This is a genomic window from Rhodanobacter lycopersici (assembly GCF_040812335.1).
GTDB lineage: Bacteria > Pseudomonadota > Gammaproteobacteria > Xanthomonadales > Rhodanobacteraceae > Rhodanobacter_A > Rhodanobacter_A lycopersici.
The window spans coordinates 110,944-166,797 of record NZ_JBFOHK010000006.1 but is presented as its reverse complement, the minus strand read 5'-3'; the positions used below and the strand labels follow the sequence as shown (position 1 = coordinate 166,797).

Genomic DNA, 55,854 nt, shown 5'->3' with positions numbered 1-55,854 from the left:
GCCGGTACGCCAATGGCTTGACCAGGGCGTATTGTTCTGACGGCCTCGCAGGCGTCCCTGCACGAACGCGAGACCACGGCAGACACGCCGAAACGTGCAGAAAATCGCCTGCAACCCTGCCTTGATCGGACGCATCATAGTGATCGGGATCATCGCCCGCATGGACGCACCGGCCATGCCGGTGGCAGGCATCGTCACCGCATGACCGCCCGCGCCAACGAACCGCAGGAGTCGTGCCATGATGCTTCCGACCAATCGCCCCCCCGGCGACTTGCCGCCGCCCAGTGTCCCGCTGCCCACCAGCCAGGTCACCGCTGCCGCAAGCGCCAAGCCGGGCCTGCCGCACTCCGACTACAACCACCAGCCCCTGCTGGTGAATGGCCTTGAGCACTACGTGAAGCCCGACGAAGACGAGCGCTTCCGCGTGAGCTGAAGCCGACCGCCGTCAGCTTCACCGCTGCACGATCACTCGCGTCGCGGGCGCGCCCACGCGACTTGGCGGTCGCGCTGTCAAGCTTGTGAGTGGGCCTCGCCACGGTTAGCCTTCCTGGACTCACCCGGTGAGTCCGCATGTCCGCACGCTTCGTCCATACCCACTTGCACAGCGAATATTCGCTGGTCGATTCGACCATCCGCATCAAGGCGATGGTCGCCGCTTCCGCGCAGGCGGGAATGCCGGCCGTGGCCCTCACCGACGAATGCAACATGTTCGCGCTGGTGAAGTTCTACAAGGCCTGCAGCGCGGCAGGCATCAAGCCGATCTGCGGCGGCGACCTGTGGATCAGCGCGCCGGACGACCCGCGCCCGTGGCGGCTCACCCTGCTGTGCCAGCACCGCGAGGGTTACCTCAACCTGTCGCGGCTCGTCTCGCGCGCATGGCAGGAAGGCCAGCACGGTGGCCGCGCCTTGGTGGAAGCGGGCTGGCTTACCGCCGCCGCGACGGATGGCCTGATCGCCCTGCTCGGCCGCGAAAGCGAAACGGCGCGCGTAGCGCTCTCGCAGGGCCACGATGCCGCGCTGGCGAAGCTGCGACCACTGGCAAAGCTGTTCCCTGACCGCCTTTATCTCGAACTCGTCCGCTGCGGCCGCGAAGGCGAGGAAACCTGGAATTCGGCCGCGCTGGCGCTGGCCGCCGAACTCGAACTGCCCGTCGTCGCCAGCAACGACGTGCGCTTCCTCAAGCGCGACGACTTCGAGGCGCACGAGGCGCGCGTGTGCATCCACCAGGGCCGCGTGCTGGCCGACCCCAAGCGGCCGCGCGACTACAGCGACCAGCAGTACCTGAAATCCCCCGGGGAAATGGCGGCGCTGTTCGCGGACATTCCCGAAGCGCTGGAAAACACCGCCGAGCTGGCCAAGCGCTGCAACCTCGAACTGAAGTTCGGCGAGTATTTCCTGCCCGACTTTCCGGTACCCGAGGGCTACGACCTCGACAGCCACATCCGCGAACTGTCGCGGCAGGGTCTGAGGGAGCGCCTCGCCGACGCACCGCTGGCCGAGGGCTACAGCCTCGCCGATTACGAAGCACGGCTGGAACGCGAGCTGGACGTCATCATCAAGATGGGCTTCCCCGGCTACTTCCTGATCGTGGCGGACTTCATCAACTGGGGCAAACAGAACGGCATTCCCGTGGGGCCTGGCCGCGGTTCGGGCGCCGGTTCGCTGGTCGCCTGGGTATTGAAGATCACCGACCTCGACCCGCTGCAGTTCAACCTGCTGTTCGAGCGCTTCCTCAATCCCGAACGCGTGTCGATGCCCGACTTCGACATCGACTTCTGCATGGATCGCCGCGACGAGGTGATCGACTACGTGGCGCGCAAGTACGGCCGCGACCACGTCAGCCAGATCATCACCTACGGCTCGATGGCGGCGAAGGCGGTGCTGCGCGACTCCGGCCGCGTGCTTGGCATGGGCTACGGCGCGGTGGACAAGATCGCCAAACTGATCCCGCCGCGACCGCTCGACCTCACGCTGTCCGACGCGCTGGGCCGCACGGAAAAATCGAAGAAGGAACCCGAGCGCGTCGTCAAGGAATTCTGCGAGCTGTACGAGCAGGACGAGGACGAGGCGCGGCCGCTGATCGACCTCGCGCTGAAGCTGGAAAGCCTCACCCGCAACGTCGGCAAGCACGCCGGCGGCGTGGTGATCGGCCAGAAGACACTCACCGAATATGCGCCGCTGTATTGCGAAGCCGGCGGCGGCGGCGTGGTCACCCAGTACGACAAGGATGACGTGGAAGCGGTGGGCCTGGTGAAGTTCGACTTCCTCGGCCTGCGCACGCTCACCATCATCGACTGGGCGGTGAAGGCGATCAATGCCCGCCGCGCGCAAAGCGGCGAAGAGCCGCTGGACATCGCCAAACTGCCGCTGGACGACGCCACCACCTACGCCGAGGTCTTCGCCAAGGCCAAGACCGTCGCGATCTTCCAGTTCGAATCCTCGGGCATGCAGCGCATGCTGAAGGACGCCAAACCCGACCGCTTCGACGACCTCATCGCGCTGGGCGCGCTGTACCGCCCGGGCCCGATGGACCTGATTCCCAATTTCGTGGCACGCAAGCACGGCCGCGAGGAAGTGATCTACCCCGACCCGCGCGTCGAGCCTGTCCTGAAAGAGACCTACGGCATCATGGTCTACCAGGAGCAGGTGATGCAGATGGCGCAGATCGTGGGCGGCTACACGCTCGGCGGCGCCGACCTGCTGCGCCGCGCGATGGGCAAGAAGAAAGTCGAGGAGATGGCGAAGGAGCGCGCCAAGTTCCGCGAGGGCGCGGCAAAGGACGGTGTGGGCGGCGACAAGGCCGACGAAATCTTCGACGTGATGGAGAAGTTCGCCGGCTACGGCTTCAACAAGTCGCACGCCGCCGCCTATGCGCTGGTCTCCTACCAGACCGCCTGGCTGAAGGCGCACTACCCCGCCGAGTTCATGGCCGCGACGATCTCGTCGGACATGGACAACACCGACAAGGCGGTGACCTTCATCGACGAGTCCAAGGCGATCGGCCTCGACGTGCTCGCGCCGGACGTGAATGCCTCGGACTACATGTTCGTGGCGACCAAGCCGAAGGAAATCCGCTACGGCCTCGGCGCGATCAAGGGCGTGGGCCAGGGCGCCTGCGAGTCCATCGTCTTGGAGCGCCAGCGTGGAGGTGCGTACAAGGATCTCGCCGACTTCTGCCGTCGCGTGGACCCAACCAAGCTCAACCGGCGCGTGCTCGAAGCGCTGATCCTCTCGGGCTCGCTCGACGCGCTGGCACCCAACCGCGCCAGCCTGATGCTGCAATTGCCTGATGCGATCAAGGCCGCCGAGCAGCACCTGCGCGACCGCCAGTCCGGCCAGAACGACATGTTCGGCGCCGCGATGGGCACGGCCGCGCCTGTGGTGCAGATCGAACTGCCCACCGCACCCGACTGGCCGCTGGAGCAGAAGCTGCAGGGCGAGCGCGACACGCTGGGCCACTACCTCTCCGGCCACCCCGTCGACCCTTGGCGTGAGGAGCTCGCCCAGCTCGCCACCTGCCCACTGGGCGAAATTGTCGACCGCTACCAGCCACCCAGGCCGCGCAAGAGCGACGGCGACGATGGCAACCGCTTCCGCCGCGGCCCCGACACGCCGTGGACGGCGGCCGGCATGGTGGTGGCCGTGCGCAAGCGCGGCGACAGCGACGCCTTCGTGCGGCTGGAAGACGGCACCGGTGCGATCGAGGTGAGCTTCTTCGGCGAGCTGTACCAGCAGGTGGCGCCGCTCTTGGTGCGCGACGAAATGCTGATCGTCGAGGGCGGCCTGCGCATCGACGAATTCTCCGGCGGCGGCTTCCAGATCCGTGCCCGCAGCGCCACCACCCTGGCCGATGCCTGCCGGCGCCACGCGCGCCTGCTGCAGGTGAAACTCAACGGCATCGCCCCCGGTTTTCCCGAGCAGCTGCGCCATGCCCTGGCCGGCTACCGCGGCGGCCGTACCAGCGTCAGCCTGCACGGCTACCACAACGCCATCGCGCAGGCCGATCTGGAGCTGGGCGAGGAGTGGCGGGTGGAAGCCATTCCCGAGCTGTTGCGCGCGGTGCGGGCTTTACCGGGGGTGCAGGCGGCGCGATTGCGGATGGTGAAGGGGGAGTCTTGAGGCTTTCGTGCGACACGCAGCACCAGAGCCGGAGCTTTTGTTGATCTCGAAAGCCGCCTTCCTGGCGGCTTTCGAGTCGGCAGGAAGGCGTAGCCGACCCTGCCTCCGCTGCGCAGGCGCTGAAGCGCCTGCGCACGGGCGGCACGTCCATGTGCCGCAGCCTCGCTCCACCCGAAGTGCCGGGATACCCATACGCCCCCGTTCCCCCGTTTTTTGCGCGCCCGGTATACTGCCTCGCTTCCGTGCCACGAACCCCGGCGAATGAATCCCAACTTCCTCGAATTCGAACAACCCATTGCCGAGCTCGAGGCAAAGATCGAGGAACTGCGCCACACCAGCAACGGCCAGGCGCTCGACATCGACGATGAAGTCGGCCGGCTGCGCGAGAAGCTCAAGCTCAAGACCAACGACATCTTCAAGAACCTCAGCTCATGGCAGGTCGCCCAGCTGTCGCGCCATCCCGCACGGCCGTACACGCTGGATTACATCGGCGTGATGTGCGAAGAGTTCCACGAGCTGGCCGGCGACCGCATGTACGCCGACGACGGCGCCATCGTGGGCGGCCCGGGCCGCATCAACGGCCGGCCGGTGATGATCATCGGCCACCAGAAAGCGCGCGACACCAAGGGCAAGCTCAGGCGCAACTTCGGCATGCCGCGCCCCGAGGGCTACCGCAAGGCGCTGCGCCTGATGAAGATGGCCGAGCGCTTCGGCCTGCCCGTGCTCACCCTGATCGACACCATGGGCGCCTACCCCGGCATCGGCGCCGAGGAACGCGGCCAGAGCGAGGCGATCGCGCGCAACCTGCTGGAAATGGCTGACCTCAAGACGCCGATCATCTGCACTGTGATCGGCGAAGGCGGCTCCGGCGGCGCGCTGGCGATAGGTGTGGGCGACCGCACCAACATGCTGCAGTATTCGACCTATTCCGTGATCACCCCGGAAGGCTGCGCCACCATCCTCTGGCGCAGCGCCGAACGCGCCAAGGACGCCGCCGAGGCGCTGGGCCTCACCGCACCGCGCCTGCTGGAACTCGGCCTGATCGACAAGCTGATCCGCGAACCGCTGGGCGGCGCCCATCGCAACCCGCGCTCGATGGCGATCCGCCTCAAGGCCGTGCTGATGAACCAGCTCGACGAGCTGCAGGCGATGCCAACGGTGGACCTGCTGGAACAGCGCTACCAGCGCCTGCGCAACTACGGCGCGTTCCAGGAATAGCCCCCGGCAACGCACTCCCACGCCCCCAAGTGGCGCCGCAGCCACCTGCGCTAGACTCCTCGCCGGAGACTTCAACGCGAGGAACCGCCCCCTTGAACCGTCTCATGCCTCTCTTCGCCGCCGCCTGGCTTGCGCCTGCCGCGGCGGTCCTTGCTTCAACTCCGGCGGCAGCGATCCGCTCGCAAGCCGAGCTCAATCGCTACCTGCACGATACCCCCATCGCAGACACGCCCCTGGCGCCGTTGTCTCCGGGTGGCCGCAAGCGGTTCCTCGGCGAACTGAAGTGGGGCAGCCATGGTTTGGGCACGGTTCCCCTCGACGATATCGACAACGAGCTGACCCACGAACAGGCCGTCCGCCTGCTGACGCTGTTCGATGCCCAGGCGTTTGCCCGGGGACTCGGCCTCACGCCTGCCGAGCGCGCACGCCGCGAAACCGAGCGAGCCGCGGACGCCAAGGCGCGGGACTGCAACATCGACACCTGCCCGGAAAGCGCGATCGAACAGCGCTTCGATGCACTGATGCTGCTGGAGCCCGATCCCGCCATGCCCGACGCCGAACAACGTGCCGAAATCGGCCAGCACTACGATCGCCTGTTCTCCGGCCTGCAGCGCTCCGGCAGCCTGCGCGGGACCAGCGAACCCGATCTGCGCCTGCTGCAGCGGGCGGCCGAATACGCGACGTCCTGGCAGCCGAACGCCGCGCACATCGCCGACTTGCAGGCTGACCTGGCAGAACTGCAGCGCCGCCGCATGACCGACGACCGGGTCTACACCGGCCTCTACCGGGCACTGGTCGCCAGTCGCCAACTGGTCGAGGCCTCGACGCTGGCGCAGCGCCATCCAGGCATGGGCGTCGACGCCATGCCGGCCATGGCGTCGACACCCACGCTGTCGCCGGGACAGCCCACCGCCTTGCTGGTAGATGCCGCGGGCCGGACCATGGTGCGGCAAGCCATCGACCTGTCCGCTCCATGGCGGATCGTGGTGGTCGCCGCCTGCCATTTCTCCGAAGACTCCGCGCGGGACATTTCGGCGGATCCCCAGTTGCGCCCGCTGTTCGCCAGGCATGCCATCTGGCTGGCGAGCCAGAACACTCCTTTCGCGGCCGCTGCCGAATGGAATCGCCGCTTCCCCGACCAACCCATTCATGTCGCCTGGCAGGACAGCGAGTGGTCGATGCTGGACGACTGGGACATGCCCACCTTCTACGTATTCCGGCGGGGACGGCTAGTGGACAAGTGGAGTAGCTACGACATGGATCTGCTACGCACCCACCTGCGCAAGGACGGTTTGCTGCACTGAGCGTCCCGGCACAGTGACGCGCTACCATCCCCGTCACCACCCGCTGCCTTGGAAATCCGCCATGGCCCACGACAAGCTCGCCGTACTGATCGACGCCGACAACGCCCGCCCGGCCATCGTCGAGGGCCTGCTCGCCGAGGTGGCCAAGTACGGCACCGCGCACGTGAAGCGCATCTATGGCGACTGGACCAAGCCCGACCTCAACGGCTGGAAGGAAGTGCTGCTGCGCCATTCGATCCAGCCGATCCAGCAGTTCCGCTACACCGTTGGCAAGAACGCCACCGACTCGGCGATGATCATCGACGCGATGGACCTGCTCTATGCCGGGCGCTTCGACGGCTTCTGCATCGTCTCCAGCGACAGCGACTTCACCCGGCTCGCCTCGCGCATCCGCGAGTCAGGGCTCACCGTGTACGGCTTCGGCGAACGCAAGACGCCCGAGCCGTTCCGCACCGCCTGCGACAAGTTCATCTACACCGAGGTGCTGGCGCCAACCACCGCGACCGAGACCAGCACGAGCGTGAAGCGGCGCACCGCCAAGGAGCTGCGCGGCGACAGCCAGCTGATGAACCTGCTGCGCAACGCCATCGAGGCCGCCTCCGACGACAACGGCTGGGCCGGACTGGGTGCGGTAGGCAGCATCGTCAACAAGCAGTCGCCCGATTTCGATCCGCGCAACTACGGCTATGCCCGACTCAGCACTCTGGTGAACGGCATCGGCCTGTTCGAGACCGAGGAACGCCACATCGGCAACGGCAAGCACCTGTACCTGCGCCTGCGCAGCGGCAAGAAGTGAGCCATCCGCTGTCGACCCGGCTCGCGGCCGCGCTGGTACAGGCACCGACGGCGCCGTTGTGCGTCGCCTATAGCGGCGGTCCCGACTCCACTGCCCTGCTGCATGCGCTGGCACAGCTGCCTGCAGCACGTGGCCGCGGCTTGCGCGCCCTGCATGTCGACCACGGCCTGCACGCAGACAGCGCGGCATGGGCGGAGCATTGCCGCCGGTTCTGTGCCGGTCTCGACCTGGCCTGCGAAGTCGTGCGCGCGCAGGTCGAGACGCATCGCGGCGAAGGCCTGGAGGCCGCCGCGCGGCATGCCCGCTACGCTGCCTTTGCGGCACATCTGCATCAAGGCGAGATCCTGTTGCTGGCCCACCACCGCGACGACCAGGCCGAGACGGTGCTGCTGAAGCTGCTGCGCGGCGCCGGCCCGGAAGGGCTGGGCGGCATGCGCGAACATCGGCCGCTGGGTCGCGGCGAGCTGTGGCGGCCGCTGCTCAACGACGTCGCGCGCGCGCAACTGCGCGACTACATCGCCATGCACCAGCTGCGCTGTATTGAAGATCCCTCGAACGCCGACACCCGGCCTGCGCGCAACCGGCTGCGCCACGAGATCCTGCCGCGTCTCGCCGCGCACTGGCCACAGGCGGTGGATTCGATCCTGCACAGCGCCACGCTCAGCCGCGCCGCCGCCGGCGCCCTGCGCACACAATGGCTGGCCGCCTTCGCGACACTGCACGACGACACCGACGGCAGCCTCGACGCCACCAGCTGGCTGGCGCTCGCCCCGGCCTTGCGCGAACCCCTGCTCGACCATTGGCTGCACGCGCGCGGCTTGACCGCTCCCACCACCGCGCAACGCGCGCAGATCGAACGCCAGTGCATGACCCGCCCGGACCGGTCGCCGTGCATCCGTTGGGCCGACACGGAACTGCACATCTGGAAGAGGCGCCTGTGGGCGCGCGCGCTGCCGTCCCCCGTTGATCCGGCCTGGCAGGAAGCGGGCTGGCGTGGCGAGCCGCTTGCATTGCCCGGCGGCGGCGGGCTTGCCCTGCGTGACGCGACCGCGCGCCTGTCCGTGCCGCTGACAGTGCGGTTGCGCCGGGGTGGCGAGCGCATCAAGCCGGCCGGTGACGCCCATACCCGCGAATTGCGCGACCTGTTCCAGCAGGTTGCCTTGCCGCCATGGCAGCGCACTGCCTGCCCCCTGCTCTACGAGGACGGGCAACTGGTCGCCGTGGCCGACCGCTGGGCCAGTACACGCGGCCGGCAACTGTTCGAAAGCGCGGGCAGCCAGCCCCGCTGGCGACCCGGCCCGTGACGCCAGTCCCCCAGGACCGCGCCCTGATCAGTTCGGCAATGCCCTGTCGCATTGATTCCCGCAGGCTGCTGCGCTAGCGTTGCGGGCCATGGCCAAGACCGCTTCCACCGCCAAGACTCCCCCCGCTGCCGACTTCGAACACTCGCTGGACGAACTCGAGCAGCTGGTGGCCAAGATGGAAGGCGGCGAACTGAGCCTGGACGAGTCGCTGGCCTCCTTCGAGCGCGGCATCGGCCTGTACCGCCACTGCCAGCAGGCGCTGGAGCAGGCCGAGCTGCGCGTGCGCCTGCTGCTCGACCCCGAAGCCCCCGACAACGCCGAACCGTTTGAACCCGAACACTGAACTGGGGCCCGCACTGCAAGCGCTGATCCGCCGCGCCGAACAGGCGCTGGATGCCTGCCTGCCGAACGCCGAGCAATCGCCCGTGGAGCTGCATCGCGCGATGCGCTACGCCGTGCTGGGCGGCGGCAAGCGCCTGCGTCCGCTGCTGGTCTACGCCGCCGCCCATGCACTGGGCCGCGATGACACCTCGCTCGACGCCGCCGCTTGCGTGGTGGAACTGATCCACGCCTATTCGCTGGTGCACGACGACCTGCCTGCGATGGACGACGATGCATTGCGCCGCGGCCGCCCCACCTGCCACATCGTGTTCGGCGAGGCGATGGCGATACTCGCCGGCGACGCACTGCAGGCGCTGGCCTTCGAGCTGCTGGCTGCACCCGGCGCCGCGCCCGATGCGACCACTGGCATGCGCATGCTGCACGTGCTGGGTCGCGCCTGCGGCGCCGACGGCATGGCCGGCGGCCAGGCGCTGGATCTCGCCGCAGTGGGCCGCAAGCTCACGCTGCCCGAACTGGAACACATGCACGCCTGCAAGACCGGTGCGCTGATCCGTGCCGCAGTGCAACTGGGTGCGTTGGCCGCCGGTGGGGACGACGGCGTGCTGGCCGCGCTGGATCGCTATGCCGCCGCCGTGGGACTGGCCTTCCAGGTGCGCGACGACATTCTCGACGTGGAAGGCGAATCCGCCGTGATCGGCAAGACGGCCGGCAAGGACGCCGCCGCCGACAAGCCCACCTTCCCCTCGATCATCGGCCTCGATGCCTCGCGCGCGCGGCTGGCCGAACTCACCGCGACCGCGCTCGATGCCATCGCGCCGCTGGGACCACGTGGCGAGCTGCTGGCCGAGCTGGCCCGCTACGCCGCGCAGCGGCATCGCTGAAAAACCGTCGCGACCGATTTCCGGCATCGCGTCAGCGGCGGGCGATGGGCAACCGCCGAGGCAGATCGTCGCAAAAAGAAAAAGCCCGCGATGCGGGCTTTTTCTTTCCCGATGAAACCGGGGCTCAGTTCACCAGCCGCAGGGCGAACGGATAGCGGTAACTGCCGTCCGAGCTGACCTTGACCGCGGCGATGATGCAAAACACCAGGTTGAGCAGCCACAGCAGCGGCGTGAGCAGGGCGCCGATCACGATAACGGTGAGAATCCAGCAAATCACGTAGCCGATCAGCACGGTGAGCTGGAAGTTCAGCGCTTCCTTGGCCTCCTTCACGAGATAGGCCTTGTCGGCGCGGTCCTTGTGCATCAGCCACACGATCAGCGGCACGATCACGCTGAAGATGAAACCCGACAGGTGGGTGAGCATGGCCACGTTGCGGTCGTCGCTGCTCGCCTCGGTGCTGGCTGGCGGCGACGGTGGCATCTGGTCAGACGGTGTACTCATGAGCAATCCTCCCCAGTGAGTGAGCCGCGCGCCGCAGACAACCGGCCTTGCGCGGACGGGTCAAACGCCCGCACAGCATGCCGCAGGAATCATTCGCCCGCCACTGTCATGCGTTCCACCAGGATCGAGCCGCAGAGGATGTGCGAGCGCGGATCGACGTCCGCGCCGATGGCGATGATCCCGGCGTACATGTCGCGCAGGTTCGCGGCGATGGTGATTTCCTCGACCGGATGGGTAATGACGCCGTTCTCCACCCAGAAACCGGCCGCGCCGCGCGAATAGTCGCCGGTGATGGTGTTCACGCCCTGCCCCATCACCTCGGTGACCAGCAAGCCTGTGCCCAGCCGGCGCAGCATGCCGGCGAAATCGCTGAGCTCGCCGTCGGCTGCGCCGGGCGCCACCTGCAGGTTGTGGATGCCACCGGCATTGCCGGTGGAGGCCAGACCCAGCTTGCGCGCCGAATAGCTGCCCAGCACATAGCGCGCCAGCACGCCCCCTTCCACCAGTGCGCTGTCGACGGTGGCCACGCCTTCCGCATCGAAGTTGCCCGAGCCGTGGCCGCGCTTGAGGTGCGGCCGCTCGTCGACGTGCAGCCATGCCGGCATGATCGCCTTGCCGGCATGGTCGAGCAGGAAACTGGCGCGACGGTACAGCGCGCCGCCGCTCACCGCGCCGAGCAGGTGGCCGATCAGCCCCCGCGCGATTTCCGGCGCGAACAGCACCGGGCATTCACGGGTGGACAGGCCGCGCGCGTCCAGCCGCGCCAGGGTGCGTTCGGCGGCCTTGTCGCCCAGCGCCCGGGCACTCATGAAATCGCCGGCGCCGCGCACGCTGTCGTACCAGTAGTCGCGCTGCATGCGCTCGCCTTCGCCCGCGATCAGCGACAGCGACAGCGAATGCCGCGTGCCGCGCTCGCGCCCCACAAAGCCGTGCGAGTTCGCGTACACCGACAGGCTCTCGCCCGCCTGCACGCCGGCGCCGTCGGAGTTGCTGATGCCCGCGTGCGCACGGCCGGCATCCTCGATCTGCCGGCCCAGTTCGATCGCGCCCGCGGTGTCGATGGCCCAGGGATGCCACAGGTCGAGGTCGGGGAAATCCTTTGCCATGCGTGCGGCATCGCCCAGCCCCGCGGCGGGATCTTCCTCGGTGAACCGGGCGATGGCGCAGGCCTGGTCCAGCGTGGCCTGGATCGAATCGGGGTTCAGGTCGGCCGTGCTGGCCGAGCCCTTGCGCTGGCCGAAATACACGGTGAGCCCGAAGCCGCGGTCGCGGGTGTGCTCCACCGTTTCCACCTCGCCCAACCGCACGTTCACGTTGAGGCCGGTGTCGATGCTGGCGGCCACCTCGGCGGCGCTGGCGCCGGCCGCATGGGCGCGGCGGATCACGTCCTCGGCCAGCTCGGCGAGGCGATCCAGATCCGCGAGGCTGCGGTCGGTGGCGGCGGCGATGTCGCTCACGGGAGATTCCAGGCAGGTCAACGGGCAGTACCCAAACGGGTAGAATGCACGATCCGCGCCGTGCCGTCTCCAGATGGGGATGCCCCGGCTCTCCTGCAACGCCCCGCGGAGCCACGCGCATGTCGGTCGTCCCCGGCCTCTACCGCCACTACAAGGGCCAGCGCTACCGCGTGCTGGGCACTGCCCGCCACAGCGAAACGGAAGAACCGCTGGTGGTATACCAGGCGCTGTACGGCGAACGCGGCCTGTGGGTGCGCCCCGCGGCGATGTTCGCCGAAAGCGTGATCCTGGATGGCATGTGCGTACCCCGCTTCGCGCTGGAACGGGCCGAACCCGGCCTGCTGGAAAACCGATGAACCGCAACTACACCGACGATCCCGGCCACGACTACGGCCCCACCCGCACCCAGCAGCGCCGTGATGCGCTGGCCGTGCTGGAGCTGGCCAACCAGCTGGTCGAACTGCCGCCGGCCAGACTGGCGAAGCTGGAGCTGCCCGACGACGTACGCGACGAGATCGCCAACGTGCGCCGCATCAACTCGCACATCGCACGCAAGCGCCAGCTGGCCTTCCTCGCCAAGCTGATGCGCCGCCACGACAGTGCGGCATTCGATGCGGTGCGTGCGGCGCTGGGCGAGAACCGCGATCGCCAGCGCCAGGAGACCGCCGCGATGCACCGGCTGGAAGCGCTGCGCGAACGCCTGCTGGGCGAGGACGGCGACAGCGCGGCCTCCGAACTGATCGAGCGGTCCCCGGGCGTCGACCGTCAGCACCTGCGCGCGCTGATCCGTCAGGTGCGCGTCGAGCAGGCTGCGCCGAACAAGCCGCCGCGTGCCTATCGTGAGCTGTTCCAGCTGCTGAAATCGCTGCAGGACGACGACGCCGACTGAATCAGGCGGCAGGCCAGAAACCGCGTATCCCCGCCACGCCTTGCGCGCCTGCCGCGCGCGCCTGCGCCAGTCGGGCGGGCGCCGTGCCACCCTGTGCGTAGACCGGCATCGCGGCCGCCTCGGCCAGTGCCTGGAAACCTGCCCAACCCAATGGCTGCGCTTGCGGGTGGCTGGCGGTAGCCATCACCGGCGACAACGTGGCGAAGTCCGCCTCCAGCCGCAGCGCCTGCATCAGCTGCGCGGCATCGTGGCAACTGGCACCGACGGCCTGTTGCAGCGGGAGCGGCCGCGTACCGGGCGTGGCCAGTTGGGCGCCGGTCAGATGCACGCCGATGCCAAGCAACCGTGCACCCTCGATATCCGCGTTGAGCAGAAGCTGGGCGCCGTGGTGGCGCGCCAGCGGCAGCAATGACGCGGCGAACTCCCGCACTTCCTCGCGCGGCCAATGCGGCAGGCGCAATTGCAGCAGCCGCTCACCCGCTTCGATGGCGCGACCGATCCGCTCGAACCACGCCCCGCGCTCCACCGGCAATGCTTCGGCCGGCGTGATGAGGTAATGCCGCGGCAGACGCAACGCCTGCAGGATCGCACGGTCGGCCGGCGTCAGCGTCGCCGGATCCGCCTGCATCGGCAGGCACCAGCGCAGCCCCTGCCCTTCCAGCGGACGCGGCTCGCCGCGCCACCGTGTCACGCACCATGCGTCCAGCAGCAGCTCGCGTTCGTGATAGCGCCACGGTACTCGGATCAGGGGCTCGGCTTCGAGCAACGCGATACCCAGTTCCTCGTCCAGCTCGCGCGCCAGCGCCGCCAGCGGTGTCTCTCCGGGTTCGCGCTTGCCACCGGGAAATTCCCACAGGCCCGCCAGATGCTTGCCGGCGGGACGCTCGGCCAGCAACACGCGTCCTTCGCGATCGCGCAGCACACCGGCCAGCACATGCAGCGGCGCGCCACTCACGAGCCGACTCAATTGCTGCGGACGTATTCGACCATGTCGAAGTCGTGGGCGTGCTCGGCGTCCCTCTTGTGGTGCACGCGCGAGACCTCGGTCCAGTCACTGAAGTGCACACCGGGGAAGAAGGTATCGGCACCTTCGACCGCCGCGCTGACCCAGGTCAGGTACAGCCGGCGCGCCACCGGCAATGCCTCGCGGAACACCTGGCCACCGCCGATCACCATCAGGCCGGTGTGGTCGCAACGCGCCTGCGCCTCGTCGATCGAGCGCACGGTGACCTGGCCGGGAAACGGTGCCTCATGCCGGCGCGACAACACCAGGTTGGTGCGATCCGGCAGCGCGCGGCCGATCGACACCGCGGTGTTGTAGCCCATCAGCACGTACTTGCCGATGGTGAGCTGCTTGAACCAGCGCAGGTCGTCCGGCAGGTGCCAGGGCAGGTGTCCCTTGCGGCCGATGGCGAAATTCTCGTCCAACGCGGCGATCAACGAAATGGCCATCGGTGCTCCAGAAAAGGTGTTATAGATCGAACGGCACATGCAGCGGCCAGGTTGGCCGGCCCACTCTGGCCGCCCATTGTAGCGATTCGGAGAGACAACGAGCATGGCGATCGTCATGGGCCTGCTGGCCGCCGTGCTGGCTTCCGCCCCGGCAAGCATCGCACCCGCCACGGCGCAGCTGCTGCCTACCGTGTACGAGGCGGGGCACTTTTATGCGGTGCCGGAGACGATGGATGGACAAAAGCTGAAGCTGGTGGTGGATACCGGCGGCAGTGGCGGCGGTGGCATGTATGTACTCCTAGCAAGCACCGCCAAACGCCTTCATTTGTCCACGAAACCATGCCCCGACGGTGGCGGTGAGGTGGCCACGCTGCCCCGCTTCAAGACTGGCCAGTCGCTACCGCCACTCATTGCGCCGGCTTGCGGTCAGGCCGCTTGGGTCGGCCCCTTCGATACGCTGGGTGCCGGTTACCTCCCGAGGCGCACGTGGACCTTCGACTACCCAAACCATCGGCTGCGGATGGAGGGCTCGGATTGGCATCCAGCACCCGACGCACACAAGGCACCTCTTGGCTTTCCCCATAAAGCTGATGGCAGCCTGGGCGACGGCCTTGCCGCCATCGAGATCAAGGTCGACGGACAGACCATTCCCTTGTTGCTGGACACTGGTGCCACCGCACGCCCCACCGTCGCGGGGGAAAAAGCCAGCGGCACGCCCACGGTCAATGGCGAAGGCGTCACCAGCTACATCACCACTAGCGTGCTGGAACGTTGGCACAAGGCGCACCCGGAGTGGCGCGTGGTTGCCGATGGTGACGATCTACTCGGCCCAAAGCGGGCCACACGCCTGATCGAAGTGCCGGATGTCGAGATTGCCGGCTGGCGTGTCGGCCCGGTCTGGTTCACCGAGCGCCCCGATCGCAACTTCGGCATCAAGGGCATATCTCAGTACATGGATCGCATCGTGTCGGGCTCTGCCGGCGCCAACATCTTCCAGCACTTCGTCATGACGCTGGACTATCCGCACGAGGCAGCCTGGTTCCGCTGCGTGACCGGCTGCAAGGCCGTCGCTACACCGCCACCGGCGCCTTGATCGCCGGATGCGGGGCATAGCCTTCGATGGCGACGTCCCCATAGCGGAAATCCTCCAGCGCACGCACCCCGGGGTTCAGCACCAGCCGCGGCAACGGTCGCGGCTCGCGCGTCAGTTGCAGGCGCGCCTGTTCCACGTGGTTGCTGTACAGGTGCGCATCACCCAGCGTGTGCACGAAATCGCCCACGCCCAGCCCGCAGACCTGGGCCACCATGTGGGTGAGCAGCGCGTAGCTCGCGATGTTGAACGGCACGCCGAGGAAGATGTCGCCGGAGCGCTGGTAGAGCTGGCAGCTGAGCCTGCCGTCCGCCACGTAGAACTGGAACAGCGAGTGGCAGGGCATCAAGGCCATCTTCGGCAGCTCGCCCACGTTCCAGGCGCTGACGATCAGGCGACGCGAATCGGGGTTGCGCCTGATCTCGTCCACCACCCAGCGGATCTGATCCACCGCGCCGCCGTCGGCAGTGGGCCACGCGCGCCACTGCTTGCCGTAGACCGGGCCCAGGTTGCCGCGCTCGTCGGCCCATTCGTCCCAGATGCTGACGCCGTGTTCCTTGAGGTAGGCGATATTGGTGTCGCCCTGCAGGAACCAGATCAACTCGTGGATGATGGACTTCAGGTGCAGCTTCTTGGTGGTGACCAGTGGAAAGCCGTCGTCGAGGTCGAAGCGCATCTGCCAGCCGAACACGCTGCGCGTGCCGGTGCCGGTGCGGTCGGCTTTCTCCGTGCCGTGTTCCAGCACGTGGCGCAGCAGGTCGAGATAGGCCTTCATTTGCCCTCCTTCGCCGGCATCGCCACTTCGTACAGCCGCAGCGTGGGCGCCTTGCGCGACAGCCACAGCAGCCACAGTCCCACGGCGATCAGCGGCAGCGACAGGATCTGCCCCATCGTGAGCCAGCCAAAGGCGAGATAGCCCAGCTGGATGTCGGGCAGGCGCACGAATTCCACCGCGAAGCGGAAGCAGCCGTACATCAGCGCGAACAGGCCGGAGACGAGGTAGCGCGGCCGCGGCTTCATCGAAACCAGCCACAGCACGGCGAACATCACCACGCCTTCCAGCGCCAGTTCGTACAGCTGCGAGGGCTGGCGTACCAGCCCGCCCCATTGCTGCAACTGCGCCAGCCAGGCCGGGTGTGCTGTCGCGTAGGTCACGTCCTCGCCATGGGCATGCGGGAAGACCATGCCCCACGGCAGCTGCGTGGGCTTGCCCCACAGCTCGCCGTTGATGAAGTTGCCGAGCCGCCCCAGGCCCAGACCGATCGGCACCAGCGGCGCCACGAAATCCACCGTGTCGAAGAAATGCAGCCGGTGCCGGCGCGACCACCACAACCCCGCCACCAGCACGCCGAGCAGGCCGCCATGGAAGCTCATGCCGCCGTCCCACACCCGGAACAATGCCAGCGGATCGGTCCAGATCCAGCGCAGGCCTCCGGCGTAATAGAACAGCATGTAGCCGATCCGGCCGCCCACGATCACGCCCATCATGCCGTAGAAGAACAGGTCGCCCAGCGCGTCGCGCGTCACCGGCAGGCGACCGCGCCGGCGCCGGTACTCACCCAGCACCGCGGCGCTGAAGAAGCCCACCAGGTACATCAGCCCGTACCAGTGCACCTGCACCGGGCCGAGATGGAAGGCGACGGGGTCGATGTCGACGACGAGAGGTTGCGTCATGCGATGCGGAGTCAGGACAGGCAAGGCCATCAGTGTAGCGGGAGCAGCCCCCATCCGGCGGCTGCGGCCTGGCGATGATGCACAAGAAGGGCAGCATCGGCCCGGATACCTTCGGCAAGAACCGCCTCACCGCCGCGATCGGCAAGGACGATGCCGCGCTGGCAGCCAACTCACCCGACAGACTGGCCGACCAGATCGACGCACCCGTATTGCTGATCCACTGCGATGCCGACGAGCGTGTGCCATTCACCCGGGCCAGGACCATGCGTGTCGCCCTGGACACTGCGCATAAGCCTTGCGAATTGAGCAATCCGGCGAAGGCCAAGGCTTCTACAACGAAGCCAGCAATGTGGAACGCATGAACCACATGCAGGACTTCCCGGCCAAGTACATCAGCTAAGGGCGCCACGCCGCTCTGACCTCTCATTCCTGGAGCAGGCCTCTCATGGCGAATCCGCAAGGGTTCGTTTTTTTTTGCGAGAAATGCGTTATGAAATTGTTGACCGTCGTACTTTATTGCTATAGCTTCATAATTTCTTGCGACGTCAGCATCGCCTGAAAGGCGCCTCCGGAATCAGGCGTTCACTGGTTGCAAGAAAGTTTGGATGACCTCCGCGTGCTTCATAGGCCTTTGTTTTTCAAGCAAATGGCCGCTTCGTCAGCTTTTTTTGCACAACCATTTGGGGAGATTGAAGATGGTCAACAACCACATTCGACGTGGGCCTACCTACCGCCGAACCGCCCTCGCCCTGGCTTTGGGCATGGGTTTCAGCGGCTTGGCCTTCGGCCAAGCCACTACGGGCAGCATCTTTGGCCAGACGCCGGCAGGCAGTGCCGACACGGTCGTCATCCAGAACGCAACGGGCTTCACCCGCGAAGCCACTGTCGACGCATCTGGTCGTTACAACGCGAACTCGCTGCCGCTGGGCACGTACACCGTCACCCTGAAGCACGCCGGCCAGACCATCGATTCGCGCTCGGACGTGACTCTGCGCGTTGGCGCGGGTACGGAAGTTTCCTTCGTAGCGACCGAGACGAACGCCCGCAACCTGTCCTCCGTGACCGTCACGGCCAATTCCTTGCCGTCCATTGACGTCACCAGCGTCGATTCGCGCACCGTGATCACCTCTCAGCAGTTGGCCACGCTGCCGCTGGCGCGCAATGCTGAAGCGATCGCCCTGCTGGCTCCTGGCGTCGTCCAGGGCAGCTCCTACTTCGCCGGCCCCATGGGCGGCTCGCTGGTTTCCTTCGGCGGCTCCTCGGTCACCGAGAACGCCTACTACATCAACGGTTTCAACACCACCGACCCGCTTAGCGGCTTCGGCGGCATCTCGCTGCCGTACGGCTCGATCGACCAGCAGGAAATCCTCAGCGGCGGCTACGGCGCGGCCTACGGTCGTTCCGACGGCGGCGTGATCAGCCAGGTCGGCAAGCGCGGCACCAACGACTGGCACTTCGGTGGCCTGGTCGAGTGGACGCCGACCGGCCTCCAGAGCGATCCGAAGAACTACTACTACGTCAAGAAGGACGGCTCGCAAGGCGACATGCGGCAGTACCGCAACGACAACAAGAGCTGGACCACCACGGTCGATGCCTACGTCGGCGGCCCGCTGATCAAGGACAAGCTGTTCCTGTTCACCTCCGTCGAGGCGCAGCGCAGGCAGGGCCAGTCCGTGGGTGCGAATGCCGCGCCCTACGACACCCACTACCGCTACGACAATCCGAAGTGGTACGCCAAGCTGGACTGGAACATCAACGACAGCAACATCCTGGAAGTGACGGGTGCCTCCACCAAGTCGTCCTACCAGGGCACGATGAACGAGTTCGACTACGACACGTTGCAGGAAGGTGGCTTTAACAGCTACGACACCCACACCAAGAATGCCGCGCAGCTGTTCTCGAGCAAGTTCACCAGCTACATCACCGACGATCTCACCGTGTCGGCCATGTACGGCAAGATGAAGAGCACGTACTACAGCGACACGCCCGGGTACGACCCCACCTACCCGTACATCTACAACCCGACCTACGAAAACCCGGACATCACGGACGGTCGTGTCATCACCAACAACCAGACCGTCAGCACGATCAACCTGCCGGGTCATCGTTCCGTCAGCACCAACCTGCGCCTCGACCTCAGCTACCACATCGGCGATCACACGCTCACCGCGGGTATCGACAACATGGACATGAAGAACATCGAAGGCGGCACGATGTTCCCCTCGGCAGGCGTTGGTTACGGCTGGGAATACAACGAGCCGGTGACCAATTCCGATGGTGATCCGGATCCCGACCTGTACATCCTGGGCGGCCCCGGCTCGGCGCTGCCGGGCGCGGACTGGCGCAACTCGCCTTGGGTGGCCCCCACCGCCGGTTACGCAGGCGGTGAAACCGGCTACTACGTGGCCAGGTACGAGTATCACGACAACGCTTCGGTGCGCGTGGCGCAGCGTGCGCAGTACATCCAGGACGATTGGCAGGTCAACGACCGCTTGCTGCTGAAGCTCGGTCTGCGCAACGACCAGTTCACCAACTACAACGCTGCCGGCCAGCCCTTCCTGCGCCTCACCAAGCCGCAGTGGGCGCCGCGCCTGGGCTTCAGCTGGGATGTCAATGGCGATGCCAGCTTCAAGGTCTACGGTAACGCGGGACGTTACTATCTGGCCCTGCCGACCAGCGTGGCGCTGCGTTCTGCGGGTAGCTCGCTGTACACCCGTACCTACTACACCTACACCGGCATCGACGCGAACGGCATCCCGACCGGCCTGAGTCCGATCGACACCAGCCGCGGCCCGGACATGCCGCTGTCCGCCAACGGCGAATACGGCCAGCCGCGCGATCCCATGGTGGCCGCGACCAAGGACCTGAAGTCGGAATATCAGGACGAGTACATCCTCGGTTTCGACAAGAAGCTGGGCGACTCGTGGATGTACGGCGCCAAGGCCACCTATCGCAACCTGCGCAACGCGATCGACGACATCGGCGACAAGAACTCGATCATCAACAAGATGAACAAGATGGGTATCGACCCGACGACCTATGACGCCAGCGTCATGCCGGGCAGCTACCTGATGAACCCGGGCAAGAACGCGACCTACTACGTCGCCAAACTGGGGGGTGGCTACTACCAGGTCCCGATGGACTGGAAAAAGGACTTCGGCTTCAACACCACCATGAAGCGCCACTACTACGGCCTGAACATGTATCTGGAGCATCCGTTCGACGGCAAGTGGTTCGCCCGCTTCGACTACCTGTTCTCGCGCAACTACGGCAACAGCGAAGGCCAGGTGCGCACTGACATCGGCCAGGAAGACGTGTCGGCCACGGTGGACTGGGACTACGCCCAGGTCATGGACTACGCCAACGGCTACCTGGCGAACAACCACAAGCACCAGTTCAAGGCCTATGGCTCGTACCAGATCGCGCCGGAATGGCTGGTCTCGGCCAATGCCTCGATCCTGTCCGGCTCGCCGCAGACCTGCCTGGGTTACTACCCGGGCGCCCAGCCCAACCCGGGCCTGGGTTACGGCCCGTACTACCACTTCTGCAACGGCAAGCCGTGGCCCCCGGGCACCAGCAACAACCCGTGGACCTATCGCCTGGATCTCAGCGCCGAGTATCGCCCGGAGTGGGCTGGCAAGAAGCTGGCTTTCAACGTGATGGTCTACAACGTGTTCAATTCGCAGAAGACCACGCAGACCTACGCGATCTCGGCCTCCAGCAGCTATCTGCGTCCGATCAGTTCGCAGGACCCGCGCTACGTGCGGTTCGGCATCACCTATGACTATTGATGCCACGGGGAATCGACACGGGTAGTACCCGTGTCATCTCCAAGAAACCGCCGGGCTTCCCGGCGGTTTTTTTATGGCCGCGCAGAAACAAGGCCGCGCATTCACGCGGCATGACCCGCAATATCCGGGGAGTTGCCGGTGCCCGGTGATCGCTACAGCAAGACCGGCCGGTCCGGCAACTCGTCCTGCCGTGACGCGCCATCGGCAGGGAAGTGACGTTCGAGCAACGTATGCACTGCTTCGATGCCGCGCAGGCTGCCTTCGTGCCATTGGCCACGCGCGTAGGCTTCACGCATGTGGGCGCAGACGGCCGCCCACTCTTCGGGCACTACATGGCGGGCAATGCCGCGATCGGCGACGACTTCGATGCGGTGCTCCGCCAGCAGCACGTAAATCAGCACGCCGTTGTTGTGCTCGGTATCCCAGATGCCGAGCTGGCCGAACAACTGGCGGGCACGTGTCGGCGCGTCCAGCCCCGCCAGTACGGCCAGCGGCGACAGGCGGGATTCCACGGCGAGGCGTACCTCGCCGCGATGCGTGCGTTCACCCTCGGCCACCGCTGCGGCGATCTCGTTCAGCAAGCCGGCGGGAAAGCGCCGGTGCAGCTGGAACCAGCCTTCGCCCAGGTTCATCAGCAAGCGTTGCAGACGGTCCATCTCACCAGCTCCCCGAGGCGCCGCCGCCATTGAAGCTGCCGCCGCCGCCACTGAATCCACCGCCGCCACCGCCGAAACCGCCGCCTCCACCAAAACCGCCACCACCCCAACCGCCGAAACCACCCCAGCCACCACCGCCGATCGAGCGACCTGCGCCACCGGGTAGCAGCATCAGTAGTCCACCCACGATGCCGCCGAAAATGCCCATCCCCACGGAGGCCATCAGCCAGAACAGGCCCCCGATGATCAACCCGCCCACCGGCGCGCGCACGAAGGCATGTGAACGCCCCAGCATGCCGCGCAGGAAGATCCACGCGAAGAATCCGACGCCGAGCAGGCTGTTGAGATCCAGGCCACGCCGCTCATGCGGTGCGCCCTGCACGGGCGGCGGCAAGGGCTCGCCGTCGATCAGCTGGGTCAGCGCGCCGACCGCGTCCTGGATGCCGCCGTAGTAGTCGCCGGTGCGGAACTTCGGCGTGATGTATTCGCGGAGGATGCGGGCCACGGCTGCGTCGGGAATCGCCCCTTCCAGCCCCGCGCCCACCTCGATGCGCACGGCGCGGTCGTCCTTCGCGACCAGCAGCAGCACACCGTCGTCGGTGCCCTTGCGGCCGACCTTGTTCGCCATCGCCACGTCGATGGAATAGCTGTCGATGTCTAGTGGCTTGGTGCTGCCCACCATCAGCACCACCAGTTGCGCGCCCTTGGCCTCCTCCAGCGCCACCAGTTGCGCGTCAAGCTGGTCCACCTGCTGCGCGCTCAGCGTACCGGTGAGATCGGTGACGTGCCGCGCGAGCTTCGGCACCGCGGCATCGGCGTGCAGCAGGGGCGGCAGCAGCAACGCTGCCGCCAGCAGCCATGCCCACAGCACCCGCGGGTGGCGCAGCGTCATCTCAATGTGCCGAGGCGGCGGCCGCCGGAGCGGGGTTGCCGAAATCGACCTTCGGCGCGGTGGAGATCGCCTGCTCGTTCTGCACGCTGAAGTTCGGCTTCACGGTGTAGCCGAACATCTTGGCGGTGAGGTTGTTCGGGAAGGTGCGGATCAGCCCGTTGTACTGCTGCACCGCCTGCACGTAGCGCTGGCGCGCCACGGTGATACGGTTCTCGGTACCTTCCAGCTGCGCCTGCAGGTTCTGGAACAGGCCGTCGGCCTTGAGGTTGGGATAGTTCTCGCTCACCGCCATCAGGCGCGACAGCGCGTTGCCGAGCTGGCCCTGCGCGGCCTGGAACTTCGCCAGCGCCTGCGGATCGTTCGCCAGCTCCGGCGTCACCTGGATGCTGCCCACCTTGGCACGCGCGTCGGCCACCTCGGTGAACACCTTCTCCTCGTGCTGGGCATAGCCCTTGACCGTGGCGACCAGGTTCGGCACCAGGTCGGCGCGGCGCTGGTACTGGTTGAGCACCTCCGACCATGCGGCCTTGACCGCCTCGTCCTGCCGCTGCATGGCGTTGTAGCCACAGCCGGTGAGGCCGACGGCCACCAGCAACAGCACGAGATTGCGCAGAAGTTTCATGGCATGGGCTCCATTCCGGTTAGGCAACCATTGCAGCATCCCCGGGCAGGCTGTGCAATCAGCCGCTGGGCCTGTTCAGCGCAGGCCCAGCACCAGCACCCAGCTCAGCACCATCAGCACCAGCAGCAGGAACACCGCGGCCGAGCCCATGTCCTTGGCGCGACCGGCCAGTTCGTGGAATTCGGGGCTGACCTTGTCCACCACCGCCTCGACCGCGGAGTTGAGCAGCTCGGCCGACAGCACCAGAAAGGCGGGCCCCACCAGGGCGAGTTTCTCCAGCGCGCCCTGCCCCAGCCAGAGGCCCAGCGGGATCAGCACCACTGCCAGCATCGCCTCCAGCCGGAACGAAGCCTCGTGCCGCCAGCCCGCGCGCAGGCCTAGCATCGACCAGCGGAAGGCGTTCCAGAGTTGGCGCGGGTTGCCGCGGAATCCGTGGCCTGGCATGGGGAGCGGGTCTCCGGCGAATGGCGCCCCGCGACGCGGAGCCAAACCGCAATGATGCCACAGGGTTACCGTGCGCTCCCGTAGCATCGCTCCGGATATTGCGCTGCAGCGAAGCCGGCATGACGGATGGGTTACCCTTCGTCGGTTGTGGTGCCGTTCAGCGCCGCAACTCGCCGGCCGCGCTTGCGCGGCCGTTGTACTCCTCAGCACGGAATCGTTGCATGGCAATCCAGAATCCACCCGTTTCGCAAACACGGTCGTTCAGTACCGTCTTCCTGATCGAGATGTGGGAGCGCTTCGGCTTCTACGGCATGCAGGTGCTGATGGTCACCTACATGATGAAGAAGCTGGGCTTCGTCGACACCAAGGCGAACCTGATCTGGGGCGCGGCCGCCGCGCTGATCTACGTGACGCCGGCGATCGGCGGCTGGGTGGGCGACAAGCTGATCGGCACCCGCCGCACCATGCGCATGGGTGCGATCGTGCTGATGCTGGGTTACGCGCTGTTGTGGATTCCCACGGACAACGCTTCGTTCCTGTACATCGCGCTGGGCGTGATCATCGTCGGCAACGGCATGTTCAAGCCGAACGCCGGCAACCTCGTGCGCAAGATCTACGAAGGCGACGACACCAAGATCGACAGCGCGTTCACCATCTACTACATGGCGGTGAACATCGGCTCGACCATCTCGATGCTGCTCACGCCGTGGATCCGCGATTACGTGGGCAGCCACGTCAGCGACGACTGGGGCTGGCACACCGCCTTTGGCGCCTGCGCGGTCGGCCTGCTGCTGGGCCTGGTCAACTACGCGCTGATGAGCCGCACGCTGAAGCACATCGGCTCGCCGGCCGACAATGCGCCGGTCGACCTGAAGAAGCTGGCCGGCGTGCTCGGCAGCGGCCTGGCGCTGGTGTTCGTCTCGGCCTTCATCCTGCACAGCGAGATGGTGGCGCGCATCTGCGTGTATGCCGCGGGTGTCGTCGTGCTCGGCATCTTCGTCCACCTGATCCGCTCCAGCCACCGGGACGAACGCGCCGGCCTGATCGCGGCGCTGGTGCTGACGGTGCAGACCATCTTCTTCTTCATCTTCTACCAGCAGATGTCCACCTCGCTGAACCTGTTCGCGCAGAAGAACGTGAACCTGGATTTCAGCCTGTTCGGCTGGCACATCCTCACCTGGATTCCCGAGCAGTTCCAGTCGCTCAACGCGATCTGGATCGTGCTGCTGAGCCCGGTGCTGGTGTTCATCTACAACGGGCTCGGCCGCGTCGGCAAGGACATCTCCGTCGCCGCCAAGTTCGCCTGGGGCTTCGCGGCAGTGGCCGCCGGCTTCTTCATCTACGGCGTCGGCGCCCGCTGGGCGGTGAACGGCCAGGTTTCCTCGTGGATCATGGTCTGGGGCTACGGCCTGTACTCGCTGGGCGAGCTGCTGGTGTCCGGCCTGGGCCTGGCGATGATCGCCCGCTACGTGCCGGAACGCATGGGCGGCTTCATGATGGGCGCCTACTTCGTGGCTTCGGGCATTTCGCAATACCTGGGCAGCGTGGTGGCCAACTACGCACACATTCCCGAAGGCCTCACCAACCCGGTGCAGTCGCTGGACATCTATACCAACCTGTTCAACAAGCTCGGCTTGGTCGGCGTGGGTTGCACCGCGATCGCGCTGGCCGTGTTGCCGCTGATGAAGAAGCTGTCGGCCAGCCACGCCGACGTGGCGGCGAACCGCGAGCCGCTGCCCGCCGTGCGCAGCGAGGAGTTCGACACGCCTTGACCCCACGGCCCCGCCGCCTGCGGCGGGGCCGTGGCAGGGCCGGACCGCATGTCGCATCGCCCGATCAAGAACCGCATCGGCCCGTTCGCGCTGGCGCGCGCGCTGGCCTGGCTGCGCCTGTGCGCGATCGGCGGACAGAGCGTGGCCGTGCTGGTCTGCGCGTTCTGGCTGCACCTGGCGATACCGCTGCTGCCGCTGCTGGCCTGCATCGGCCTGCTCGCGGTGTTCTCGGTGCTGGCGGCCTGGCGGCTGGGCCGCCCGTGGCCGGTGAGCGAAGGGGAAACCATCGCCCATATCGGCATCGACACCCTGGTGCTGGGCGTGCTGCTGTACTTCACCGGCGGCGCCAGCAATCCCTTCGTCACCCTGCTGCTGGTGCCGATCGCACTCACCGCCGCCGCGCTGTCGATCCGCGCCATCCTGGTGGTGGCCGCCATCGCCGGCACCGCCTACCTGCTGCTGATGTGCTGGTACGTGCCGCTGCCGGTGCTGGACGGCATGCGCGACCATGGCTACTCGCTGCACGTGATCGGCATGGGCGTGAACTTCGTCATCACCGCACTGCTGCTGGGTTTCTTCATCAACCGGCTGGCGCGGGCGCTGCGCGTGCAGCAGCTGGCGATGCAACGCGTGCACGAGCGCGCGCTGCGCGACGAGGGCATCCTCGCCATCGCCACCCAGGCCGCGGGCGCCGCGCACGAGCTCAACACACCGTTGTCCACCATGCGCACCCTGCTGCCCGAGCTGCGCCGCGAACACGCCGGCGATACCGAGCTGGCCGAGGATCTCTCCCTGCTCGAGGGCCAGGTGGATCGCTGCCGCGACATCTTGCGCGAGATGGTGGCATTCGGCCAGGCCCAGCTCTCGCAGGAGCCCGAACGGCTGGACGTGGCGCAGTTCCTGCACAGCTGCACCGAGCGTTTCCAGCTGCTGCGCCCCGAGGCCGAGCTGGAGTTGCAACTGGACGAGGACATCGCGCGGCTGGCGCTGTATGTGCCGCCTGGCCTGCGCCACGCACTGCTCAACCTGCTCAACAACGCCGCCGATGCCTCCGCCCTGCGCGACTCGCGCGAAGTGCTGCTGCAGGTGGAGCGCGAAGGCGACTGGCTGCAATTCCTGGTGATCGACCGCGGCCCTGGCTTCGCCAGTACCGAGGGCAACGCGCGGCTGGGCCACTCGCAGAAGCAGACCGGCCTGGGCATCGGCCTCACCCTGGCCGTGGCCACCGCCGAGCGCCTCAGCGGCGAACTGGTGGCGCGCAACACCGACGACGGCGCCGTGGTCTGCCTGCGCCTGCCGCTGGCGGTGATCTCGCGGCGCTGAGCACCGCCGGTGCGGCACGCCGTGCGTGCAAGTCCCGCCGCATGCGGCAAGAATGTACGCAGCCGCCCCATCGGATACCCCTCAATGAACGAGCAGCCCTACCCCACCACCGCGCGCCCCCTGCTGCTGGTGGACGATGACGCCACCTTCGTGCGCGTGCTGACCCGCGCGCTGACCTCGCGCGGCTTCGAGGTGATCTCGGCCACCAACCTCGGCGACGCGCGCATGCTGGCGCGCCGCCATCAGCCGCGCTATTGCGTGCTCGACCTCAAGCTGGGCGAGGAGAACGGCCTGCGGCTGATCCCCGAGCTGCACACCCTGGTGCCGGACATGCGCGTGCTGCTGCTCACCGGCTACGCCTCGATCGCCACCGCAGTGGAAGCGATCAAGCGCGGCGCGCACGACTACCTCGCCAAGCCGGTGGACGCCGATGCGGTGGTACGCGCCCTGCTCGACGGCGACAACGGCGCGGAAGGCGAGGACGAGGATCTGCCCGACGCTCCCGAGGCGCCGCTGGCGCTGCGCCGGCTGGAGTGGGAGCACATCCAGCGCGTGCTCACCGAGTGCAACGGCAACATTTCCGAGACCGCGCGCCGGCTTGGCATGCACCGGCGCACCCTGCAGCGCAAGCTGGGCAAGCATCCCGTGCGCGAGCGGCCCGACAGCGAGAGCTGACCCGCGGCATCTGCGACAACGCGCCGTCTGGCGCCGTCGCGAAAGGCGGCTAAGCTTGCAACCCTGGACCATGGTCAAGAGTTGTCGCTTGGACATCCGTTTCCCCATCGCACTGCTGCTGGCCGCCACCGGCGGCGCGGCACTTGCCGATGACCCGCCGCAAACCACTTCGCTGGCGCCGGTGCACGTGCACGCCAGCGACACCGCCGTGCTGAACACGCCCAGCGTGACGGTGCGCATCGACCGCAAGCGCCTGCAGCAGCAGAACCTGGTCGACAGTGCCGACGCGCTGCGCTATGCGCCCAACCTGCAGGTGCGCCAGCGCTACATCGGCGACCCCAACGCCACCATCAGCGGCCGCAACAGCGGCACGCTGCAGAATGCGCGCAGCCTGCTCTACGTCGACGGCCTGCTGCTCTCCAACCTGATGAGCAACAGCTGGGACGGCGCGCCGCGCTGGGGCATGGTGGCGCCCGCACAGATCGGCGCGGTGGACGTGCTGTACGGCCCCTACTCGGCGCTCTACCCCGGCAACTCGATGGGCACCACGGTACTGATCCACACCCGCCTGCCGGATCGGCTGGTCGCCAGCGCCGACGCCCAGTATTTCAGCCAGGGCTATGGCGACCACTACGGCGCCGGCGGCGATTACGACGGCCATCGCCTAGCCGCCCAGCTCGGCGACAAACAGGGCCGCTGGCGCTGGTTGCTCTCGCTCAACCAGCTCGACAACCACGGCCAGCCGATGCAGTACGCCACCGCCAGTGCCGGCGGCAACGCGGCCGCGGCCGTACCGGTGAACGACGCCACGCTGGACCGCAACCCCAACGGCACGCCGCGGCTGGTCTACGGTGCCAACACCATCGAACACACCCGGCAGACCCAGGCCAACCTGCAAGTGGGCGTGGACATCACCCCCGCGGTCAACGCCCTGTTCACGCTGGGCTGGTGGCACAACCGGGCCTTCGACGCCACCCGCAGCCTGATCCGCGATGCCGCCGGGCAGCCGGTGTACGGCGGCACCATCCTGGCGAACGGCCAGGTCTGGACCCTGCCCGCCAGCGGCCTCGCCCCCAGCGCCTTCGACCAGACCCACGTGCTCTACGGCGCCGAACTCGCCGGCCACCTCGACAACGGCTGGCACTGGGACGCCGTGGCCAGCCGCTACGACTACCAGCACAACCTCGAGCACGATGCGGCCGGCTCGTCCGCCACCAGTGCATGGAGCGGCCCCGGCACGGTGAACGACATGGGCGGCTCCGGCTGGAGCACGCTCGACCTGCGCAGTTCCGGCCCGCTGGGCGACGAGAACATGCTGTACGCCGGCGCCCATCTCGACCGCTACCGGCTCGATTCGCGCGTGCATGCGGCCAGCGACTGGCTGGGCCCCGCCGACGGTCCGCTGGTCAGCGCCTACGCCGGCCGCACGCAGACCAGTGCGTTCTACCTGCAGGACGTGTGGAGCTTCGCCGAAGCCTGGGCGTTGACCACGGGTGCACGCTGGGAACAATGGCGCGCCTGGGACGGACTGCTGGCGACCGCCCGCACCGCGCTGGACTATCCCTCGCGCCGCCGCAGCGACTTCTCGCCCAAGGCCGCGCTGAACTGGGACCTCGCGAACGACTGGCAACTGCGCCTTTCCTGGGGCAAGGCGGTGCGCTATCCCACCGTCGAGGAATTGTTCCAGGGCTCGGTCTCCGGCAACGCGATCGTCAACAACAACCCCAACCTGCAACCGGAGCGCGACTGGTCCACCGACCTCAGCCTGATCCGCATGCTGCCGCACGGGCACTGGCGCGTGTCGCTGTACCAGGATCGCGTAGCCGATACGCTGTACTCGCAGACCGACATCACCCTGCCGGTGCCGGTGACCAACGTGCAGAACATCGACCAGGTGCGCACGCGTGGCGTCGAGGGCGAGCTGGTGCTGACCGACATTGGCGGCGCCCCCGTGGACCTCACCGCCAGCGCCGCCTGGAACCAGGCGATCACCCTGCGCGACCTGCAGTTTCCCACGGCGGACGGCAAGGATTTCCCGCGCATCCCGCGCCTGCGCGCCAGCCTGTTCGCCGACTGGCGCTTCGTGCCGGGCTGGGACGCCTCGCTGGGCCTGCGCCATTCCGGCCGCCAGTACGGCACGCTGGACGACAGCGACTTCGTGAACACCTACGGTGCAGTGAGCAGCTTCACCGTGGCCGACGCCAAACTGCGCTGGCGTTTCGCGCCGCAATGGACCGCGTCGCTGGGCGTGGACAATCTCACCAACGAGCACTACTGGGTCTACCATCCCTATGCCGGCCGCACCTGGTTCGGCGAGCTGCACTGGGAACTCTGATCCGGCGCCACCAAACACCTCATGCGCACGCTTATCCTTCTCCTGCTCTGCCTGCTGTCGTCCGCCGCCTTCGCCCACGACATGTCCGGCATGAAGATGCCCCGTGAACCCGAACTGGGCGCCAGCGCCGCCTTCGATGCCCACGGCCGGCTGTGGGTGGTGGACGCGGCGGAAGGCCACGTGCGGCTGCGCCATTCCGACGATCTCGGCAAGACGCTCAGCCCGCCGGTGGACGTCAACGCGATGGCCGAACCGATCTACGACGAGGGCGAGAACCGGCCGAAGATCGCGCTCGGCCCCAAGGGCGAGATCTACGTGAGCTGGTCGCAGCCGCGGGCGAAACCCTGGACCGGTTTCGTGCGCTTCGCCCGTTCGCTGGACGATGGCGCGCACTTCTCCACACCGATCACCGTGCACCACGACCGTGCCGAGATCACCCACCGTTTCGACGCGCTGGCGGTGGACGGCCGGGGCCGCGTGGTGATCGCCTGGATCGACAAGCGCGACATGGAAGCGGCGCAGGCACGGGGCAAGCCCTACCTCGGCGCCGCGGTGTACTACAGCTGGTCGGACGACGAAGGCAGGAGCTTCGTACCCGAGCGCAAGGTGATGGACAACTCCTGCGAATGCTGCCGCATCGCGCTCGCCCGCACGCCGCAGGGTGAAGTGGCTGCATTCTTCCGCGGTGTCTACGGCGACAATATCCGCGACCACGCTTTCGCCTTGCTGCCCACCAACGGCCGGCCGCCCCGTGCCGAGCGTGCCACCTTCGACGACTGGCAGATCGCCGCCTGCCCGCACCACGGCCCCGGACTCGCGATCGGCGCCGACGGCGTGCGCCATGCCGTGTGGTACGAGGCGAAGCACGGCCCCGCGGTCTGGTACGGCCAGCTCGATCCCGGCCATCGGCCACGGCACGTGCTGAAGCTCGGCGGCCCCGGCGCCAGCCACGCCGACGTGGCCGTGCACGGCAAGACGGTGTGGCTCACCTGGAACCAGGTGAACGCACGGGGCTATGCGCTGATGCTGCGTCGCTCCGCCGATGGCGGCCTGCATTTCGACGAGCCCCGCGCCATCGCCACGTCTGCAATCGCGACGGGCTCGCCGCAGCTGCTGCTCCGGCGGGGCCGTGCCTTCGTGGCCTGGAACACCGCCGGCGGTTTCCGCCTGGTCCCCGCCGAGGCCCCGTGATGCGTCGCGCGATGCTCGCCGTCCTGCTCGCGCTGGTATTGCCGGTCCTCGCCCATGCCGGCGCGCTCACGCCGCTGTCCGCGGGCGAAGTGCCCGCCTTGCTCAAGCCGCCTGCCCGCGGCGTGCGCATCCTTGCCGTGTGGGCGCTCGACTGCGCCTACTGCGAGGCGAACATGCAGGCGCTGGCAAAGCTGCAGCGCGCGCACCCGCGCGAGATCGAACTGGTCACGGTGGCCACCGACAGCATCGCCCAAGGCACACAAATCACCGCACGCCTCAAGGCCATGCAAATGGACGGCTATCCGGCCCGCGCCTATACCGAAGCCTCGCCCGAGCGGCTGGACTTCCTGATCGATCCGGACTGGGGTGGCGAGACGCCGCGCACCGAGATCATCCACGCCGGCGGCCGACGGCAAGGTATCAGCGGCGAGCTCACGGAAGCGCAGCTTCACAAGCTTTTGTAGGAGCGCGACCTGCGCGCGAAAACCCTCGCGGGTTTCCACCAAAAGCGATTCGCGCACAGGATGCGTTCCTACGGCTGGTCGGCGGATTCGTCCGTGCTTTCGGCTGGCGCGGGTGCGGGCGGCGCCGAGCTGCCGTCGTCCTCGTCGCCGTAGATCGCCACGTGCGGCACGCCGCTGGCGTCGATCCAGCCGCGGTACATGCCATCGGTGTTGAACGGGATCGCGATGTTGCCGTGCGCGTCCAGCGCGATCGCACCGCCGTTGCCGCCCAGCGCGGGAATCTCCTGGTTGATCACCACCGCCGCGGCGCGCTTGATCGGCACGCGCATCTGGCTCACCTGCATGCAGATCGCGTGCGCCGCCACGGTGCGGATGTAGTACTCGCCCCAGCCGGTGCCGGACACCGCGCAGTCGCTGTTCGCATAGGTGCCCGCGCCGATGATCGGCGAGTCGCCGATGCGGCCCCAGCGCTTGTCGGTCATGCCGCCGGTGGACGTGCCGGCGGCAAGATGGCCCTGCGAATCCAGCGCCACCGCGCCCACGGTGCCGAAGTGCTTCGCGGTCTCCTCGTCCTCGTGCGACTTGCCGGCGCCGTCCTCCTTGAGTGCCTTCTGCAGCTGCTGCCAGCGCTCCTCGGTGCGGAAGTAGGAAGGGTCGACCAGCGGCATGCCGATGCTCTGCGCGAACGCTTCGGCGCCCTGCCCTGAGAGCATCACGTAGGGCGTCTTCTCCATCACCGCGCGCGCCAGCAGGATCGGATTCCTGATCCGCTCGACGCCGGCCACCGCACCGGCGCGACGACTGTCGCCGTCCATGATCGCCGCATCCAGTTCGTTCCTGCCGTCATGGGTGAACACCGCGCCCTTGCCGGCATTGAAGTTCGGGTCGTCCTCCAGCACCACGATCGCCGCGCTCACCGCATCCACCGCGCTCTTGCTGGCCTTCAGTTCGGCGTAGCCGCTCTGCAGCGCCTGCGTCATCGCCGCGCGTATTGCCTTCTCCTTCGCTGGGGTGAGGTCGCGCTTGATGACCCCGGCGCCACCGTGGATCACCAGCACGGGCGGCACGGCGGCGTGGCTCATCGCAGCGACTCCGAGGGCGGCAAGGACAGGCAACAGGCGACGCGGCTTCACGGGGCTCTTTCCCTGAGGACAACGGGGGAAGTATAGCGAGCCGTTTCCGTCACTTGGGTTCGAAGCGCACCTGCTTGCCCTCGAATACCGGCTTCATGCCGGCGAGATCAGCCAGTCGCTGCATGGCCGTTCCTGCAGGCATGTCCTTGAACGACAACGTGACGGAGCCATTGCCCAAGGCATCCGGATTCACGAGCGTCCAGCCCGCCGTGGCCGCCAGCGCCTCCGCCACCACGCGCACTGAAGCATTCTTGGCGTGCTCGGTGACCCTGGCCGGAGATGCTTCAGCGGCCACGCGCGCCGGACAGCCAGCCAACGGGGTCACCTCGATGGTGTAGTCGTGGACGCCATCCGGCCCTTTGTCAGTCACATGCGCCAGTTCGCCAAGTTTGGCATCCATCCGGTGCTTAGCCACCAGCTTCCCAGCCACCATCACTGCCACGTCGATACGAAGCCGATTGCTGCCTTCGGGCGACGGCGTGGCATCGATTTGCCAGCCACGATCACGATTGGCCACCGTGCCGGTCTTGCCCGGCACCATGCACAGCTCCACCGACATGCCCTCGGGTTGGCTGGCATGGCCGTCGTCCGCGTTTTGCTCCACGTTCATGTTCAACTGGTACTCGGCGGCTGCTTTCGCACTGTCTCCTGCGCCTTTCACCGGAGTACTGGCGGCATAGACCGAACCGGCCACGGCCATCGTCAGTCCGCAGATGGCGATGATGCCGGTGTGGCGACGCTGACGATTTGGTGCGGGCAATTTCAGCATGGCGATACGCTCCGTAAGTGGGTGACGAGGGGACCACGTGCAGCCCACCGGCAACGCGAGCGCAGCCGACTGGGTTTTCAACATCGCATTCGCATAGCTGCGGCGCTGCGCGCCGTGCTCGCGCAGCACTGCGGCATCGCAGGCCAGCTCCTGGTCATGGCGCAGCGCGGCGAGCGCCCACCACGCCAGCGGATGGCACCACAGCAGCGCGACGAGCATTTGCGCGAGCAGGCACCACCAGCCATCGCCGCGGCGCGCGTGCGTGGTCTCGTGGGCAAGGATCAGCGCCTGCTCGGTGGCGTCGTAGCGCTGGCGGAAATCTGCGGGCAACACGATGCGGCTGCGCCACACACCGACCAGGGCCGGGCCGACGCCGGCGCTCGCTGCGCGCACTACCGGCCGGGATGTCGACACTTCTGCCATCGGCGTGGCGCCGTGCAGGCGCTCGCGGTAACGGCGCTGCGCCATGACGGCGAACCCGAACACGACGGCGACGCCCGTCAGCCACAGCGGCAACGCGGCAGCGCGCCAGTCGAAACTGGCAGTGACGTCCGCATGCGGCGCCGTTGCGCCAAGCGCCGAGGTGATCGTGTACACCAGCGGCGGCAGCTGCACTGGGGATGCGGTGGCATGCGGCAACTGGCTGGCCAGCAGGGCCAGTGGCGGAAGCAGCCACAGCTGGAAAGCGCGCTCTGCGCCGAACCAGCGCCGGCACGGCTTGCGCAATGCGGCGACGACCAGCACCGCTGCGGTGAACGCCAGCAGCGCCAACCAGCCGCGTGCGGCCCAAGCCATCGTCAACGATTCAATGCCCGGCAATGGAAGGTCATTCATCGTCGAGTTCCTTGAGCAGCTTGCGCAGTTCGGCAACATCTTTCTTGGTCAGCTTGCGCTGCTCGCTGAAGTGCGCCACCAGCGGCGCCACGCGGCCGTCGAACAGTCGGTCGAGCAGGCCCTTGCTCTCCTGCGACACGTACTTCTCGCGACTCAGCAGCGGCGTGTAGAGATAGCGGCGGCCGTCGCGCTCGGCCTTCACCGCCTTCTTCTTCAGCAGGCGGTTGAGCAGGGATTTGACCGTACCCTCCTGCCAGTCCTGTGCCGGCCCGACCTCGGCGAGGATCTCCTCGGCGCTGCGCGGTGCCGCGCGCCACAGCACCTCCATTACCACCGCTTCGGCTTCGCTGACTGCCATGGCACCACCGTTTACGCATGTAAGTGGAATTATGTTTACACGTGTAAATATTTGGCGTCAAGCCCGCGATACACCGCTGCGGAAGGTCTTGCGACCTTGGTACAGCACGACCCGGCGGCAATCCGTCGTATCCTTGGCAGCTGGTTCCCCTGCATGAAGGCAAGGCAATGGACAAGGTCTACGCAACGGCTGCCAAGGCGCTCGACGGCCTGCTGTTCGACAACATGACGATCGCGGCCGGCGGCTTCGGCCTGTGCGGCATCCCCGAGAACCTGATCGGCGCATTGCTGGAGGCCGGCACCAAGGGGTTGACCATCGTGGGCAACAACGCCGGCGTGGATGATTTCGGCATGGGACCGCTGCTCAAGACCCACCAGGTAAAGCGCGTGTACGCCTCCTACGTGGGCGAGAACAAGGAGTTCGAGCGCCAGGTGCTGGCCGGCGAGCTGGAGCTGCACCTCACTCCGCAGGGCACCCTGGCCGAGAAGCTGCGCGCCGGCGGCGCCGGCATCCCCGGCTTCTACACCCGCACCGCATTCGGCACCAAGCTGGCCGAGGGCAAGGAAACCAAGGTGTTCGACGGCAAGGAATACGTGCTGGAGGAAGCGATCCACGCCGACGTCTCCATCGTGAAGGCATGGAAGGGCGACCGCCTCGGCAACCTTGTCTTCCGCGAGACCGCGCGCAACTTCAACCCGATGATCGCCACCTGCGGCAAGGTCTGCGTGGCCGAAGTCGAGGAACTGGTCGAGGTCGGCACGCTGGATCCGAACAACATCCACGTGCCGGGCATCTACGTCGACCGCATCATCCAGGGTGCGAAGTACGAGAAGCGCATCGAGATCCGTACCCTCGCCGGTGCGAACACCGGCAAGGAAAATCCCACGCGCACCGCGATGGCGCAGCGCGCCGCGAAGGAGCTGCGCGACGGTTTCTACGTCAACCTCGGCATCGGCATCCCGACCCTGGTGGCGAACTACATCCCCGCCGGCATGGACGTGGTGCTGCAGTCGGAGAACGGCCTGCTCGGCATCGGCCCGTTCCCCACCGAGGATCAGGTCGACCCCGACCTGATCAACGCCGGCAAGCAGACCATCACCACCCTGCCCGGCTCGGCGTTTTTCTCCAGCGCCGAATCGTTCGCGATGATCCGCGGCGGCCACATCGACCTGTCGATCCTGGGCGGCATGGAAGTCTCCGCCACCGGCGACCTCGCCAACTGGATGGTGCCGGGCAAGATGGTGAAGGGCCCGGGCGGCGCGATGGACCTGGTCAGCGGCGTGCGCCGCGTGGTGGTGCTGATGGAGCACTGCGCGAAGGACGGCTCGCCGAAGATCAAGGACCAGTGCGAGCTGCCGATCACCGGCAAGGAATGCGTGGACTTGATCATCACCGAGCTGTGCGTGTTCGCGGTCGAAAAGGGCAAGGGCCTCACCCTGATCGAGCTCAACCCCGGCGTGACGGTGGACGAGGTCAAGGCGAAGACCGGCTGCGCGTTCGCAGTGGATTCCGCGCTGGAAGCGTAGCGGCGCCCGCGGCAACCCGTATGTAGGAGCGGCTTCAGCCGCGATGGCTTGTCCGCTCGCTTCCGTCACCAAGAAATCACGCATTCCAGCAAGCATGCGGTGTTTCGGCGGACTCGGTCGCGGCTGAAGCCGCTCCTACGACAGCTTCGCTCGCTGCCCGTCGCGGCGCCTCAGACCGCCACCGGCAAGGTATCCGGGAAGCGCACGCGAGCCACGCCCGGCCTGCCCGGCGCGTGCAATTCCAGCGGCCACGCGAAGCGGTCGCTGATGCGCTGTGCGATCGCCAGCTCGAAGCTGAGCCGCTCGCCACCGGTGCGGGCCGTGACGACACTTCCCGTCGCATGGCTCACGGTGATCGCATCGGGCAATACGGTGACCACCACCCTGCCCGCATCCGCGTGCTGGCAGGCGTCACGGATCAGCTGCCAGCACAGCACCGAGAACGCACGTACCGAGCCGCATAGCGCGAAGTGCGCCGGTTCCTCCAGCTGCAGCTCCACCGGCGTACCCGCCATCAGGTCGCGCGCCGTTTCCAGTTCGCGCCGCAACACATCGTTCACCACGAACTGTTCGGCGGTACCGCCGGGATCGGATTCGCGCGCAAGGATCAGCAGTACCTCGACCAGCGCCTCCAGCTCGCGCGTGGCGCGGTGGATGCGCCGCACCGAACGCCGCCCGGAGTCGCTGAGACTGCCTTCGTCGGTCAGCATGTCCACCGACATGCGGATCACCGTGAGCGGCGTACGCAGTTCGTGGCTGGCGTCGCGGGTGAAGTTGCGTTCGCGCTGACCGTAGTCGGCGATGCGCGAGGCGAACCCGTGCAGGCCGCGCGCCAGCACAGCGAGATCGGCATCGGTATGCCGTGACAACCGCTCGGGCTGCAGCGCGGCCGGGTCGGACTGGCCGTCGCGCCACTCGCTGATCAAGCGTGCCAGCGTGCTCACCGGCTGCCACTCCCGGCTGGTGGCCAGCCAGGCCAGGCCACTGACGATCACGATCACCGCGATCACCGCCGGCAACGGTGCCTGGTCGTACGCGCCCATCACGCAGACGATCGCCACCGCCACGCACTGCAGGGCGAACACCCAGGCGATGCGGCGCCGGAAGGCGCCGGCACGGAACATCACCGCGCCATGCACTTCTTTTGCTTTCATTGCCGTCCGCGCATCATGCCATGTGAGCGGCAGAAGCCACTTCCGCGTCGAGGTCCGCGAGTCGGTAGCCGGCCGAATGGATGGTGTGTAGCAGGGGCCGCGGGAAGGGTTTGTCAATGACGCGGCGCAGGTTGTACAGGTGCGAGCGCAGTGTGTCGGAGTCGGGCAGCATGTCGCCCCATATCTCGCGTTCGATGTCGCGCCGGCTGACCACGCGCGGCGACTCGCGCATCAGGATCGCCAGCAGCTTCAGGCCGATCGGCGACACGGTGAGTTCCTGCCCGGCGCGGGTCAGCCGCAGCGTGGCGGTGTCCAGCGTCATGTCGCCCACGTTGAGCACCTCGGCCGAGACCTGGCGGCGGTCGCGGCGGATCAGCGCACGCAGCCGCGCCTCCAGCTCGCGCACCTCGAACGGCTTCACCAGGTAGTCGTCGGCGCCGGCCTCCAGCCCGATCAGCTTGTCCTCCAGGGTGTCGCGCGCGGTGAGCATCAGCACCGGGGTGGCCTTCTTCGCCTCGCGGCGCAGCTTGCGGCAGACCTCCAAGCCGTCGAGGCCGGGCAGCATCAGGTCCAGCACGATCACGTCGTAACTGCTTGTCACCGCCAGGTGCAGGCCGCTGGGGCCGTCGGCCGCGTAGTCCACCGAATAACCGCAACGCTCGAGGAATTCACCCACCGTCTCGGCGATCTGGCGATTGTCTTCCACCAGCAGAATCAGGCCGGCCTGCTCGTCATGTCCGCTCATGTCGCTCCTCCTGCTTAGCTTCACAAATGTGAAGAGCTAACCGGGCATGGAGTGATGAAGATGTGAAAACCGCATGGAAGCGTTCAGTTCACGGACGCAACAAGGGTTGCAGCACGCGCCACACGTTCTCCAGCACTTTCGGCTCCCCGGCGGCGCGCGGATGCAGGCCATCCGCCTGCATCAGGGCCGGATCGAGCGCCACGCCATCGAGCAGGAACGGCAGCAGGGCCACGTGCTTCTGTTTCGCCAGATCGGCATAGACCGCGCGCAGGCCGTCGCGATACTGCGGCCCGTAGTTCACCGGCAGCTCGATGCCCAGCAGCAGCACCCTGGCATGCGTGGCCTGGGCCGCGGAGACCATCGCCATGAGGTTGTCGCGCAGCTGGTTCAGCGGCAGGCCCTGCAGGCCGTCGTTCGCGCCCAGTTCGATCACCACCACGCCGGGCCGGTAGGTCGCGAGCAGGGCAGGCAGGCGGTTGCGGCCTGAGAGCGAGGTCTCGCCGCTGATGCTGGCATTGACCACGGCCCATGCCGGCACCATCTTGCCAAGACGGACTTCCAGCAGATGCACCCAGCCCTGCTCCGTCGCAATGTTGTGCGCTGCGGACAGCGAATCGCCCAGCACCAGTACGGTACGCGCGGGCGCGGCCTGCACCGCGACGACGGCACCGGCAAGCCACAGCAGCAAGCACAGGAAACGACGCATGAGCGACACGCCTCACCTTGTCCTGGAAGCACACGATGTTAGCAAGTCGGTGAACGGCCCCGAGGGTCGGCTGCAAATCCTCGACCGCGTGGGCCTGCGCGTCGGTGCGGGCGAAAGCTTCGCCATCGTGGGCGCCTCCGGCTCGGGCAAGACCACCCTGCTCGGTCTGCTCGCGGGGCTGGACACGCCCAGCAGCGGCGGCATCCGCCTCGACGGCCATGCGCTGGAGACGCTGGGCGAGGAAGCCCGCGCCGACCTGCGCCGGCGCCTCGTGGGTTTCGTGTTCCAGTCCTTCCACCTGCTCCCCGCGCTCAGCGCCGAGGAAAACGTGATGCTGCCGCTGGAGCTGGAAGGCGATGCACATGCGCGCACGAAAGCCCGCGCAGCGTTGGAAGCCGTGGGCCTCACCGCGCGGCGCCGGCACTATCCCGCACAACTCTCCGGCGGCGAACAGCAGCGTGTGGCGATTGCCCGCGCCTTCGTGCACGGCCCGCGCCTGCTGTTCGCCGACGAACCCACCGGCAACCTCGACCAGCGCACCGGCCACCACGTCGCCGACCTGCTGTTCGCGCTGAACCGCGACCACCGCACCACCCTGGTGCTGGTGACCCACGACGCGCAACTCGCTGCGCGCTGCCAGCGGCGCATCGAGTTGCAGGAGGGGCGCGTGCTGGCGCACGCCGCGGCGGTGGGCGCATGAGCCCGCACATTCCTCCCCTCGCCCGCTTGCGGGAGACTCCCCACATTGCTCCCCTCTCCCGCCTGCGGGAGAGGGGTTGGGGGAGAGGGGCTTTTGCTTCTGCTTCTGTGCGCTCACAAGATTCAAAGCGGTTTCGTGCGCCTGTCGGCGCCCGAGTTCCTTTCTCTTTGCTTGCCCAAAGAGAAAGGAACCAAAGAGAAACGGCACCCCGATGGCGCGCCCTCCGGGCCTCCTGCCCTGCGGGTGCGCGGGTGGGCTGCGGGGTTTTTCGACGGGACTCCTGTCCCGGCGAAAAACTGGCCGGCATCCGTGCCGGCCACCCTGCGGGCTTTCCTCCGCCCACCCGCCGCGCCATAGGGGCCCCGGAAGAGCAGCGCGCTCCTGCGCGCAGAAGCAACGGCAACGGCCAAAGCAAGAGCGTCGCGCTCGCGCGGCGCTCTGCTGTTGCCTCTGGCGCGCACGATGCGCGCCTGCTTTTCCGGGGCCCCTCGGCGGCGGTGAGACGTGGACGAAAAGGCCGCGCAGCGGGCGTTGCCAGGGATGGCAACGCCTTTTCGCGCGGGCAGGAGCCCGCTCGAAAAGCCCGGCCACGGCTCACGGACTTTCCGCCCAAGGATGGGCGGAAAGCGCCGCCGCGAGGTGGCCTTTCTCTTTGGTTACTTTCTCTTTGGCCACGCAAAGAGAAAGTAACTCGGCCGCCGCCAGGCGGTCGAAACCGCTTTGAACCCTGCAATAACACGCAAAGAGCCAAAGCCCCCCTCACCCCAACCCTCTCCCCCAACGATGAAGCTGTTGGGGGAGAGGGAGACAAAGCGGTCGCGCCCACATCCACCGGAGCGCAGCCATGAAGCTCCTGCGCCTCGCCCTGCGCAACCTGCGCCGCGAATGGCGCCTCCCCGAACTGCGCACCCTGGCCGGCTCCCTGCTGCTGGCGGTGCTGGCGCTGGGCGTGGTGGCCACGCTGGCCACGCGGGTGGAACGCGGCATCCTCGCCAGCGCGGCGGAATTGATCGGCGGCGACATCGGCGTCTCCGCGCCGCAAGACGTGCCTGATGTCTTCGCCGGCGAGGCACGCCGCGACGGCCTCGCCATCAGCCATGCCGCCGGCTTCCCCAGCGTGGCGTTCGCCAACGGCCACAGCCAGCTGCTCGACGTGCAAGCCACCGACGGCGCGTACCCGTTGCGCGGCCAGCTGGTGCTGGCCGATGCCGGTGGTCGGCAACGCAATGGCCGCGGCCCCGTTGCCGGCACGGTGTATCTCGACCATCGCGCCATGGTGGCGCTTTCGCTCAAAGTGGGTGACACGTTGCAGCTGGGCGGCAAGGAGTTGCGCGTCGCCGCGGAGCTGGTGCAGCAACCTGACGGTGGCGCACTGGTAACGCTGGCGCCGCGTGCGCTGATGAGCCTGGCCGATGCCGAACAGGCCGGCCTGCTCGGCGTCGGCAGCCGGGCTCACCATCGCCTGCTGCTGGCCGGCGCGCCCAAGGCCGTCAGCCGCTGGCGCGCCTGGGCGCAGCGGCAGACCCTGCCCCAGGGGGCGGAACTGGTCACCCCGGAACAGACCCAGGAGCGCATGCGCACGGCCTTCGACCGCGCGGGCGCCTTCCTGCATCTCACCGCCCTGCTGGCCGCGCTGCTTGCCGGCGTGGCGATCGCGCTGTCCGCGCAACGCTACGCGCGACGCAAGACGCCCGAGGTGGCGTTGCTGCGCGCACTGGGTACGCCGCGCCGACGCGTGCTCGGCCTGCTGCTGCTCACGCTCGCCGCGCTGGCGGTGCCGGTGGCGCTCGCCGGCGTGTTGCTCACGCTGGGCACGGCGCAACTGGCATGGCAGTTCGCCAGCACCTTGTTCGGAGGCATTCCCACCGAACTGCCGCTGCTGCCCGCGCTGGGCGCCGCGGCGATGGGCCTGGCCGTGCTGGCCGGTTTCTCGCTGCCGCCGCTGCTGCGGCTGGCCGAGGTCGCTCCCGTTGCCGTATTCCGCCAGAGCCTGGCGCGCCGCGTGCGCCGCTTCGACACCTTGTACCTGCTGCCGGCGCTGGTGGCGCTGGCGCTGATCTGGAGCCAGAGCGGTTCGCTGAAACTCGCCGGCATCCTCGCTGCCAGCCTCGCCGGCGTGGCGCTGGTGGCCGCCCTGCTGGCGACACTGCTGTTGTGGCTGGCGCGGCGCGTGGCGCCGGGCGCGCATCCCGCCCTGCGGCTGGGCCTGGCCGCGCTGGCGCGCCGGCGCGGGCTCAGCGTGGTGCAGGCCACCGCGCTGAGTCTGGGCCTCACCGCACTGCTGCTGTTGTCGGTGGTGGCGCCCGCCCTGCTCGACGGCTGGCGCAGGGAGCTGCCCGCCGACACGCCGAACTGGTTCGCGTTGAACCTGCAGGACGACCAGCGCACGGGCTTCATGCAGGCGCTGGCGCGCATCGGCGCCGACCAGCTCAACATGATGCCGCTGGCGGTGGGCAAGCTCACCGGGATCAACGGCCGCCCCATCGACGGCCGGCGCTTCGCCGATCCGCGCGCGAAGGACTGGGCCGACCGCCAGCTGCGGCTGTCATGGGCTGCTGCGCTGCCGCCCGCGAACCAGGTGATCGCCGGCCACTGGTTCGAGGAGCAGCCGGCGCAGGCTGAGGTGTCGGTGGATCGCATGTGGCGCGACATGTACGCGCTGAAGCTGGGCGACACGATGAGCTTCGACGTGGGCGAAGGGCGCATCGACGCGAAGGTGACCAGCTTCCGCCAGGTCGACTGGAGTTCGTTCCGGGTCAACTTCTTCCTGCTGCTCGACCCCGCCCACGCCGACACGTTGCCGCACACCTGGCTGGCCAGCTTCCACCTGCCGCGCGGCCGCGCGCAGGCGATGGCGCAGCTCTCGCACGACTACGCCAACCTCAGCCTGGTGGACGTGGACGACCTGCTCGACCGCATCCGCCAGATCGTCGACCACGTGGGCAGCGCGGTGCGCTGGATCCTGGGCTTCAGCCTGCTCGCCGGTGCGCTGGTGCTGGCCGCCTCGCTGGCCGCCAGCGCCGCTGAGCGCCGCCACGAGGCCGCCTTGCTGCGCACGCTGGGCGCCCGCCGCGCGCAGCTGCGCGTGGCCGCCGCCTGCGAGTTCGCCCTGCTCGGCCTGATCGCCGGCCTTACCGCTTCACTGGGCTCGGCTGTCGCGGGTCTGTGGCTGGGCCGCAGCGTGTTCCACATCGATGGCTTCGCGCCGCCGATCTGGCCGCTGGCGCTGGGCGCGCTGGGCTGTGCCTCCGTGGTGATGCTGCTGGGGCTGGTGGGCACGCGCAAGGTGACGCGCACCTCGCCGATGCGCCTGTTGCGGGAAGGGTGAGCGAGCCGTCAACATCGGCAGGCTCATTCTCTCGACGCGGAGGCCCCGTGTACGTCCTCTACTACTCCCCCGGCACCGCCAGCATGGTGGTGCACCTTGCATTGCTCGAGATCGGCGCGCCGTATGAGCTGCGACTGGTCGATTTCGACAAGGACGCGCAGCACAGCGCCGAATACCTCAGGCTCAACCCGCGTGGCGTGGTGCCCACGCTGGTGATCGACGACCGGCCGCGCGCCGAATCGGTGGCGTTGCTGCAGATGCTGGCCGAGCGGCATCCGGAGGCGAAGCTGATTCCGCCTGCCGGCTCGCCGGAGCGCGAGGCCTGGCTGCAGTGGACGGTCTATCTCAGCAACACGCTGATGTCGTCGTATCGCTTCTGGTTCTATCCCGCCGAACTCGGTGTGTCGGAGCACACGCCGGAAATCCGTGCCGCATTGCAGGCGAAGATCGCCGCGGTATGGGATCTGCTCGATACCCAGCTCGCGGCGCACGGACCGTATCTGCTGGGCCGCGACTTCTCCGGTGCCGACCTGCTGCTGACCATGCTGATGCGCTGGTCGCGCAACATGCCGCGTCCCGCCACCGGATGGCCCGCGCTGAAGCGGCTGGCCGACCTGGTGCGCGCACGGCCGAGCTGGCGGAAGCTGTACGAGCTGGAAGGACTCGCGGAGTGGTGAACCGTCTGCCCTTCGCGGAGCGCGCCTCGCGACGGGATGCTCCACGGTGAGCGAAGCCGCGTCCCTGCGCACCGGCTGGCGTGCCAGGCTCAAGGCCGAATGGCTGTTGCTGCTGTTCGCCGCGCTCGCGCTGGCGCTGGCGCTGCTCGATCCGCAACCGGCGGCGAGTTACCGGCGCTGGCTGCAGACCCCCACGCTGGCCGGCCTGCTCGGCCTGCTGGTGGCGATCCAGGGCATCCGCGACAGCGGGCTCGTGCAGCATGCGGCCGGCGCGCTGGTGGCGCGCGTGCACACGCTGCGCGGGCTGGGCCTGCTGCTGGTGACCGGCACCGCGCTGCTGGCGATGGTGCTGACCAATGACGTGAGCCTGTTCCTGATCGTGCCGCTGACGCTGGCGATCGGCACGATCTCCAACCTGCCGGTGGCGCGCATGGCGGTGCTGGAGGCGCTGGCGGTGAACGCGGGCAGCACGCTGAGCCCGATCGGCAATCCGCAGAACCTCCTGCTGTGGCAGCACGCGCGACTGCCGTTCCCGCACTTCGCGCTGGCGCTGCTGCCGGCGGCGGCGGTGATGTTCACGCTGGTGGCCCTGCTCGCGCTGGCCTGGTTGCCGAAGGGCCGGGTGGCCCTGCAGGCCGCGCAGGTGGACGGCCACGCGGTAACCGCGCCACTGGCCGCGGGCTCGGTCGCCGCGCTGGCGGCGATGGTGCTGGCGATGGAATACGGCCATGCCGTGCCCGGCGCCCTGCTGCTGGTGCTGGCATTCGCGCTGCTGGCACGGCGCAGCCTGGCGCGCATCGACTGGCTGCTGCTCGCCACTTTTGCCGCGATCTTCCTCGGCCTCGGTCATTTCGCCGAACTGCCGCTGGTGCGGCACGGCCTCGACCGGCTCGCGCTCGACCGCCCGCTGACGCTGTATGCCAGCGGCATCGTCGCCTCGCAGCTGATCAGCAACGTGCCGGCCACGGTGCTGTTGCTGGATCGCGCCCGTGATGCCGTCGCGCTGGCGGTGGCGGTGAACGTGGGCGGCTTCGGGCTGGCGATCGGCTCGCTGGCGAACCTGATCGCCCTGCGGCTGGCGAAGCAGCCGCAGGGTTTGCGGCTGTTCCACCGCGTGTCGGTGCCGTTTTTGCTGGTGTGTGCGCCGCTGGTTTATCTGGCATGGCGGTGGCTGGGGTAAGGAATACCCTCTTCCTCGTTTCCGCTATTTCGCTCGCAGAACCTTGTGCATTTTCGCTAGCGACAAAGCGATTTCGGACGCCTGCCGGCGCCCGAGTTCCTTTCTCTTTGCTTGCCCAAAGAGAAAGGAACCAAAGAGAAAAGGCACCCCGATGCAGCGCTCTCCGGGCGTCCTGCCCTCCGAGTCCGTGAGGCGTGGCCGGGCTTTTCGGCCGGACTCCTGTCCGGTCGAAAAGGCGTTGCCTTCCATGGCAACGCCCGCTACGCGGCCTGATCGTCCACGCCTCACCGCCGCATAGGGGCCCCGGAAAAGCAGCGCGCTCCCAGCGCGCAGAAGCAACAGCCAGAGAAAAGCCAGGCGAGTATCGCGAGGCTTCGTGTCCTCAGTCCCTAGATACTACGCAAGGCGTGGTCAGTCGTCGTCGCGCGGCACGCTGACCTTGCCCTTCACGCCGCTGTGGCTGACGTCGCCGCTGCCCTTGGCGCCGAGGCTGAGATCGCCGCCCACGTCGTGCGCGCCGAGGTCGCCCGAACCCAGCGTGTCCACGTGCACGCTGCCGCCCACGCTGCGCAGGGTCACGTCACCAGAGCCGATGCTGCCCACCTTCGCATCGCCCTTCACGCCGCGCGCCTTGAGGTCGCCCGAACCCACCGAGCCGGCCTGCAGGCTGCCGACGTCGCTGGCGTCGACGTCGCCCGAACCCACGCTGGTGCTGAAGGCGCCGCTGATGCTGCTGACATGCAGGTCGCCCGAGCCCACCATGCTGCGCAGCTGCTGCAGGCCGGCCACGGTGGCGTCGCCGGAGCCCACGCGCACCGTCACCGGCAATTCCGGCGGCAATTGCACGTTGGCTTCCAGATCCGTGTACGAGCTGCCGAACAGGTGGAACGAGAACGTGTTCTGTCCGCCCAGTTCGATGATGAGCTGATCCCCCTCGCGGCGCTGGGTGATCTGCAGTTTGTCCAGCAGCGACTGCTCCGAGGCGCAGGCGCGGCCGTTCACCACCAGCTGCCTCGCGCCGGGCGTGCCGTTCACGTGCAGATCGTAGCTGTTGACCTCGATCTGCACGCCGTGCACGCCAGCAAGATCGATCTGCAGGTTGCGCGGCGCCTGGTACTCGCACCGGTTGGCGGCGAAGGCGGAGAGCGGGGCGAGCAGCAGCAGGGCAAGGACGGTACGGCGCATGACGGAACTCCTCGGGTGGGTGTCGATGGGTTCTGATGCGGCCCGCCGGCAAAAGGTTGCATGCCACGGCTGGTAGGAGCGGCGTAGGAGCGGCTTCAGCCGCGATTTCCGCAAACGGTCGCGGCTGAAGCCGCTCCTACGGGCTGCTCCTACGCAATCAGCATTCGTCCAGCTTGGCGCGTCGCCACAGCGCTTCCTGCCCAGCGAGGTCGTGTCCGGCAAGCGTGCCGCCTTCCCCGGTGGCCAGCTGCTCCATGCGGCGGAAGCGCCGCTCGAACTTCGCGTTGGCGTGGCGCAGCGCGCGCGAGAAATCCACCCCGGCGTGGCGGGCCAGGTTCGCCACCACGAACAACACGTCGCCGATCTCGTCCTCCAGCCGCGCCGGGGCGGCACCCGCCTCAAACTCGGCGCGCACCTCGTCGATCTCCTCGGCCAGCTTGTCCAGCACCGGGCGATGGTCCGGCCAGTCGAAGCCCACGGTGGCGGCACGCTGCTGCAGCTTGGTGGCGCGCTTCCACTCCGGCAGGCCGCGCGAGATGCCGGCCAGTGCGCTAGCGTCGTGTGCCTCGCCCCTGGCGGCGCGCTCGGCGGCCTTGAGCTCCTCCCAGGCCTGCTTCTGCGCGTCGAGGTTTTCGTACTGCACCTCGCCGAATACGTGCGGGTGGCGGCGGACCATCTTGGTACTGATCGCCTGCACCACGTCGGCGAAGTCGAAACGGCCCTGCTCGACCGCCATCTGCGCGTGGAACACCACCTGCAGCAGCAGGTCGCCGAGTTCCTCGCGCAGGTCGTCGAAGTCGCCGCGGTCGATCGCGTCGGCCACCTCGTAGGCTTCCTCGATGGTGTAGGGCGCGATGCTGGCGAAGTCCTGCTGCACATCCCAGGGGCAGCCACGCGCGGGATCGCGCAGCCGCGCCATGATCGCCAACAGGTCGTCGAGACTATGGCGCCCAGCCTCGCTCATGGCAGGCCGGCGTCGCGCAGCTTGGCGGGCCAGTCGAGGCCGGCGTCGCCCACCGCGATGAACTCGGGGTTGAGCAGCGATTCACCGCGGTCGTAGCGCAGCGGCTTGCCGTGCAGGTCGAGCACGGCGCCGCCGGCTTCCTCCAGCACGCATTGCGCGGCGGCGGTATCCCACTCGCTGGTGGGGCCGCGGCGCAGGTAGACGTCCGCGCCGCCGCGCGCGAGCAGGCAGAACTTCAGCGAGGAGCCCAGTGGCTGCAGCGAGTAATCCTCGCCGAGCAGGCGGCGCAGGTTGTCCTCCTGCGCGCCGCCGTGCGAACGGCTGCCGGCGGCGATGGCCGGCTGCGCCAGTGCGCGGGTGCTGATGCGCTCCCAGTCGCCGCCGTCTGCCGCCTGCCACCACGCGCCGATGCCGCGCGCGGCGGCGTACAGGTCACCGGTGACCGGTGCCAGCACCACACCGAGCACGGGCTCGTGATGGTCGATCAGCGCGATGTTGACGGTGAACTCGCCGTTGCGCTTCACGAACTCGCGCGTGCCGTCCAGCGGATCGACCAGCCAGTGCCGCGTCCACGCGCGGCGCTGCTCCCACGATGCCTGGCTGGCTTCCTCGGACACCAGCGGCAGCACGGGCTCGATGCGCGCCAGGCCTTCGGCGATCACCTGCTGCGCGGCAAGGTCGGCGGCGGTGAGCGGGGAACGATCGTCCTTCAGCTCGACGTCGAAGTCCTGCCGGTAGACCTCGAGGATCGCTTCGCCCGCACGACGCGCCAGCGCGGCGATGGCCAGCAGTTGGGGATGTTGGAACGGCACGCTCACTTCAGTTGCATCCTTCCGGCAAGGTATTCGCGCGCCATGAACAGCGCGGCGATGGAACGGCCCTCGGTGACATCGTCGCGCGCCACCAGCGTGTGCAGCTCGGCGAGCTTCCACGGCACCACTTCCAGCGGTTCGGGCTCGTCACCTTCGAGGCGCTCGGGGTAGAGATCCTGCGCCAGCATCACGTGCGCCATGTGGGTCATGTAGGACGGCGACAGCGAGAGCGTGTGCAGCGGCGTCAGGCGGCGCGCGCCGTAGCCCACTTCTTCCTTCAGCTCGCGGTCGGCGCCCTGTTCCACCGTTTCGCCGGGATCGAGCCGACCCTTGGGCAGGCCCAGTTCGTAGCGCTCGAGGCCCACGCCGTACTCGCGCACCAGCAGCACGGTTTCCGCATCCAGCATCGGCACGATGATGACTGCGCCGAGACCGCCGGGCTTCATGCGCTCGTAGGTGCGGCGCTCGCCGTTGGAGAACTCCAGATCGACCTGCTCGAGCCGCAGGAAGCGGCTGTCGGTGACATCGCGCGTGGCGTGGATGATGGGCGACTTGGGCATCGGTCGATTGTAGCGGGCTCAACCCATGGGTGGCGGGATGGTTTATGCCTTCGGACGTCCGGCGAATGCCGCCCAGATCAACAGGCCTACCGCTGCACCATGCCACATGCTTCTGCATACCCCCCACATGCTCATGAGATGAGCGAGATGGGGTGTCAACCTACCCGCGTCCCTTGCCGCCGCCGGAAACCACCAACCTTGCATCCAGACGCCGAAAAACACCGTCGCCAACTCCACCATGCACACGATCAGCACCAGCATGGCCGACCGTGGCGCTCGCCGCCACAACACCAAGGTCACCACGCTACCGATCAATGCAGCAAGCAGCATTGGGCTTTCGCCCAGCAGAACCATCAGAAAAATCATCGAGGATTTCATCGTCATACCGCTCCAGCGTTGCCGAGGGAAAGCCTCTGTAGCGCCTCAGCATGGATCGCCGGCGTGCCGGCCAGCACGCTGCACGTTTCCAGCGTGGGCGCCTGGCCGTCCAGATCGGTGAACACACCGCCGGCCTCGCGCACGATCACCGCCAGCGCGGCGATGTCGAGGATGTTCACGTCGGACTCGACCACCAGGTCCAGCGCACCGCGCGCGAGCAGGTGGTAATGGCAGAAGTCGCCGTAGCCGCGGATGCGGTTGCTGTCGCGGATCATCGCGCCCAGCGCGGCCCAGCGCGCATCGCCGGTGAGCGTCTTCACGTTGCCGGTGGAGATCGAGGCCTGCGAAAAATCCGCGGTGTCAGCCACGCGCACGCGTTCGCCCTCGAACCACGTGCCGTTGCCCGCGCTGGCCCACATCGTCTCGCCGTACACCGGCGCGCTGGACACGCCCAGCACCAGCTCGCCGCGATCCATCAGCGCGATCTGGGTGGAGAAGAACGGCGTGCGGCGCACGAAGCTCTTGGTGCCATCCAGCGGATCGACCAGCCACAGCAGGCCGTCGCGCGCATCGTCGAGGCCGCTGGCTTCAAGACCATATTCCTCGCCGTAGATAGCCGCCTCGGGCAAGGCCGCGCGCAGCACCTTGCGGATCGCCTGCTCGGCTTCGCGATCGGCCACCGTCACCGGCGTGGCGTCGCCCTTGATCTCCACGTCCACGCCGCGCTTCCAGTAATGCAGGATCACCTCGGCGGCGGCGGCGGCGGCTTCGCGGGCGGCCGCCAGGGCCTGCGCGGCGGTTTCGGCGTTCATCGTGCGGTCTTCCCCGTGATGGCGGCGGCCATGCCGCCGCTGCGTGCGATGTGGAGGATGCCGTCGGCATCGGCGTTGCCCAGCGTGGCGATCCAGCGTTGCAACGGCCGATCATCCCGGCGCGGCTGCAACGCGGCCTCGAGCCGCCAGCCCAGCAGGCTCAGGTCCAGCTTGCCGGTGGTGCGCAGCGGCCCCTGGCCGTCGTCCTGCCATTGTGCATGGATCACGCCGTCCTGCGCGGCGAGCGTGCCATGCAAATCGCCCAGCGCCACATCATCGTTCTTCATATGCATCGCGGCCTGCCGCCATTGCCAGTCGGCCTGGAGTTCCAGCGGCCAGCCGCCTTGCAGCAAAACATGCCGCGCATTCAACGCCAGCTCGCCGCGAGGCTGGCCCAGCGGCAGACGCAGGCGCGGATCATCCAGCGCCGCGAGATCCACCTGTGCATGCAGGTCGCTCCACTCCGACTGGCCCGCCGGCAACTGCCGCATGTGCCCGCGCAGGCCGAACTGCGGCCCCTCGAAATCGATCTGCAACTCGGCCTGCCCGAACAGCGCACGATGCGACAGCTGCCATTGCACGTGGCCCAGCTCGCTGCCTGCCGGCGACAGCACCTGGCCCGCGCTGCCGTTCCACACGGTGCCGCCCAGCTGTTGCAGGCGCAGGCCGTGCAACCGTGGCTGCAACAGCGGCATCGCCCAGCGCGCGGGCAGCCACCACAGCAAGGCCGCGGCGGCCAGCAGCAACGCGGCCACGGCCGCAAGGATTTTCCCGAGGAGTTTCAAGCAGGTCTTCCGGAAGTTTCGCGCGTGCACTTGAGCACGCGCCACGGCACGTCGATCATAACCGGATGACGAACCCCGCCGACCGCAACGCCACGCTCGCCGCACGCGACCTGAAGCACATCTGGCATCCCTGCACCCAGATGCACGACCACGAGACCATTCCCATGCTGCCGATCGTGCGCGGCGAGGGCGCATGGCTGATCGACGCCGAAGGACGGCGCTACCTCGACGGCATCAGCTCGTGGTGGACCAACCTGTTCGGCCACGCCAACCCGCGCATCGCCGCCGCGCTGGCGGAACAGGCGCGCACGCTGGAGCACGTGATCTTCGCCGGCTTCACCCATCCGCCCGCGATCGAACTGGCCGAGGAACTGGTGCGCATCACGCCGCCCGGGCTGGACAAAGTGTTCTTCGCCGACAACGGCTCGGCGGCGATCGAAGTGGCGCTGAAGATGAGCTTCCACTACTGGCTCAACCAGGGCCACGGCGAGAAGACCCGCTTCATCGCGCTCACCGGCAGCTACCACGGCGAGACCCTGGGTGCGCTGTCGGTGAGCGACGTGGCGCTGTACCGCAAGACCTATGCGCCGCTGCTGCTCACGCCGATCCTGGCGCCCTCGCCCGACGCCTACGAGGGCGAGCCGGGTGAAACGCCCGCACAAGTGGCCGCACGCCGGCTGGACGAACTGCGCGCGCTGCTGGAACGCCACGCGCACGAAACCTGCGCGGTGATCGTGGAACCCCTGGTGCAATGCGCGGGCGGCATGCGCATGTACCACCCCGACTACCTCGTGGGTCTGCGCAGGCTCTGCGACGAATACGCCGTACATTTCATCGCCGACGAGATCGCGGTGGGCTTCGGCCGCACCGGCACGCTGTTTGCCTGCGAACAGGCCTGCCCCGGGTCAGGTCGAGGGGCCGGCGTTTCGCCGGATTTCATGTGCCTCTCCAAGGGCCTCACCGGCGGCACCCTGCCGCTGTCGGCGGTGCTCACCACGAACGCGATGTACGAGGCCTTCTACGCCGAATACGGGGCCGGCAAGGCCTTCCTGCACTCGCACAGCTACACCGGCAACCCGTTGGCCTGCAGCGCGGCGCTGGCCACGCTGGCGATCTTCCGCGACGAACCGGTGCTGGAACGCAACCGTGCGCTGGCCGCCCACCTCGCCCGCCGGCTGGAGCCGCTGCGCGACCACCCGCACGTGGCCGAGGTGCGCCAGACCGGCATGATCGCCGCGGTGGAACTGGTCGCCGACAAGGCAACGCGCCGCCCCTACGCCGCAGGCGAGCGGCGCGGCCTGCGCGTGTACCTGCACGGCCTGCAGCACGAGGCGCTGCTGCGCCCGCTGGGCAACGTGATCTATTTCATGCCGCCCTACGTGACCAGCGAGGCGGAACTCGACCACCTGGTAGAGGTGGCGACGGCGGGCATCGCGCGCGCCGTCGCCGACTGAGCTGCCACGGCGCCTCGACGATGGCGATCAGTGGATCGCCGGATCCAGCATGCGCAGCGCGTCACCCACCTTCGGCTGGCCGGTGTCGCGCAGCTCCTTGGCGCTGTAGCTGCGCCCGAACACACCCTGCAGGCACTGGCCCTTCTTCGCCGGAATCAGGCTGCCGGTGTCGCGGATGCAGTCGCGGTCGCCCGGCCTGATCACCTGATGCTGCGGGTTTGCCGGCTGGGCGGCAACCGTCGGCGTGGCATGCGGGACGGGCTGCACCGTCTGCGCCGTCGCGAACGCGCCGAGGCCGAGGCCGGCCGCCGCCGCCAGTGAAAGCATGGTTGTCTTGAGCATGGCGATTACCTCCTGCTGCTCTGCGACTTCACCATCCTGCGCCCGGGCCGTGTGGCGGGCAAGCAATGCCGGCCTTTCATCCCACCGGCATTCAGCTTGCGGAACGGCTCGATTATGCTTGCGTTTTGCAGTGAAGCCGCCGCATGCGCACCATCCGTATCCATGTCGATCAGCCGCTCGCCGCCGGTGCCGAAATGGTCTTGCCGGCACAGGCCGGCGAGCACGTGGCACGCGTGCTGCGTCTCGCGGCGGCCGATCCGCTGACCCTGTTCAACGGCGACGGCGCCGACTACGCCGCCACGATCCTCGCCGTCGGCAGGCGCGAAGTGCGGATACATGTGTTGGACCGCCAGGTCGTGACCCGCGAATCCCCGTTGCGGCTGACCCTGGCGCAAGGCGTGGCACGCGGCGAGAAGATGGACCTGATCGTGCAGAAGGCCACCGAACTGGGCGCGGCGCGCATCGTGCCGTTGCTCACGGAACGTGCGGAAGTGAAGCTGGACGTCGCCCGCGCTGAAAAGCGCCTGGCGCACTGGCGCGCGGTGGCGGCCAGCGCCTGCGAACAATGCGGCCGCGCCTGCCTGCCCGAGATTCTCCCCGCGCTGCCGCTGCCGGCCTGGCTGGCGGCGCTGGCCGACGACGGTGCGCTGCGGCTGGCCCTGCTGCCCGAGGCGGAATCATCGGCACGGCAACTGCGTCCCGGCGACGCCGGCGCCCTGCTCGTGGTGGGCCCGGAGGGTGGCCTGGGCGAACGCGACGCCGTCGCGCTGCACGAGGCCGGTTTCCGCGGCCTGCGCCTGGGGCCGCGCATCCTGCGCACCGAAACCGCCGGACTGGCGGCACTGGCCGCGCTGCAGGCGTTGCACGGGGATTTCTGATCGGAAGGAAGCGCCGCTACTTTCGGTAGCCGCGTCCGCGGGACCAGAAGACAGCGGCGACGCCGACGAACGCCACGGCAACACCGTAAAACGCGGGTTGCCCGCCGACCATCGCGGCAACGAAGAACATCACGCCCGCCAGCAGAAACAGTAGGCTGCCGGGACGTGCCGGCCGACGCTCCATCAGGCAGCGCCGTCCAGCGGCGTTTCCCCATCCAGGCCCAGCAGTCGCAACAGTTCGTCCTCGATGCCTTCCAGATCGGGGATCACCGCCACGTCGTCGCGCACCAGCACCTGGGCGCGCACGCCGGGCGGCAAGACATTGCCGTCGTGGGTGGGAATGATCAGCTCGGCGTTCAGCGTGGTCAGGCGCGGAAAACCCTGCGTGAGCACGGCGATGAAAGGCAACTTGGGATTCCCGCCCAGCGCCTTCAGCACGGCCACACGCACGGTCAGTTCGGCATCACCTTCGCCCGCGCCGGCCAGCCGTGCGAACGACACCAGCGGCACGCGCCAGCCGCGCCAGGTGATGCGGCCAAGCAGCCAGTCGGGCGCCCCATCCACTGTCTCGTGGGCGGGCTGGGTGATCACTTCCGCCACGGTGGCATTGGGCAGCAGCATGCGCAGGCTGCCGGCCGGCACCAGCACACAGCGGATTTCGCGGGGCAACACGTCGCTCATGGATAAACCTCGATCAGGTGCGCCGCCAGTTCGTGCAGCGTTCCGGAATAGCTCACCAGCCGTTCGGCGAAGATGCCACTGACCATGTCGGCGAAATGCTCGCCTTCGGCGGCCTCCACCCACACCTGGCCGCCGCGATCGTAGATGGCCTGCGCGCCGGCCACCGCGTCGGTGGAGCGGCCGGCAAACACGATACCCAGGGCGTCGCGTCCGAACACGTTCGCCGCCATGGTGAAGCTGGCGTCGATCGACGGCTCCTGCGCGCTGTCGGTGTTCCGCACCTCGACGCTGCCGTCGCGGCGCAGCTGCACCTGGCCTTCGGTCGGCACCAGCAGCACTTCGCCGCTGCGCGCGCGGCTGCCGTGCGCGGCCAGCCGCACCGGCAGGCTGGAATGGGTCGACAGGTGCTGCAGCACGGAGTCGGCCGGCTGTCCGCCGAAGTGCTGGGTGAGCAGGATCGTGTGCCGTGCCGTGGCGGGCAAGGTCGCCAGGAAATCGCAGACCGAATCCAGGCCGTCGACGGCGGCACCGAGCAGCACCACGCGGCTGGGCACGCTGCCGAGATCATCCAGCAGCATCTCGGTCGGCTCCCAGGCCTGCGGCGCCACAGCTTCCTCCATCGACACCAGCTCCAGACTCATCGTCGGCTGGAACTCGGGTTCCGCCGGCTCGACGTCCGGCGCAAGGAAATCGGCGGCGCTCAGCTTCTCGATGCCAAAGTCGGCAGCCTGGGCGTGCGCAGTGTCGACATGCTCGCCGGCATCGTCATCGACGAGTGCCCAGCTGTCGGGGGCCGCAGGCGTCTTCGGTGCCGCGGCCGGCGCCGGTGCCTCGACGGACGATACGGGCGGCTCGTCCACTGGCACGGCGAGGCTGAATTCTCCATCGTGCAACGGCAACTCCTGCCGCGGCGCAGCCGGCACGGCGTCCGCTTCCGGCACCGGGCCGTCGGCGGCAAGCAGCGCGGCCAGCTCCGCCTCGAGGTCATCCGATGCGGCGTGGCTCTGCGCCACGTGTTCGCCATCGTCGTCATCGAACCCGACCAGATCCGGTTCGTCGTGGTCGTCCGGCTCCGGCATCGCCGGCTCGGGCGCAGATGCCACGGCGAACCCGGCCCCTTCCGTCGTGGCTGGCTCGGCGGCTGCCGCAACCACAGGCACCGGCATCGTCTCCACCGCCGGCGCATCCAGCGGTCGCGGCGGATCCACGTCGCCGTTGGCCAGTACCTTGACCGCCAGATGGCGGGCCCACCGTGCACGGTCCCAGCCGCTCAGTGCGCGGCTGGCGCGGGCGTCGTTGAACACCAGGCGCGGGCGCTCACCCTCGATCATCTCGTAGAGGCGGTCGAAGGCCCCATCGTCCTCGTCGTCCAGGTTCACCACCAGCACGTCGGGATCGAGCTGCCGCTGCAAGGCGGCGTCGAAGCCCGCGACAGTGCCTTCATGCACGATATGCGCGCCATGTTCCTGCAGCACCTGGCGCAGATGGCCGCCCAGCTCGGCGTCGTCGAACAGCAGCGCCACCGAAGGCCGCGCTTCAACCATGGTCCGGCTCCCGCGCAAGCTGCGCCACGGCGTGCTGCTCCAGCACCTCGCCGATCTGGCCCAGCAGCTCGGCTTCCTGGTACGGCTTGCCGAGGTAGCGGTCCACGCCGATGTCGAAGGCGCGCTGGCGGTGCTTCTCGCCGGTGCGCGAGGTGATCATGATGATCGGCACGTCGCGCAGGCGCGGATCGGCCTTCATGTGGGTCGCCAACTCGTAGCCGTCCATGCGCGGCATCTCGATGTCCAGCAGCATCAGGTCGGGCACGCGCTCGTGCAGCTTCTCCAGCGCGTCGACACCATCCTTCGCGGTGCTCACCTCGTACTCGTGACGCTCCAGCACGCGGCCGGTGACCTTGCGCATGGTGATCGAGTCGTCCACCACCATCACCAGCGGCCGTGTGCGCTGCTCCTCGACCAGCGGCAGGTCGACTGCGCTGAGGCCTTCGGCCAGGCGCTGCTCGCGCCGCACGACGCCGTGACGGACCAGCGGTGCCAGGTCGAGAATCACCAGCACCGAGCCGTCGCCCATGATGGTGGCACCCAGCACGCCCGGCACCGAGCTCACCTGCGGACCGACCGACTTCACCACGATCTCGCGCGAACCCAGCACCGCGTCGATGCGGATCGCCGCGCGCAGGTCGCCGGCACGGGTGAGCAGCAGCGGCGGCTGTTCGCCCTCCGGCACCGCGCCGGGCGGCAGGCCGAGCAGCTCGGCCAGGTCGTGGATGCCGTACTGCTCGCCGTTGTAGCCGAACACGGGCTCATGCTCGACCAGCTTGGCGGTCAGCTCGTCGGGGCTGATCCGTGCCACACCCTGCACCGAGGTCATCGGAATCGCGAACGTGCTCTCGCCGGTGCGCACCAGGATCGCCTGGGTCACCGCGAGGGTGAACGGCAGGCGCAGCACGAAGGTGGTGCCCTGCCCCGGCTGCGACTCGATCGCCAGCGAACCACCGAGCTGCTTGATCTCGTTCGCCACCACGTCCATGCCCACGCCGCGGCCGGCCAGCTGGGTGACCTGGCTCGCGGTGGAGAAGCCCGGCTGGGTGATCAGCGCGAGCACCTGGTCGTCGCTCAGGCGCGCATCGGCGCGGATCAGGCCGCGCTCCACACCGCGCCTGCGGACGGCCTCGCGGTCGAGGCCGCGGCCGTCGTC

Annotated in this window: 55 protein-coding genes (2 of these 55 cut by a window edge); 27 read left to right on the top strand and 28 right to left on the bottom strand. The window is 68.0% G+C overall.

Going from position 1 to position 55,854, the window contains the following annotated elements; all coding sequences use genetic code 11:
• From rnhB to ABQJ54_RS18600, 9 genes are all read left to right on the top strand, one after another.
• On the top strand, positions 1-40 hold the end of the coding sequence (gene rnhB, locus ABQJ54_RS18640; protein WP_367855835.1) for a ribonuclease HII. The gene continues 569 nt to the left of window position 1, outside the view; the window shows 40 of its 609 coding nt (coding positions 570-609); its start codon lies beyond the left edge, outside the window; the stop codon is at positions 38-40.
• A gap of 198 nt (positions 41-238) precedes the next feature.
• On the top strand, positions 239-433 hold the full coding sequence (locus ABQJ54_RS18635) for a hypothetical protein (RefSeq protein WP_367855834.1): 195 nt from the start codon (positions 239-241) through the stop codon (positions 431-433).
• A 137-nt stretch (positions 434-570) separates the two neighbouring features.
• Positions 571-4,119, top strand: a complete 3,549-nt coding sequence (dnaE, locus tag ABQJ54_RS18630) for a DNA polymerase III subunit alpha (RefSeq protein WP_367855833.1) — start codon at positions 571-573, stop codon at positions 4,117-4,119.
• 261 nt (positions 4,120-4,380) lie between these two features.
• Positions 4,381-5,337, top strand: coding sequence for an acetyl-CoA carboxylase carboxyltransferase subunit alpha (locus tag ABQJ54_RS18625; RefSeq protein ID WP_367855832.1), 957 nt, complete (start codon positions 4,381-4,383; stop codon positions 5,335-5,337).
• A 92-nt stretch (positions 5,338-5,429) separates the two neighbouring features.
• The gene (locus ABQJ54_RS18620; protein ID WP_367855831.1) at positions 5,430-6,641 is read left to right on the top strand and encodes a hypothetical protein; all 1,212 of its coding nucleotides are present in this window, start codon (positions 5,430-5,432) and stop codon (positions 6,639-6,641) included.
• 61 nt (positions 6,642-6,702) lie between these two features.
• Positions 6,703-7,437: an NYN domain-containing protein gene (locus tag ABQJ54_RS18615; protein ID WP_367855830.1), complete on the top strand. Its 735-nt coding sequence runs from the start codon at positions 6,703-6,705 to the stop codon at positions 7,435-7,437.
• Positions 7,434-8,741, top strand: coding sequence for a tRNA lysidine(34) synthetase TilS (gene tilS, locus ABQJ54_RS18610; RefSeq protein ID WP_367855829.1), 1,308 nt, complete (start codon positions 7,434-7,436; stop codon positions 8,739-8,741). Before ABQJ54_RS18615 ends, tilS begins: the two co-directional genes overlap by 4 nt.
• 88 nt (positions 8,742-8,829) lie before the next feature.
• The gene (locus tag ABQJ54_RS18605) at positions 8,830-9,084 is read left to right on the top strand and encodes an exodeoxyribonuclease VII small subunit (RefSeq protein ID WP_367855828.1); all 255 of its coding nucleotides are present in this window, start codon (positions 8,830-8,832) and stop codon (positions 9,082-9,084) included.
• Complete coding sequence (locus ABQJ54_RS18600; protein ID WP_367855827.1) at positions 9,068-9,964, top strand: polyprenyl synthetase family protein; 897 nt, start codon at positions 9,068-9,070, stop codon at positions 9,962-9,964. Before ABQJ54_RS18605 ends, ABQJ54_RS18600 begins: the two co-directional genes overlap by 17 nt.
• A gap of 124 nt (positions 9,965-10,088) precedes the next feature.
• Here the strand turns inward: ABQJ54_RS18600 and ABQJ54_RS18595 are convergent, their stop codons facing one another.
• The gene (locus ABQJ54_RS18595) at positions 10,089-10,466 is read right to left on the bottom strand and encodes a DUF4870 domain-containing protein (RefSeq protein ID WP_367855826.1); all 378 of its coding nucleotides are present in this window, start codon (positions 10,464-10,466) and stop codon (positions 10,089-10,091) included.
• A gap of 89 nt (positions 10,467-10,555) precedes the next feature.
• The gene (pmbA, locus tag ABQJ54_RS18590) at positions 10,556-11,923 is read right to left on the bottom strand and encodes a metalloprotease PmbA (RefSeq protein ID WP_367855825.1); all 1,368 of its coding nucleotides are present in this window, start codon (positions 11,921-11,923) and stop codon (positions 10,556-10,558) included.
• A 119-nt stretch (positions 11,924-12,042) separates the two neighbouring features.
• On the opposite strand from pmbA, the gene ABQJ54_RS18585 reads away from it, so the two are divergent.
• A complete protein-coding gene (locus ABQJ54_RS18585; RefSeq protein WP_367855824.1) occupies positions 12,043-12,279 on the top strand; it encodes a DUF1653 domain-containing protein in 237 nt (78 codons plus the stop codon).
• A complete protein-coding gene (yjgA, locus tag ABQJ54_RS18580; protein WP_367855823.1) occupies positions 12,276-12,812 on the top strand; it encodes a ribosome biogenesis factor YjgA in 537 nt (178 codons plus the stop codon). Before ABQJ54_RS18585 ends, yjgA begins: the two co-directional genes overlap by 4 nt.
• Before the next feature lies 1 nt (position 12,813).
• Here the strand turns inward: yjgA and ABQJ54_RS18575 are convergent, their stop codons facing one another.
• Both ABQJ54_RS18575 and ABQJ54_RS18570 read right to left on the bottom strand, forming a co-directional pair.
• Positions 12,814-13,767 (bottom strand): Nudix family hydrolase, encoded by a 954-nt coding sequence (locus ABQJ54_RS18575; protein WP_367855822.1) that lies wholly within the window; start codon positions 13,765-13,767, stop codon positions 12,814-12,816.
• A gap of 8 nt (positions 13,768-13,775) precedes the next feature.
• Positions 13,776-14,264, bottom strand: a complete 489-nt coding sequence (locus ABQJ54_RS18570) for a dihydrofolate reductase (protein ID WP_367855821.1) — start codon at positions 14,262-14,264, stop codon at positions 13,776-13,778.
• A 103-nt stretch (positions 14,265-14,367) separates the two neighbouring features.
• On the opposite strand from ABQJ54_RS18570, the gene ABQJ54_RS18565 reads away from it, so the two are divergent.
• Positions 14,368-15,357, top strand: a complete 990-nt coding sequence (locus ABQJ54_RS18565) for a hypothetical protein (RefSeq protein WP_367855820.1) — start codon at positions 14,368-14,370, stop codon at positions 15,355-15,357.
• On the opposite strand, the gene ABQJ54_RS18560 is transcribed toward ABQJ54_RS18565, so the two are convergent.
• Together ABQJ54_RS18560 and lgt are read right to left on the bottom strand one after the other, a co-directional pair.
• On the bottom strand, positions 15,335-16,129 hold the full coding sequence (locus tag ABQJ54_RS18560; RefSeq protein WP_367855819.1) for a thymidylate synthase: 795 nt from the start codon (positions 16,127-16,129) through the stop codon (positions 15,335-15,337). The genes ABQJ54_RS18565 and ABQJ54_RS18560 overlap by 23 nt on opposite strands.
• A complete protein-coding gene (gene lgt / locus ABQJ54_RS18555) occupies positions 16,126-17,028 on the bottom strand; it encodes a prolipoprotein diacylglyceryl transferase (protein ID WP_367855818.1) in 903 nt (300 codons plus the stop codon). The genes ABQJ54_RS18560 and lgt overlap by 4 nt, the downstream gene beginning before the upstream one ends.
• Before the next feature lie 74 nt (positions 17,029-17,102).
• Here lgt and ABQJ54_RS18550 point away from each other — a divergent pair, with 74 nt between their 5' ends.
• Together ABQJ54_RS18550 and ABQJ54_RS18545 are read left to right on the top strand one after the other, a co-directional pair.
• Positions 17,103-17,390, top strand: a complete 288-nt coding sequence (locus ABQJ54_RS18550) for an alpha/beta hydrolase family protein (RefSeq protein ID WP_367855817.1) — start codon at positions 17,103-17,105, stop codon at positions 17,388-17,390.
• A gap of 333 nt (positions 17,391-17,723) precedes the next feature.
• Positions 17,724-20,819, top strand: coding sequence for a TonB-dependent receptor (locus ABQJ54_RS18545; RefSeq protein ID WP_437343374.1), 3,096 nt, complete (start codon positions 17,724-17,726; stop codon positions 20,817-20,819).
• 152 nt (positions 20,820-20,971) lie between these two features.
• On the opposite strand, the gene ABQJ54_RS18540 is transcribed toward ABQJ54_RS18545, so the two are convergent.
• From ABQJ54_RS18540 to ABQJ54_RS18525, 4 genes are all read right to left on the bottom strand, one after another.
• Positions 20,972-21,475, bottom strand: coding sequence for a TPM domain-containing protein (locus ABQJ54_RS18540; RefSeq protein WP_367855815.1), 504 nt, complete (start codon positions 21,473-21,475; stop codon positions 20,972-20,974).
• A 1-nt stretch (position 21,476) separates the two neighbouring features.
• Positions 21,477-22,367, bottom strand: coding sequence for a TPM domain-containing protein (locus tag ABQJ54_RS18535; RefSeq protein ID WP_367855814.1), 891 nt, complete (start codon positions 22,365-22,367; stop codon positions 21,477-21,479).
• Between the two features lies 1 nt (position 22,368).
• The gene (locus ABQJ54_RS18530) at positions 22,369-22,989 is read right to left on the bottom strand and encodes a LemA family protein (protein ID WP_367855813.1); all 621 of its coding nucleotides are present in this window, start codon (positions 22,987-22,989) and stop codon (positions 22,369-22,371) included.
• 75 nt (positions 22,990-23,064) lie between these two features.
• The gene (locus ABQJ54_RS18525) at positions 23,065-23,433 is read right to left on the bottom strand and encodes a diacylglycerol kinase (protein ID WP_367855812.1); all 369 of its coding nucleotides are present in this window, start codon (positions 23,431-23,433) and stop codon (positions 23,065-23,067) included.
• Positions 23,434-23,654: 221 nt separating this feature from the next.
• Between ABQJ54_RS18525 and ABQJ54_RS18520 the strand changes: the two genes are divergently transcribed.
• The 6 genes from ABQJ54_RS18520 to ABQJ54_RS18495 all read left to right on the top strand — a co-directional run bounded on the left by ABQJ54_RS18520 (position 23,655) and on the right by ABQJ54_RS18495 (position 31,193).
• Positions 23,655-25,205, top strand: coding sequence for a peptide MFS transporter (locus tag ABQJ54_RS18520; RefSeq protein WP_367855811.1), 1,551 nt, complete (start codon positions 23,655-23,657; stop codon positions 25,203-25,205).
• A 48-nt stretch (positions 25,206-25,253) separates the two neighbouring features.
• On the top strand, positions 25,254-26,528 hold the full coding sequence (locus ABQJ54_RS18515) for an ATP-binding protein (RefSeq protein WP_367855810.1): 1,275 nt from the start codon (positions 25,254-25,256) through the stop codon (positions 26,526-26,528).
• 84 nt (positions 26,529-26,612) lie between these two features.
• A complete protein-coding gene (locus ABQJ54_RS18510; RefSeq protein ID WP_367855809.1) occupies positions 26,613-27,203 on the top strand; it encodes a response regulator transcription factor in 591 nt (196 codons plus the stop codon).
• 88 nt (positions 27,204-27,291) lie between these two features.
• Positions 27,292-29,538 (top strand): TonB-dependent receptor, encoded by a 2,247-nt coding sequence (locus ABQJ54_RS18505; RefSeq protein WP_367855808.1) that lies wholly within the window; start codon positions 27,292-27,294, stop codon positions 29,536-29,538.
• A 21-nt stretch (positions 29,539-29,559) separates the two neighbouring features.
• Positions 29,560-30,729: a sialidase family protein gene (locus tag ABQJ54_RS18500; RefSeq protein WP_367855807.1), complete on the top strand. Its 1,170-nt coding sequence runs from the start codon at positions 29,560-29,562 to the stop codon at positions 30,727-30,729.
• On the top strand, positions 30,729-31,193 hold the full coding sequence (locus ABQJ54_RS18495) for a thioredoxin domain-containing protein (RefSeq protein ID WP_367855806.1): 465 nt from the start codon (positions 30,729-30,731) through the stop codon (positions 31,191-31,193). Before ABQJ54_RS18500 ends, ABQJ54_RS18495 begins: the two co-directional genes overlap by 1 nt.
• Before the next feature lie 68 nt (positions 31,194-31,261).
• On the opposite strand, the gene ABQJ54_RS18490 is transcribed toward ABQJ54_RS18495, so the two are convergent.
• The 3 genes from ABQJ54_RS18490 to ABQJ54_RS18480 form a co-directional block, all read right to left on the bottom strand.
• On the bottom strand, positions 31,262-32,275 hold the full coding sequence (locus ABQJ54_RS18490; protein ID WP_367855805.1) for an isoaspartyl peptidase/L-asparaginase family protein: 1,014 nt from the start codon (positions 32,273-32,275) through the stop codon (positions 31,262-31,264).
• A gap of 100 nt (positions 32,276-32,375) precedes the next feature.
• On the bottom strand, positions 32,376-33,929 hold the full coding sequence (locus ABQJ54_RS18485) for a M56 family metallopeptidase (protein WP_367855804.1): 1,554 nt from the start codon (positions 33,927-33,929) through the stop codon (positions 32,376-32,378).
• Entirely contained in the window at positions 33,922-34,287 is a 366-nt protein-coding gene (locus tag ABQJ54_RS18480) for a BlaI/MecI/CopY family transcriptional regulator (RefSeq protein WP_367855803.1), read from the bottom strand. The genes ABQJ54_RS18485 and ABQJ54_RS18480 overlap by 8 nt, the downstream gene beginning before the upstream one ends.
• A gap of 167 nt (positions 34,288-34,454) precedes the next feature.
• Between ABQJ54_RS18480 and ABQJ54_RS18475 the strand changes: the two genes are divergently transcribed.
• Entirely contained in the window at positions 34,455-35,813 is a 1,359-nt protein-coding gene (locus tag ABQJ54_RS18475; protein ID WP_367855802.1) for a 3-oxoacid CoA-transferase subunit B, read from the top strand.
• Between the two features lie 170 nt (positions 35,814-35,983).
• Here ABQJ54_RS18475 and ABQJ54_RS18470 read toward each other — a convergent pair whose 3' ends face one another.
• The 3 genes from ABQJ54_RS18470 to ABQJ54_RS18460 form a co-directional block, all read right to left on the bottom strand.
• On the bottom strand, positions 35,984-36,967 hold the full coding sequence (locus tag ABQJ54_RS18470) for a histidine kinase dimerization/phospho-acceptor domain-containing protein (RefSeq protein WP_367855801.1): 984 nt from the start codon (positions 36,965-36,967) through the stop codon (positions 35,984-35,986).
• Positions 36,968-36,980: 13 nt separating this feature from the next.
• Positions 36,981-37,712 (bottom strand): response regulator transcription factor, encoded by a 732-nt coding sequence (locus ABQJ54_RS18465; RefSeq protein ID WP_367855800.1) that lies wholly within the window; start codon positions 37,710-37,712, stop codon positions 36,981-36,983.
• An 88-nt stretch (positions 37,713-37,800) separates the two neighbouring features.
• A complete protein-coding gene (locus ABQJ54_RS18460) occupies positions 37,801-38,418 on the bottom strand; it encodes an arylesterase (RefSeq protein ID WP_367855799.1) in 618 nt (205 codons plus the stop codon).
• Between ABQJ54_RS18460 and ABQJ54_RS18455 the strand changes: the two genes are divergently transcribed.
• The 4 genes from ABQJ54_RS18455 to ABQJ54_RS18440 all read left to right on the top strand — a co-directional run bounded on the left by ABQJ54_RS18455 (position 38,417) and on the right by ABQJ54_RS18440 (position 44,303).
• The gene (locus ABQJ54_RS18455; protein ID WP_367855798.1) at positions 38,417-39,118 is read left to right on the top strand and encodes an ABC transporter ATP-binding protein; all 702 of its coding nucleotides are present in this window, start codon (positions 38,417-38,419) and stop codon (positions 39,116-39,118) included. The two genes, ABQJ54_RS18460 and ABQJ54_RS18455, sit on opposite strands and share 2 nt — an antisense overlap.
• 844 nt (positions 39,119-39,962) lie before the next feature.
• On the top strand, positions 39,963-42,446 hold the full coding sequence (locus ABQJ54_RS18450; protein ID WP_367855797.1) for an ABC transporter permease: 2,484 nt from the start codon (positions 39,963-39,965) through the stop codon (positions 42,444-42,446).
• Between the two features lie 47 nt (positions 42,447-42,493).
• Positions 42,494-43,123 carry a glutathione S-transferase family protein gene (locus ABQJ54_RS18445; RefSeq protein WP_367855796.1) on the top strand — a complete coding sequence of 210 codons (630 nt, stop codon included), beginning with the start codon at positions 42,494-42,496 and terminating at the stop codon, positions 43,121-43,123.
• A 46-nt stretch (positions 43,124-43,169) separates the two neighbouring features.
• Entirely contained in the window at positions 43,170-44,303 is a 1,134-nt protein-coding gene (locus ABQJ54_RS18440; RefSeq protein ID WP_367855795.1) for an SLC13 family permease, read from the top strand.
• 411 nt (positions 44,304-44,714) lie between these two features.
• On the opposite strand, the gene ABQJ54_RS18435 is transcribed toward ABQJ54_RS18440, so the two are convergent.
• The 7 genes from ABQJ54_RS18435 to ABQJ54_RS18405 form a co-directional block, all read right to left on the bottom strand.
• A complete protein-coding gene (locus ABQJ54_RS18435) occupies positions 44,715-45,488 on the bottom strand; it encodes a DUF4097 family beta strand repeat-containing protein (RefSeq protein ID WP_367855794.1) in 774 nt (257 codons plus the stop codon).
• Between the two features lie 157 nt (positions 45,489-45,645).
• A complete protein-coding gene (gene mazG, locus ABQJ54_RS18430) occupies positions 45,646-46,452 on the bottom strand; it encodes a nucleoside triphosphate pyrophosphohydrolase (RefSeq protein WP_367855793.1) in 807 nt (268 codons plus the stop codon).
• A complete protein-coding gene (gene cysQ, locus ABQJ54_RS18425; protein ID WP_367855792.1) occupies positions 46,449-47,270 on the bottom strand; it encodes a 3'(2'),5'-bisphosphate nucleotidase CysQ in 822 nt (273 codons plus the stop codon). The genes mazG and cysQ overlap by 4 nt, the downstream gene beginning before the upstream one ends.
• Positions 47,267-47,824, bottom strand: a complete 558-nt coding sequence (nudE, locus tag ABQJ54_RS18420) for an ADP compounds hydrolase NudE (protein ID WP_367855791.1) — start codon at positions 47,822-47,824, stop codon at positions 47,267-47,269. Before nudE ends, cysQ begins: the two co-directional genes overlap by 4 nt.
• Before the next feature lie 42 nt (positions 47,825-47,866).
• A complete protein-coding gene (locus ABQJ54_RS18415) occupies positions 47,867-48,208 on the bottom strand; it encodes a hypothetical protein (RefSeq protein ID WP_367855790.1) in 342 nt (113 codons plus the stop codon).
• Complete coding sequence (locus tag ABQJ54_RS18410; protein ID WP_367855789.1) at positions 48,205-49,014, bottom strand: inositol monophosphatase family protein; 810 nt, start codon at positions 49,012-49,014, stop codon at positions 48,205-48,207. The genes ABQJ54_RS18415 and ABQJ54_RS18410 overlap by 4 nt, the downstream gene beginning before the upstream one ends.
• A complete protein-coding gene (locus tag ABQJ54_RS18405; protein WP_367855788.1) occupies positions 49,011-49,799 on the bottom strand; it encodes a type II secretion system protein N in 789 nt (262 codons plus the stop codon). Before ABQJ54_RS18405 ends, ABQJ54_RS18410 begins: the two co-directional genes overlap by 4 nt.
• A 65-nt stretch (positions 49,800-49,864) precedes the next feature.
• On the opposite strand from ABQJ54_RS18405, the gene ABQJ54_RS18400 reads away from it, so the two are divergent.
• A complete protein-coding gene (locus tag ABQJ54_RS18400; RefSeq protein WP_367855787.1) occupies positions 49,865-51,253 on the top strand; it encodes an adenosylmethionine--8-amino-7-oxononanoate transaminase in 1,389 nt (462 codons plus the stop codon).
• A gap of 27 nt (positions 51,254-51,280) precedes the next feature.
• Here the strand turns inward: ABQJ54_RS18400 and ABQJ54_RS18395 are convergent, their stop codons facing one another.
• Complete coding sequence (locus tag ABQJ54_RS18395) at positions 51,281-51,595, bottom strand: hypothetical protein (RefSeq protein WP_367855786.1); 315 nt, start codon at positions 51,593-51,595, stop codon at positions 51,281-51,283.
• 143 nt (positions 51,596-51,738) lie between these two features.
• On the opposite strand from ABQJ54_RS18395, the gene ABQJ54_RS18390 reads away from it, so the two are divergent.
• Complete coding sequence (locus ABQJ54_RS18390; protein ID WP_367855785.1) at positions 51,739-52,473, top strand: 16S rRNA (uracil(1498)-N(3))-methyltransferase; 735 nt, start codon at positions 51,739-51,741, stop codon at positions 52,471-52,473.
• A gap of 16 nt (positions 52,474-52,489) precedes the next feature.
• On the opposite strand, the gene ABQJ54_RS18385 is transcribed toward ABQJ54_RS18390, so the two are convergent.
• The 4 genes in view from ABQJ54_RS18385 to ABQJ54_RS18370 are tightly spaced (each overlapping or abutting the next) and all read right to left on the bottom strand, a layout consistent with a single transcriptional unit that may run on beyond the window.
• Positions 52,490-52,657: an MFS transporter gene (locus ABQJ54_RS18385; protein WP_367855784.1), complete on the bottom strand. Its 168-nt coding sequence runs from the start codon at positions 52,655-52,657 to the stop codon at positions 52,490-52,492.
• Complete coding sequence (locus ABQJ54_RS18380; RefSeq protein WP_367855783.1) at positions 52,657-53,154, bottom strand: chemotaxis protein CheW; 498 nt, start codon at positions 53,152-53,154, stop codon at positions 52,657-52,659. Before ABQJ54_RS18380 ends, ABQJ54_RS18385 begins: the two co-directional genes overlap by 1 nt.
• Positions 53,151-54,698 carry a chemotaxis protein CheB gene (locus ABQJ54_RS18375; RefSeq protein WP_367855782.1) on the bottom strand — a complete coding sequence of 516 codons (1,548 nt, stop codon included), beginning with the start codon at positions 54,696-54,698 and terminating at the stop codon, positions 53,151-53,153. Before ABQJ54_RS18375 ends, ABQJ54_RS18380 begins: the two co-directional genes overlap by 4 nt.
• Positions 54,691-55,854, bottom strand: the 3' portion of a protein-coding gene (locus ABQJ54_RS18370; RefSeq protein ID WP_367855781.1) for an Hpt domain-containing protein. Its footprint extends 4,827 nt past the window's final position; only the last 1,164 of its 5,991 coding nucleotides appear in the window; its start codon lies beyond the right edge, outside the window; it ends in the stop codon at positions 54,691-54,693. Before ABQJ54_RS18370 ends, ABQJ54_RS18375 begins: the two co-directional genes overlap by 8 nt.

Coding starts and splice junctions, on each gene's coding strand:
- ABQJ54_RS18635 (WP_367855834.1), top strand. CDS start 239: ATGATGCTTCCGACCAATCGCCCCCCCGGCGACTTGCCGCCGCCCAGT.
- dnaE (WP_367855833.1), top strand. CDS start 571: ATGTCCGCACGCTTCGTCCATACCCACTTGCACAGCGAATATTCGCTG.
- ABQJ54_RS18625 (WP_367855832.1), top strand. CDS start 4,381: ATGAATCCCAACTTCCTCGAATTCGAACAACCCATTGCCGAGCTCGAG.
- ABQJ54_RS18615 (WP_367855830.1), top strand. CDS start 6,703: ATGGCCCACGACAAGCTCGCCGTACTGATCGACGCCGACAACGCCCGC.
- ABQJ54_RS18605 (WP_367855828.1), top strand. CDS start 8,830: ATGGCCAAGACCGCTTCCACCGCCAAGACTCCCCCCGCTGCCGACTTC.
- ABQJ54_RS18595 (WP_367855826.1), bottom strand. CDS start 10,466: ATGAGTACACCGTCTGACCAGATGCCACCGTCGCCGCCAGCCAGCACC.
- ABQJ54_RS18585 (WP_367855824.1), top strand. CDS start 12,043: ATGTCGGTCGTCCCCGGCCTCTACCGCCACTACAAGGGCCAGCGCTAC.
- yjgA (WP_367855823.1), top strand. CDS start 12,276: ATGAACCGCAACTACACCGACGATCCCGGCCACGACTACGGCCCCACC.
- ABQJ54_RS18570 (WP_367855821.1), bottom strand. CDS start 14,264: ATGGCCATTTCGTTGATCGCCGCGTTGGACGAGAATTTCGCCATCGGC.
- ABQJ54_RS18565 (WP_367855820.1), top strand. CDS start 14,368: ATGGCGATCGTCATGGGCCTGCTGGCCGCCGTGCTGGCTTCCGCCCCG.
- ABQJ54_RS18560 (WP_367855819.1), bottom strand. CDS start 16,129: ATGAAGGCCTATCTCGACCTGCTGCGCCACGTGCTGGAACACGGCACG.
- lgt (WP_367855818.1), bottom strand. CDS start 17,028: ATGACGCAACCTCTCGTCGTCGACATCGACCCCGTCGCCTTCCATCTC.
- ABQJ54_RS18550 (WP_367855817.1), top strand. CDS start 17,103: ATGATGCACAAGAAGGGCAGCATCGGCCCGGATACCTTCGGCAAGAAC.
- ABQJ54_RS18545 (WP_437343374.1), top strand. CDS start 17,724: ATGGTCAACAACCACATTCGACGTGGGCCTACCTACCGCCGAACCGCC.
- ABQJ54_RS18540 (WP_367855815.1), bottom strand. CDS start 21,475: ATGGACCGTCTGCAACGCTTGCTGATGAACCTGGGCGAAGGCTGGTTC.
- ABQJ54_RS18535 (WP_367855814.1), bottom strand. CDS start 22,367: ATGACGCTGCGCCACCCGCGGGTGCTGTGGGCATGGCTGCTGGCGGCA.
- ABQJ54_RS18530 (WP_367855813.1), bottom strand. CDS start 22,989: ATGAAACTTCTGCGCAATCTCGTGCTGTTGCTGGTGGCCGTCGGCCTC.
- ABQJ54_RS18525 (WP_367855812.1), bottom strand. CDS start 23,433: ATGCCAGGCCACGGATTCCGCGGCAACCCGCGCCAACTCTGGAACGCC.
- ABQJ54_RS18520 (WP_367855811.1), top strand. CDS start 23,655: ATGGCAATCCAGAATCCACCCGTTTCGCAAACACGGTCGTTCAGTACC.
- ABQJ54_RS18515 (WP_367855810.1), top strand. CDS start 25,254: ATGTCGCATCGCCCGATCAAGAACCGCATCGGCCCGTTCGCGCTGGCG.
- ABQJ54_RS18510 (WP_367855809.1), top strand. CDS start 26,613: ATGAACGAGCAGCCCTACCCCACCACCGCGCGCCCCCTGCTGCTGGTG.
- ABQJ54_RS18500 (WP_367855807.1), top strand. CDS start 29,560: ATGCGCACGCTTATCCTTCTCCTGCTCTGCCTGCTGTCGTCCGCCGCC.
- ABQJ54_RS18495 (WP_367855806.1), top strand. CDS start 30,729: ATGCGTCGCGCGATGCTCGCCGTCCTGCTCGCGCTGGTATTGCCGGTC.
- ABQJ54_RS18490 (WP_367855805.1), bottom strand. CDS start 32,275: ATGAGCCACGCCGCCGTGCCGCCCGTGCTGGTGATCCACGGTGGCGCC.
- ABQJ54_RS18485 (WP_367855804.1), bottom strand. CDS start 33,929: ATGAATGACCTTCCATTGCCGGGCATTGAATCGTTGACGATGGCTTGG.
- ABQJ54_RS18480 (WP_367855803.1), bottom strand. CDS start 34,287: ATGGCAGTCAGCGAAGCCGAAGCGGTGGTAATGGAGGTGCTGTGGCGC.
- ABQJ54_RS18475 (WP_367855802.1), top strand. CDS start 34,455: ATGGACAAGGTCTACGCAACGGCTGCCAAGGCGCTCGACGGCCTGCTG.
- ABQJ54_RS18470 (WP_367855801.1), bottom strand. CDS start 36,967: ATGAAAGCAAAAGAAGTGCATGGCGCGGTGATGTTCCGTGCCGGCGCC.
- ABQJ54_RS18465 (WP_367855800.1), bottom strand. CDS start 37,712: ATGAGCGGACATGACGAGCAGGCCGGCCTGATTCTGCTGGTGGAAGAC.
- ABQJ54_RS18455 (WP_367855798.1), top strand. CDS start 38,417: ATGAGCGACACGCCTCACCTTGTCCTGGAAGCACACGATGTTAGCAAG.
- ABQJ54_RS18460 (WP_367855799.1), bottom strand. CDS start 38,418: ATGCGTCGTTTCCTGTGCTTGCTGCTGTGGCTTGCCGGTGCCGTCGTC.
- ABQJ54_RS18450 (WP_367855797.1), top strand. CDS start 39,963: ATGAAGCTCCTGCGCCTCGCCCTGCGCAACCTGCGCCGCGAATGGCGC.
- ABQJ54_RS18435 (WP_367855794.1), bottom strand. CDS start 45,488: ATGCGCCGTACCGTCCTTGCCCTGCTGCTGCTCGCCCCGCTCTCCGCC.
- mazG (WP_367855793.1), bottom strand. CDS start 46,452: ATGAGCGAGGCTGGGCGCCATAGTCTCGACGACCTGTTGGCGATCATG.
- nudE (WP_367855791.1), bottom strand. CDS start 47,824: ATGCCCAAGTCGCCCATCATCCACGCCACGCGCGATGTCACCGACAGC.
- ABQJ54_RS18415 (WP_367855790.1), bottom strand. CDS start 48,208: ATGACGATGAAATCCTCGATGATTTTTCTGATGGTTCTGCTGGGCGAA.
- ABQJ54_RS18410 (WP_367855789.1), bottom strand. CDS start 49,014: ATGAACGCCGAAACCGCCGCGCAGGCCCTGGCGGCCGCCCGCGAAGCC.
- ABQJ54_RS18400 (WP_367855787.1), top strand. CDS start 49,865: ATGACGAACCCCGCCGACCGCAACGCCACGCTCGCCGCACGCGACCTG.
- ABQJ54_RS18395 (WP_367855786.1), bottom strand. CDS start 51,595: ATGCTCAAGACAACCATGCTTTCACTGGCGGCGGCGGCCGGCCTCGGC.
- ABQJ54_RS18390 (WP_367855785.1), top strand. CDS start 51,739: ATGCGCACCATCCGTATCCATGTCGATCAGCCGCTCGCCGCCGGTGCC.
- ABQJ54_RS18385 (WP_367855784.1), bottom strand. CDS start 52,657: ATGGAGCGTCGGCCGGCACGTCCCGGCAGCCTACTGTTTCTGCTGGCG.
- ABQJ54_RS18380 (WP_367855783.1), bottom strand. CDS start 53,154: ATGAGCGACGTGTTGCCCCGCGAAATCCGCTGTGTGCTGGTGCCGGCC.
- ABQJ54_RS18375 (WP_367855782.1), bottom strand. CDS start 54,698: ATGGTTGAAGCGCGGCCTTCGGTGGCGCTGCTGTTCGACGACGCCGAG.